The sequence below is a fragment of the Psychrobacter sp. PAMC 21119 genome (assembly GCF_000247495.1).
Taxonomy (GTDB): Bacteria; Pseudomonadota; Gammaproteobacteria; order Pseudomonadales; family Moraxellaceae; genus Psychrobacter; species Psychrobacter glaciei.
The window spans coordinates 1-57,671 of record NZ_AHVZ01000004.1 but is presented as its reverse complement, the minus strand read 5'-3'; the positions used below and the strand labels follow the sequence as shown (position 1 = coordinate 57,671).

At 43.8% G+C, this 57,671-nt stretch carries 45 protein-coding genes and 4 tRNA genes; 29 read left to right on the top strand and 20 right to left on the bottom strand.

Translation table 11 applies throughout. The features are described from left to right. The first annotated feature begins 344 nt into the window (after positions 1-344). The 5 genes from ppx to RH96_RS00775 all read left to right on the top strand — a co-directional run bounded on the left by ppx (position 345) and on the right by RH96_RS00775 (position 6,561). Positions 345-1,871 (top strand): exopolyphosphatase, encoded by a 1,527-nt coding sequence (gene ppx, locus RH96_RS00795; RefSeq protein WP_010196081.1) that lies wholly within the window; start codon positions 345-347, stop codon positions 1,869-1,871. A gap of 198 nt (positions 1,872-2,069) precedes the next feature. Beyond that, a complete protein-coding gene (locus RH96_RS00790; RefSeq protein ID WP_010196080.1) occupies positions 2,070-2,873 on the top strand; it encodes an acetyl-CoA carboxylase carboxyltransferase subunit alpha in 804 nt (267 codons plus the stop codon). A 414-nt stretch (positions 2,874-3,287) separates the two neighbouring features. After that, complete coding sequence (gene tilS / locus RH96_RS00785) at positions 3,288-4,853, top strand: tRNA lysidine(34) synthetase TilS (RefSeq protein WP_010196079.1); 1,566 nt, start codon at positions 3,288-3,290, stop codon at positions 4,851-4,853. Positions 4,854-5,029: 176 nt separating this feature from the next. Next, positions 5,030-5,860: a pyrroline-5-carboxylate reductase gene (gene proC / locus RH96_RS00780; protein ID WP_010196076.1), complete on the top strand. Its 831-nt coding sequence runs from the start codon at positions 5,030-5,032 to the stop codon at positions 5,858-5,860. A 131-nt stretch (positions 5,861-5,991) separates the two neighbouring features. Continuing rightward, positions 5,992-6,561: a YggT family protein gene (locus RH96_RS00775; protein ID WP_010196074.1), complete on the top strand. Its 570-nt coding sequence runs from the start codon at positions 5,992-5,994 to the stop codon at positions 6,559-6,561. 81 nt (positions 6,562-6,642) lie between these two features. On the opposite strand, the gene RH96_RS00770 is transcribed toward RH96_RS00775, so the two are convergent. Then, positions 6,643-7,449 (bottom strand): hydroxymethylpyrimidine/phosphomethylpyrimidine kinase, encoded by an 807-nt coding sequence (locus RH96_RS00770; protein WP_010196073.1) that lies wholly within the window; start codon positions 7,447-7,449, stop codon positions 6,643-6,645. A 453-nt stretch (positions 7,450-7,902) separates the two neighbouring features. Between RH96_RS00770 and RH96_RS00765 the strand changes: the two genes are divergently transcribed. The 3 genes from RH96_RS00765 to RH96_RS00755 all read left to right on the top strand — a co-directional run bounded on the left by RH96_RS00765 (position 7,903) and on the right by RH96_RS00755 (position 9,176). Continuing rightward, positions 7,903-7,992, top strand: a tRNA-Ser gene (locus RH96_RS00765). Positions 7,993-8,168: 176 nt separating this feature from the next. Next, positions 8,169-8,245, top strand: a tRNA-Arg gene (locus RH96_RS00760). Between the two features lie 277 nt (positions 8,246-8,522). Then, the gene (locus RH96_RS00755) at positions 8,523-9,176 is read left to right on the top strand and encodes an RDD family protein (RefSeq protein WP_010196071.1); all 654 of its coding nucleotides are present in this window, start codon (positions 8,523-8,525) and stop codon (positions 9,174-9,176) included. Between the two features lie 42 nt (positions 9,177-9,218). Here the strand turns inward: RH96_RS00755 and RH96_RS00750 are convergent, their stop codons facing one another. The 7 genes from RH96_RS00750 to RH96_RS00720 form a co-directional block, all read right to left on the bottom strand. Continuing rightward, entirely contained in the window at positions 9,219-10,199 is a 981-nt protein-coding gene (locus RH96_RS00750) for a calcium/sodium antiporter (protein WP_010196070.1), read from the bottom strand. 210 nt (positions 10,200-10,409) lie between these two features. After that, the gene (panD, locus tag RH96_RS00745) at positions 10,410-10,790 is read right to left on the bottom strand and encodes an aspartate 1-decarboxylase (RefSeq protein ID WP_010196068.1); all 381 of its coding nucleotides are present in this window, start codon (positions 10,788-10,790) and stop codon (positions 10,410-10,412) included. A 100-nt stretch (positions 10,791-10,890) separates the two neighbouring features. Next, positions 10,891-11,472 (bottom strand): aminoacyl-tRNA hydrolase, encoded by a 582-nt coding sequence (gene pth, locus RH96_RS00740; protein WP_010196065.1) that lies wholly within the window; start codon positions 11,470-11,472, stop codon positions 10,891-10,893. A 205-nt stretch (positions 11,473-11,677) separates the two neighbouring features. Then, the gene (locus tag RH96_RS00735; protein ID WP_010196063.1) at positions 11,678-12,367 is read right to left on the bottom strand and encodes a 50S ribosomal protein L25/general stress protein Ctc; all 690 of its coding nucleotides are present in this window, start codon (positions 12,365-12,367) and stop codon (positions 11,678-11,680) included. Between the two features lie 429 nt (positions 12,368-12,796). Beyond that, positions 12,797-13,744 carry a ribose-phosphate pyrophosphokinase gene (locus tag RH96_RS00730; protein ID WP_010196062.1) on the bottom strand — a complete coding sequence of 316 codons (948 nt, stop codon included), beginning with the start codon at positions 13,742-13,744 and terminating at the stop codon, positions 12,797-12,799. Positions 13,745-13,854: 110 nt separating this feature from the next. After that, a tRNA-Gln gene (locus tag RH96_RS00725) sits at positions 13,855-13,930 on the bottom strand. A 242-nt stretch (positions 13,931-14,172) separates the two neighbouring features. Then, positions 14,173-14,248 (bottom strand) — tRNA-Gln (locus tag RH96_RS00720). A gap of 311 nt (positions 14,249-14,559) precedes the next feature. Here RH96_RS00720 and RH96_RS14460 point away from each other — a divergent pair. Then, complete coding sequence (locus tag RH96_RS14460) at positions 14,560-15,465, top strand: hypothetical protein (RefSeq protein ID WP_010196060.1); 906 nt, start codon at positions 14,560-14,562, stop codon at positions 15,463-15,465. An 11-nt stretch (positions 15,466-15,476) separates the two neighbouring features. Here RH96_RS14460 and ispE read toward each other — a convergent pair whose 3' ends face one another. The 3 genes from ispE to RH96_RS00700 form a co-directional block, all read right to left on the bottom strand. Beyond that, positions 15,477-16,421, bottom strand: coding sequence for a 4-(cytidine 5'-diphospho)-2-C-methyl-D-erythritol kinase (ispE, locus tag RH96_RS00710; protein WP_227500922.1), 945 nt, complete (start codon positions 16,419-16,421; stop codon positions 15,477-15,479). A gap of 74 nt (positions 16,422-16,495) precedes the next feature. Then, complete coding sequence (gene lolB / locus RH96_RS00705) at positions 16,496-17,140, bottom strand: lipoprotein insertase outer membrane protein LolB (RefSeq protein ID WP_010196056.1); 645 nt, start codon at positions 17,138-17,140, stop codon at positions 16,496-16,498. Positions 17,141-17,350: 210 nt separating this feature from the next. Continuing rightward, a complete protein-coding gene (locus RH96_RS00700) occupies positions 17,351-19,267 on the bottom strand; it encodes a tetratricopeptide repeat protein (RefSeq protein ID WP_227500921.1) in 1,917 nt (638 codons plus the stop codon). Between the two features lie 445 nt (positions 19,268-19,712). On the opposite strand from RH96_RS00700, the gene hemA reads away from it, so the two are divergent. From hemA to RH96_RS00680, 4 genes are all read left to right on the top strand, one after another. Continuing rightward, a complete protein-coding gene (gene hemA / locus RH96_RS00695; RefSeq protein ID WP_010196050.1) occupies positions 19,713-21,104 on the top strand; it encodes a glutamyl-tRNA reductase in 1,392 nt (463 codons plus the stop codon). Between the two features lie 396 nt (positions 21,105-21,500). Then, positions 21,501-22,637, top strand: coding sequence for an aminotransferase class V-fold PLP-dependent enzyme (locus RH96_RS00690; RefSeq protein WP_010196048.1), 1,137 nt, complete (start codon positions 21,501-21,503; stop codon positions 22,635-22,637). Positions 22,638-22,909: 272 nt separating this feature from the next. After that, positions 22,910-23,347, top strand: a complete 438-nt coding sequence (locus RH96_RS00685) for a YeeE/YedE family protein (RefSeq protein ID WP_010196045.1) — start codon at positions 22,910-22,912, stop codon at positions 23,345-23,347. Between the two features lie 73 nt (positions 23,348-23,420). Further along, entirely contained in the window at positions 23,421-23,840 is a 420-nt protein-coding gene (locus RH96_RS00680) for a DUF6691 family protein (protein WP_010196042.1), read from the top strand. Positions 23,841-23,987: 147 nt separating this feature from the next. Here RH96_RS00680 and RH96_RS00675 read toward each other — a convergent pair whose 3' ends face one another. Then, positions 23,988-25,652, bottom strand: coding sequence for an AMP-binding protein (locus RH96_RS00675; RefSeq protein ID WP_010196039.1), 1,665 nt, complete (start codon positions 25,650-25,652; stop codon positions 23,988-23,990). Between the two features lie 340 nt (positions 25,653-25,992). Here RH96_RS00675 and RH96_RS00670 point away from each other — a divergent pair, with 340 nt between their 5' ends. Beyond that, complete coding sequence (locus RH96_RS00670; protein WP_010196036.1) at positions 25,993-28,128, top strand: NADPH-dependent 2,4-dienoyl-CoA reductase; 2,136 nt, start codon at positions 25,993-25,995, stop codon at positions 28,126-28,128. A 191-nt stretch (positions 28,129-28,319) separates the two neighbouring features. Here RH96_RS00670 and RH96_RS00665 read toward each other — a convergent pair whose 3' ends face one another. Continuing rightward, on the bottom strand, positions 28,320-29,483 hold the full coding sequence (locus RH96_RS00665) for a hypothetical protein (protein WP_010196034.1): 1,164 nt from the start codon (positions 29,481-29,483) through the stop codon (positions 28,320-28,322). A 268-nt stretch (positions 29,484-29,751) separates the two neighbouring features. Between RH96_RS00665 and RH96_RS00660 the strand changes: the two genes are divergently transcribed. Next, positions 29,752-30,954, top strand: a complete 1,203-nt coding sequence (locus RH96_RS00660) for a serine hydrolase domain-containing protein (RefSeq protein WP_010196031.1) — start codon at positions 29,752-29,754, stop codon at positions 30,952-30,954. Positions 30,955-31,026: 72 nt separating this feature from the next. On the opposite strand, the gene RH96_RS00655 is transcribed toward RH96_RS00660, so the two are convergent. The 3 genes from RH96_RS00655 to RH96_RS14690 are packed head-to-tail and all read right to left on the bottom strand — an operon-like array spanning position 31,027 to position 33,701. Continuing rightward, positions 31,027-31,821 carry a tetratricopeptide repeat protein gene (locus tag RH96_RS00655; protein ID WP_010196029.1) on the bottom strand — a complete coding sequence of 265 codons (795 nt, stop codon included), beginning with the start codon at positions 31,819-31,821 and terminating at the stop codon, positions 31,027-31,029. A gap of 50 nt (positions 31,822-31,871) precedes the next feature. Further along, on the bottom strand, positions 31,872-32,441 hold the full coding sequence (locus RH96_RS00650; protein ID WP_010196027.1) for a hypothetical protein: 570 nt from the start codon (positions 32,439-32,441) through the stop codon (positions 31,872-31,874). Positions 32,442-32,444: 3 nt separating this feature from the next. Next, complete coding sequence (locus tag RH96_RS14690; RefSeq protein WP_010196025.1) at positions 32,445-33,701, bottom strand: PAAR domain-containing protein; 1,257 nt, start codon at positions 33,699-33,701, stop codon at positions 32,445-32,447. Positions 33,702-34,252: 551 nt separating this feature from the next. On the opposite strand from RH96_RS14690, the gene RH96_RS00640 reads away from it, so the two are divergent. Continuing rightward, complete coding sequence (locus RH96_RS00640) at positions 34,253-35,356, top strand: alkene reductase (protein ID WP_010196024.1); 1,104 nt, start codon at positions 34,253-34,255, stop codon at positions 35,354-35,356. A gap of 270 nt (positions 35,357-35,626) precedes the next feature. On the opposite strand, the gene RH96_RS00635 is transcribed toward RH96_RS00640, so the two are convergent. Together RH96_RS00635 and RH96_RS00630 are read right to left on the bottom strand one after the other, a co-directional pair. Continuing rightward, positions 35,627-36,631, bottom strand: coding sequence for a pirin family protein (locus tag RH96_RS00635; protein ID WP_010196022.1), 1,005 nt, complete (start codon positions 36,629-36,631; stop codon positions 35,627-35,629). Between the two features lie 157 nt (positions 36,632-36,788). Further along, positions 36,789-38,102 (bottom strand): NAD(P)/FAD-dependent oxidoreductase, encoded by a 1,314-nt coding sequence (locus RH96_RS00630; protein ID WP_010196021.1) that lies wholly within the window; start codon positions 38,100-38,102, stop codon positions 36,789-36,791. Between the two features lie 358 nt (positions 38,103-38,460). Here RH96_RS00630 and RH96_RS00625 point away from each other — a divergent pair, with 358 nt between their 5' ends. The 9 genes from RH96_RS00625 to pgsA all read left to right on the top strand — a co-directional run bounded on the left by RH96_RS00625 (position 38,461) and on the right by pgsA (position 50,477). After that, positions 38,461-39,339, top strand: coding sequence for a branched-chain amino acid ABC transporter permease (locus tag RH96_RS00625; RefSeq protein ID WP_010196018.1), 879 nt, complete (start codon positions 38,461-38,463; stop codon positions 39,337-39,339). A 49-nt stretch (positions 39,340-39,388) separates the two neighbouring features. Then, complete coding sequence (locus RH96_RS00620; RefSeq protein ID WP_010196017.1) at positions 39,389-40,486, top strand: branched-chain amino acid ABC transporter permease; 1,098 nt, start codon at positions 39,389-39,391, stop codon at positions 40,484-40,486. Beyond that, positions 40,483-41,250 (top strand): ABC transporter ATP-binding protein, encoded by a 768-nt coding sequence (locus RH96_RS00615; RefSeq protein WP_010196014.1) that lies wholly within the window; start codon positions 40,483-40,485, stop codon positions 41,248-41,250. The genes RH96_RS00620 and RH96_RS00615 overlap by 4 nt, the downstream gene beginning before the upstream one ends. 47 nt (positions 41,251-41,297) lie before the next feature. Next, on the top strand, positions 41,298-42,092 hold the full coding sequence (locus RH96_RS00610; protein ID WP_037032897.1) for an ABC transporter ATP-binding protein: 795 nt from the start codon (positions 41,298-41,300) through the stop codon (positions 42,090-42,092). A 5-nt stretch (positions 42,093-42,097) separates the two neighbouring features. Next, on the top strand, positions 42,098-44,059 hold the full coding sequence (locus RH96_RS00605; RefSeq protein WP_010196010.1) for an AMP-dependent synthetase/ligase: 1,962 nt from the start codon (positions 42,098-42,100) through the stop codon (positions 44,057-44,059). Between the two features lie 152 nt (positions 44,060-44,211). Continuing rightward, positions 44,212-45,441, top strand: coding sequence for an ABC transporter substrate-binding protein (locus RH96_RS00600; protein WP_010196006.1), 1,230 nt, complete (start codon positions 44,212-44,214; stop codon positions 45,439-45,441). A gap of 391 nt (positions 45,442-45,832) precedes the next feature. Then, positions 45,833-47,803: an acetate--CoA ligase gene (acs, locus tag RH96_RS00595; RefSeq protein ID WP_010196004.1), complete on the top strand. Its 1,971-nt coding sequence runs from the start codon at positions 45,833-45,835 to the stop codon at positions 47,801-47,803. A 220-nt stretch (positions 47,804-48,023) separates the two neighbouring features. After that, positions 48,024-49,208, top strand: a complete 1,185-nt coding sequence (locus tag RH96_RS00590; RefSeq protein ID WP_010196001.1) for an NAD(P)/FAD-dependent oxidoreductase — start codon at positions 48,024-48,026, stop codon at positions 49,206-49,208. A gap of 588 nt (positions 49,209-49,796) precedes the next feature. Next, positions 49,797-50,477 (top strand): CDP-diacylglycerol--glycerol-3-phosphate 3-phosphatidyltransferase, encoded by a 681-nt coding sequence (gene pgsA / locus RH96_RS00585; protein WP_010195999.1) that lies wholly within the window; start codon positions 49,797-49,799, stop codon positions 50,475-50,477. 123 nt (positions 50,478-50,600) lie between these two features. Here the strand turns inward: pgsA and RH96_RS00580 are convergent, their stop codons facing one another. Then, the gene (locus tag RH96_RS00580) at positions 50,601-51,095 is read right to left on the bottom strand and encodes a pyridoxamine 5'-phosphate oxidase family protein (RefSeq protein ID WP_010195997.1); all 495 of its coding nucleotides are present in this window, start codon (positions 51,093-51,095) and stop codon (positions 50,601-50,603) included. Positions 51,096-51,526: 431 nt separating this feature from the next. Between RH96_RS00580 and purL the strand changes: the two genes are divergently transcribed. The 4 genes from purL to RH96_RS00560 all read left to right on the top strand — a co-directional run bounded on the left by purL (position 51,527) and on the right by RH96_RS00560 (position 57,235). Then, positions 51,527-55,525 carry a phosphoribosylformylglycinamidine synthase gene (gene purL / locus RH96_RS00575; protein WP_010195995.1) on the top strand — a complete coding sequence of 1,333 codons (3,999 nt, stop codon included), beginning with the start codon at positions 51,527-51,529 and terminating at the stop codon, positions 55,523-55,525. A gap of 215 nt (positions 55,526-55,740) precedes the next feature. Further along, positions 55,741-56,139 (top strand): ACT domain-containing protein, encoded by a 399-nt coding sequence (locus tag RH96_RS00570; RefSeq protein ID WP_010195993.1) that lies wholly within the window; start codon positions 55,741-55,743, stop codon positions 56,137-56,139. 250 nt (positions 56,140-56,389) lie between these two features. Further along, positions 56,390-56,854 (top strand): hypothetical protein, encoded by a 465-nt coding sequence (locus RH96_RS00565; RefSeq protein ID WP_010195990.1) that lies wholly within the window; start codon positions 56,390-56,392, stop codon positions 56,852-56,854. 84 nt (positions 56,855-56,938) lie between these two features. Further along, positions 56,939-57,235: a hypothetical protein gene (locus RH96_RS00560; RefSeq protein ID WP_010195988.1), complete on the top strand. Its 297-nt coding sequence runs from the start codon at positions 56,939-56,941 to the stop codon at positions 57,233-57,235. On the opposite strand, the gene RH96_RS00555 is transcribed toward RH96_RS00560, so the two are convergent. Then, positions 57,236-57,671 (bottom strand): transposase (locus tag RH96_RS00555; protein WP_010195984.1); only part of this gene is annotated, 436 nt, incomplete at its 5' end.

Sequence of the window (57,671 nt, the reverse complement as noted above, 5' to 3'; positions counted from 1 at the left end):
GCTTTTTGTTACCAAAGCCGAACGGTTTTACTATGCGATGAGCACGGATTGGTTTAATAGAAAATTAGAATGGATAAGTAAGTGCTTGTTCTTTATTATAATATTTATGGTTTTTAATGTAGCAAATCACCTTGATTAACACAAGCGCCAAATGTGCTCTACTTGTCTGTGCTGGTGTGGGGCTTTAGCCAAGTGTGCGTCTTACTTGCCAGTGTTTGGCATAAATGCTTTAATGGCGAAACTCGCTGTGATTCGTTCAGTGATATAAGCTATTCATAGAGCAATTTTCTTATATTTCAGCAAATATCCTATCTTTTTTATCTAACACGGTAACGATATCTCCTATGCCTAATGACTATCTAGCAAACCCACCAATCGCCGAAGATGAAATGATGGCAGCCATTGATATTGGTTCGAACAGCTTTCATTTGGCCATTGCGCGTCTCGATCATGGTGAGGTACGAAAAGTGGTTTCCATGTCTGAAAAGGTGCAGTTGGCGGCAGGATTGGATAAAAATAATATCTTGGAAGCGGCAGCTGAGCAGCGCGGCCTTGAGTGCTTAAGTCGGTTTGTGGCTCGCCTCGATTCGGTGCCTGCCGAGCGCATCCGTGTGGTGGCGACCAATGCCTTGCGCCAAGCTAAGAATGCGAATGACTTTATTACCCGTGCCAATAAAATCTTACCCAAGCCGATTGAAATCATCGCTGGACGAGAAGAGGCACGTTTGATTTATTTGGGCGTGTCACACACCAATGCCAGTAGTGATAAGCGTTTGGTCGTCGATATCGGCGGTGGTTCGACCGAGTTCATCATTGGTCAAGAGTTCGACCCCCTATTGACCGAAAGCTTACAAATGGGCTGCGTTGCCTTTACCAAAAGATATTTTGATGACGGGCAGATTACCAAAGAAGCGTTTAACAATGCCATATCAGGCGCACGCAAAGAAGTATTGGCGATTAACGGGCGCTATCAAAAGACGGGCTGGAGCAGCGTGATTGGCTCTAGTGGCACAATTAAAGCAGTGCGTAACGTCCTCGTCTCTAAAGGCTGGGCGGATGAGCAAGAACGCATTACTTATAAAGGCGTCAAAAAGCTAGAAAAATTATTGATTAAGATTGGCAATGTCAATGATATTGAGCTTGAAGGGGTTAAGGAGCATCGCAAGGCCGTCTTCCCCGCAGGCGTGGCAGTGCTACGCGCAGTCATGAAAGTGTTGGGCATTGAGACCATGACCTATTCTGATGGCGCGTTACGCGAAGGCGTCATGTATGACATGCTCGGGCGCTTTGCCAGTGAAGATGTGCGTGACCGTAGTGTGCTCGCGCTGATTAAACGCTATTCAGGGGATAAAAAACAAGCCAAGCAAGTGGTAAAAACCAGTCGTAATCTGTTTGAGCAAGTGAAGGCGAAGCTGTCACTCAGTAGCGACGATTGCGATTTGCTCAGGCGAGCGGCGTTTTTACATGAGATAGGATTGGCGATTAGCCATAGCAGCTACCACAAACACAGCGCTTACTTGCTTGAACACTCTGATATTCCAGGGTTTTCACAAGTAGATCAAAAGCGTATGGCACAGCTGATGCTCAATCATCGTCGCAAGCTCAAGTCGGATATGTTAGAGCAGACTTGTACTATTGGCGGTGATTCGCTGGTTTATCTATGCTTATTGTTACGGTTAGCAGTACTCGCGCATCACAGTCGTAGCGATAACGAATTACCAACGCTGCAGCTTCAAGTCATTGATATCAACTGCTGGCAAATCATAGTGACCGATAACAATGAGCATTATGCGTTCTTATTATCAGATTTGCATAATGAGGTCGAGCAGTTTGCCAAGTGGGGCGTGACGTTAAGCGTGGTCGAGGCATAAGTGCTGAGCGCTAGCATTGAGTCGTTACTATTGTGATGAGTAAGCTACAGATTAACGTAACAAAAGCGGCTTTGTGGGTAATGTCATGCCATTTAAGATGTGCTACTATAGCTTCTATTGAGTTTACAACTGTACTTTTATTATCTACAAACCGATAACGATGCTATTGTTAAATATAATTATTAAAGGGAAAGGTCTATGAGCACTGTCTGGGATAGTGTGCAGCTTGCACGACACGCCAAGCGTCCATTATTTATGGACTATGTTAATCAGCTGTTTACCGAATTTGATGAGCTGCACGGCGACCGTGCGTTTGCTGACGATAAAGCCATCTTGGGCGGGCTTGCGCGCTTTGACGGTATGCCAGTAATGGTGATTGGTCAACATCGCGGTCGCAGTACTCGTGAGCGTATCGCGCATAACTTTGGTATGGCCAATCCTGAAGGTTATCGCAAAGTCATTCGCTTGGTAAAAATGGCGGAACGTTTTAATATTCCTGTTATGACCTTTGTTGATACTCAAGGCGCGTACCCTGGTATTGGGGCAGAAGAGCGTGGACAAGCGCAAGCCATTGCCGAAAGCATCGCAGTGTTTTCTAGCTTAAAAGTGCCGATTATCGTGACCATTATTGGCGAAGGTGGTTCAGGTGGTGCATTAGCGATTGGTGTGGGTGATAAGGTGAATATGCTGCAAAATAGCATTTACTCAGTTATCTCTCCGGAAGGCTGTGCCTCTATCTTATGGAAAACAGCTGAAAAAGCACAAGATGCCAGTGAAGCCTTAAAATTAAATGCGATTAATTTATATCAAATGGGCTTGATTGATGCCGTCATCGAAGAGGGCGAAGGCGCTCATATTCAGCCACAGCCAGTCATGACTGCATTGAAAGCACTCATTGCTGAGCAGTTAGATGAGCTTAAGGATTTAGATGCGCATGAGCGTTGTGAGCTGCGCTATGAGAAGCTGAAAACTTTCAACTCTGAAGTGATGTTGCCTTGTTAGTTGTTTAGCATAAAAATGATTTAACATTTAGCGTCTCTAATCTTGCGCTTTTCATATTAGAGACTCAGTCTTAATGCTAAAATAAAAACGCGTCATTCTATGGCGCGTTTTTTTGTGCCAACTAACTTCTGCATTAATAATGTATATATAGTCAGTGCAAAGTAATATCGATACATGACGCACTGCTGATATCAATTTTTCTTGCTTGCTGTGCCTGCGCAGACAGAGGCTACAAAAAATTGATATCAGCAATACCGTCGCGTTTCTAGGATATTTTGACTATATAGTCAATCCTCTATAAATTGGATACGGTGTCAAGCTTGCTTAGTCTACTACTTGTAGTACTTTCACTCGCCTTCCTTGTATCCAAATTATACTGAACCGACTATAGCAACTCAATAAATAAGATGAATTATGACCAGCAGTGCAATCCTTCCATATCACATTGAGCCAATAGCTGAGTTGCCAATTGATACTCATTTGGCTGAGGCGTTATTGACCAGTTTGGCTGAGTACGGTGAGCAGCTGCATGGTCGACGACTTTGGCTGGCTTGTAGTGGCGGGCGCGATTCCTTAGCATTAGCGGCATTGTGTGTGCAACTCTATCACCAAGGTAAATTGCCATTTTTACCGCAATTACTGCATGTGAATCATGGTTTGCAAGCGGATAGTGATGCTTGGGCGAAACATGTGGCTGATTGGGCAGCGGCTCAAAAAGTACCGTGTCAAATTTTACATGCGCAAGTGGACGGTCATGATGAGCAGGCGGCACGGCTAGCACGCTACGGTGTCATGCGAGCGCAACTCAATCAAGATGATGTGTTGCTATTAGCGCATCATGCCGATGACCAAGCAGAAACGGTGCTAATGCGACTCATTCAGGGCGCTGGGGTGAATGGGCTGTCGGGTATGCAGCCATGGCGTATACAGACACAGAACGCGCATCGCATGGTCTTATGGCGACCTTGGCTGACCGTCCAGCGTGCCAGTATCAGCACTTATGCCCAACGCTTGAAATTGCCCTATATCGACGACCCGACCAATGATGCGGGGGATAATGTGCGGAGTGGACTGCGCCGTGATGTTATGCCAGCACTGACAAAATATAATCCCAACGTCATTGACAACATTGCTCGTAGCGCGCAGTTACTAAGCGATGCACAAGCGACTGTCAGCGCTCAATCAGCAAAAGACATGCATCGCACAGCTATTCACTCTTTACAGCTACCACCCGCACAACGTGTGCTAAATATTGATGCGTTGCAAAAGCTACCCATTTATCGGCAGCGGCAACTATTGCACTATTGGCTCGGTCAAGATGAGCCATTACCGCCCGCCAAGCAGCTAGTCGATGATGTACTACATCTAAGCCAACGTGATGATAATGATCACCAAACGGAACTTTTTTGGCAAGGTCGCACGCATGCGTATATCATTCGACGGTATCGTCAGCAGCTTTATCGTCTAAGCAATGATTGGTTGGCATGGCTTAACATGCCGCTTAATGAACAAACCCAAATATTAGCCCTTACCAATCTGTCCAACATTTCTAGCAATGGCTTATCTGAGAATAATTTGGCACCGATTCATTTAAGGACGAGCACCGACTTTACTTGGCAGTTGCAGATATCACCTCAAGCATTGGCACAGTTATTAGACAATACGGAAGATGAGCATGCGTTACAGACAGTAATGAAGATAACAGCATTAGATCGCAAGCAGCGCTTACAGACTGCATTGGCATCGCGCCCACAATCAGGAAAAAAACTGTATCAAACGTTGGGCATTCCATCATGGTTGCGTGAGAGTTTAATAGTGGTTAGTGTAATGTGTATTCATACAGATGAAGAATTGCCGTTATTGCTAGTATCGCCATTTGAAAGTTGGGTGCTAGGGAGTGATCATTCAGGTATTCATTTCGACGACAATCAGTTGGCAAAATATATTGAGAGTAATCTCAGCCTAAATAAGAGAGTCTGAATACTTACTGAGTTCATTCTAATGTAACGATAGCATTAGGCGCGACAGCATAACGAGCATAACGGGTACTTTGAATTTATCAAACGGTCGTAGTAGCAGTATGGTAAACTGAGTGTCATTTTAAATGCCATTATGTTACTTTGATTACCTTTGAATTTTTTGAGTAGGAGACATGTATGTCAGTATTAGATAATAAGAAAATCAGCTTCATCGGCGGCGGAAATATGGCACAGGCTTTGATTAGCGGGCTTGTGAGCTGCGGTATCAAACCGAGTTTAATTACTGTTGCTGATCCTAGTAGCGAGGCTCGAGAGCAACTGGCTGCTAAAGGGTTGAATACGGTTGACCCCACTGTAGATGCAACTGCTGCTATTATCGATGCTGACATTGTGGTATTGGCAGTAAAACCGCAAGTGATGAAACCGGTCGTGAGCGCTTTTGCCGATGTGTTAGACAAGCAATTGGTAATTTCGGTCGCGGCAGGTTTATCGACGGATATTTTGTCAGGCATGCTAGGTGGCTATAGTAACATCGTGCGCGCGATGCCAAATACACCTGCTATGATTCAGATGGGTGCGACCGGTCTGTATGGTACGGATGATATCTCTGCGGAACAAAAGCAGTTAGCAACCGCGGTGATGGAAGCGTCGGGTCTGGTCATGTGGGTTGATGAGGAAGAGCATATGCATGCAGTCACAGCCGTGTCAGGGTCAGCGCCAGCATATATGTTTTATATCATCGAATCGATGGTCGATGGGGCAGTTGCTTTAGGTTTAGATAAAGAACAAGCCTCAGCATTGGCCATGCAAACCATGCTAGGCGCGGCAAAAATGGCGATGGATAGTGATGATGCACCTGCTGAGCTACGCCGCAAAGTCACGTCACCGAACGGTACGACTCAGGCTGCAGTAGAATCGATGCAAGCCAATGAGATTGGTCGTCAAATCGGTGAAGCCATGCAAGCTTGTTATGACCGTAGCCAAGCGCTTAGCGAAGAGATGAAATAATACCAATAGCCACCGGATAAACCAGTCACTTTGAGAGTGGCTGTCATCATAAATGGTTAATACTGGTCTCGATTATTCGTCTTTTATTAATTTTGTTGTTATTAGCGTACAAGCCCATTGAGTAGCAATTCATGAACAACCTGTTATTTCAAATTTTTGATTTGGTCACCACCTTCGCTATGATGTTGGTCTTCATCCGTTTTATGCTGCAGTTTGCAGGGATGGATGCCAGCAATCCGATGATTGCTCCGGCTTACAAAGCGACCCATATCGTCGATGTGTTTGGGCGTATTTTCCCAACTGTCGGGCAAGGTCGTATCAGTATTGCCGCCATCGTGCTGATGTTTTTGATACGCCTGATTGATATCTCTGGTAAAGCCGCGTTGACCCATAAAGGCATCGCACCTGTCCCGCTATTTTTTACGGGTACCATCAGCTTGATATTAGACTTTTTACGCATGTGTCGCTATTTGGTCATCGGCTCTATTATTGTGAGCTGGATTGTCGTGTTTACTAAATCTGAGCATCCTATTATTGGCATCATCATTAATTTGGCTGAGCCAATTTTAGCGCCCTTTCGCCGTATCACACCAAACTTAGGCATGCTTGACTTGTCACCCATGGTCGCCTTTTTTGCTTTTATTTTGCTCGAAATGCTCATTGGTGGTTTGGCAGCGAGCTTTATGCCGATGTTGGGCTAGTAAAGTAAAGACAGAAAGCTAAGAAAAGATTCGCTAAAAAAGACGCTCTATTAATATAGAGCGTCTTTTTTTATTTATCGTTTATAGATTATTCTGAAAGTCTATAAAACGATTGGGTATCAATTGGGCTTGGTCATCATCAGGATGCGGAGCATCAGCCGCACGCAGGGTTTGTGTAATCCAGCTATCGGCTGCCTTGACCGCATCGATAAGCACGTCTCCCATCGCCAACCGTCCAGCGATAAAGCTAGCCAGCGAGCAGCCAGAGCCATGAAATTCACCTGTTAGGCGTGGTAAAGTGCTTTTATGCACCATATCACCTTGTATATATAGATATTGCTCGATATCACCGCTATCAAAATCGTGTGAGGTTTTGACCAATACGGCATAACACCCTTGTGCGCACAGTTTTTTCGCAGCTGTATGCAAGTCTTGCTCACCACTCAAGGCTCGCAGTTCATGAGTGTTTGGGGTAATCAGAGTGGCATAGGGCAGCAGCTTCTTGAAAGCGGCGACCAACGTCTGCTCGTCACCTAAGCTACCACCACTATTGGCAACCAATACTGGATCCAGTACAAAAGAGGTGTGTTTCTTGATAACTTTATTAGCGAATAATCTAGTCATCATTTTTATATTATCAGTAGTGCCGAGCATGCCCGATTTGATCACCTTTACTGGCAAATCATCGAGCACTGCCATAGCTTGATTTCTGACTAATTCAGCGCTACAAGCTTCAAAACCGAAAACTTGCTGCGAGCTTTGTATGGTAATGGCCGTACAAGCAATGGCAGCATGACCACCTGCTTGACCAATGGCTTCGATGTCTGCTTGTAATCCAGCACCGCCTGAGGGATCCAATCCTGAAAAACACAGTACTACTGGTCGCATAATACTTCCTTTGACATAATCTAAAATGAGTAACAAATACTATAGACACCCACTACTAAAAAAGCCATAGCAGGTTAGAGATTGTGTATAGACGGTCAATCCACCAACCAATAACAACGCATACCAAACCCAAAAAGTACGATTAGCTGTGTCAAACTTGTTTAGTCTACAATGCGTAGCACTTACACTCGTTTTCCTTGCTACTCTAATTTTTGTGAATGGTATCAGATCAGGCCGACTGCTCTAAACCTCGTTTTTACTGATTATTCTGGTAATTTGGTCGTTCAAGAGGGTATAAGGCGATGTAAACAAATAAATATGATAAAAATCGCATTAAATCTGTAGACAACGCTTGCAATTCGTTTTGGCTTTGCTATAATACTCGCCCACGGGATAAGACGTATTATCAGCAATAATACTATTTTTTAGAACTTAAAAAGTCTTACATCGTTTGGTGAAGTGGGTGAGTGGCTGAAACCAGTTCCCTGCTAAGGAACCATACGTTTGCGCGTATCGAGGGTTCGAATCCCTCCTTCACCTCCATTTATAGTGTTGTTTTTAGAGTAGTATCGCAAAAAGTAGTGGTTTATTTTTTATCATTTAAAAAGCAATTTGATTTTAATGAATAAAGATGTTGACACAAGCGATATTATCTATATAATGACCAACCTAATTTACTACAAAGTTATTTACTGCGTAGTGAATGATGTGCAAAGTACGCGCTTGTAGCTCAGTTGGATAGAGCACTTGGCTACGAACTAAGGGGTCGGGAGTTCGAATCTCTCCAAGCGCACCATTTGCATTATCAATTCTTTAACCCAGTTAAAGAAACATTAAAATAATCGCCTGTCTTATGACAATTTGGCGGTTTTTTTATGTCTACAGTTTTTATAAAACTACTATTCATAAAGCCACTATTTATATTATAAAGCCATGTCCTACTTGTCATCCTCCCTCTAAATTTGAATAAACAGTCTTTTGCATCTGACGTCTTCTCTCATCATAATATACGATAAGCGCCTGAATTACGGTACAATGAGCGCTCTATTTTTCGCTTGCTATGGGCTTGTATCATGTCAAAATCGTCGTCAAAAGCGGCTAATAAAGCCAAATTGCCACCAAAAACCTCCATGCCTCGCGCCCCTGAAATTGAAGAACCAACGATTGCCAAACCTAGCACTCGTATGGCAGCGATCCTTTATGATGGGATGTTGATTTTAGCGTTGTTATTTTTGGTAGGGACTTTGCTGACGGTGATTGGCACACTTATGACTATGGAGACGGGTAGCGAGTCCTCACAAGCGCAGTCGCTGCCGACATGGTATCAAAACTTTATTATGACGCCGTCTTTTATACTGACGCTGGTGGGGTTCTACGGGATATTTTGGCGTCGCGGTGGGCAGACGTTAGGTATGCAGACGTGGCGCTTAAAAACGGTCAATAATAGCGGTCATTTACTGACGTGGGGTCAGTCCTTTAAGCGCATTTTAGCCGCCTTTATCATGCCACTCATATTTGGCATCATTGGTAGTGTCATCGATGGCTCGCGGGCTATCTTATTAACCAGTGCTTTTTTGGGCTTCATCTTTAATTATGCTTTTTGCTTCTTCAACCCGCGTGGTCTCGCGGTGCAAGATATGCTATCCAATACCATCACGTTAAAAATGCCAAAAACAGAGAAGGAAGGACTATGGCGGGTCATTAGAAACCGCAAGCAAGGAAAATAAACCGCATTATCATCGCCATAGTCTGTCAACACACTTTAAGCGTTACATGTTGGCTGTCTGCATCAGCCATAAAGTATAGCCGACGAAAAACATAACTAAGGTCGCGCCAGATATACGACCAAATGGACGCTTGGTCATAAAGGCAAAAACACACAATACCACGAGTAATAGAGTGATCAACCCCATCGCTAAAATATCACGCGATAAGATAATCGGATTGGCAGTGATAGGGGCGATGAGGGCGGCCAGACCAACGACGCCTAAGGTATTAAAGATATTAGAGCCAATGATATTGCCCAACGCCATGTCGTGCTCGCCTTTACGCGCTGCTGATAAGCTGGCGACCAATTCAGGCAGCGATGTACCAACCGCAACGATGGTCAAGCCGATAATTAGCTCGCTTAAGCCCCAAAACGTTGCCAACTCTACCGCACCCCAGACAATGGCTTGCGAGCTTGCCACCAGCATTGACAAGCCAATCAGTAAACTGCCTAACCCACGCATCAAGCTAGGATGATTGTGCTCTGTGTCGCTCAAACTTTCTGTAATAGCATCGGCGTCATTTGATTTGCCTTCGCGTAAGCTCAGCACGATTTGAATCCCTAAGACGAGCACTAGCATTCCTAATAATACTAACCCGTCAGTTAAGCTCAGCAGCCCGTCACGCAGTTGCCATGCTGCCAATGCGGTAATCACTACCAGTATCGGTAGATCGCGCTTTATGACACCTTTATGAATGATAATAGGGCTAATCAATACGGTTGCACCCAATACCAAAGCAATATTGATGATATTAGAGCCATAAGCATTACCTAATGCCAGCTCAGGGCTGCCTTCTAGTGCGGCCAACACGGAGACGACCATCTCAGGTGCGGATGTGCCTACCCCCAATATGATCACGCCAATCAAAAAACTTGGCATGCGTAACTTAATGGCTAAAGCGGTCGCTCCATCAATAAAAACATCAGCGCTCCAAACCAAAATTGCTAGACCAATCAAAATTGCAATGACTGCCAACCACATGTAGATAACTCCTTCGTTAGGGATAAAAAATAGATATCGGGTGTTGAATAAGCTTACATCATATAAAAATGGCATAAAAAAAAGCTGAATCACAATCTGGATTCAGCTTCGATATAAGTACAAGTATTTTAATGGGATTTTGACAACAACAGCAACTGTATGATGACGTATTTACCCATACTTTATGTAACAAAATTTGAAGTAATTTTCTTAAGCCACTTGTACTGGAATGATATTTGCCGTGTCTTTTACGGTGTTGTCTTCATTACAATAGACCAGTTTTGGCTGATAGGTCGAGGCTTCAACTTCATCAAAATGCGCATAAGCACAAATGATGACGATATCACCCAAATCTGCCATATGCGCCGCAGCACCATTTAGCGAGATAATACCAGAGCCTGCTTCAGCACGAATAGCGTAGGTGCGAAAGCGCTTGCCATTGGTCACATTATAGATATCGATAGATTCATTTTCACGTAGACCAGCAAGATCTAACAGATCACCATCGATACCACATGAGCCTTCATAATGAAGCTCGGCATGGGTAACGCGAGCACGGTGTAATTTGCATTTAAGCATATTAAGTAGCATAGGTTGCTTCCTTAGCGTAACTGATATTAAATAACTAAATCAAAAGGTTAATGGGGACAGAACTGCCAAAATAAAAGGCCATTATAATAGCACCACTATATTATTCGGGTAATTTAAAGCCATTAATTTGTGAACGTGCTTTTTCGACATCACCACCTAGCAGTAATGGCAAGGCCTCAAAGGCAGCAGTCAATGCGCTATCAATGGCAATTTGCTCATCGGGAGACGCTTTAGAAAGGACATGCCCACTGACTTTAGATTTGTGACCAGGGTGGCCGATACCCACACGTAGGCGATGAAAATCATTACCGATATGCGGGGTGATATCACGCAGACCATTATGACCACCATGACCACCATCGGTTTTGAGCTTGATACTACCAGCGGGAATATCGAGCTCATCATGAGCGATCAACAATTCATCATTGTGGATGCCATAAAAATTGATCATGGGTACCACCGACTGACCAGATTTATTCATAAAAGTCAGCGGCATCAATAGACGTACGTCATGCCCATGAATTTGCCCGCGTCCTGTTACTCCATGAAATTTTTTGTCAGGGGCGAGCGTGATATTAAACTGCTGCGCTAAATGATGGACGAACCAAAATCCTGCATTATGACGCGTAAACATATACTGCTGACCGGGATTACCAAGACCGACAATAAGTTTTATGGCCATAAAAACACCCTGCTTAAATTTAATAAATGAGTGATAAGGTTTGAAAAGTAAGACGACTCTATAATATTTAGCCTACATAAAAGTTGTCCTAATTTTCAAACCTTACGGACAAAAACAGCAGGAGATATTCATCACCTGCTGTTTTTCTAACTAAACAAACCTTTTCTACGTAGCATACGATAAGTCGCTACATAGTGGTGGTTTATTACTCGCCGTCTTTCTTGTCTTCAGTTTCGCCGTCAGCATCTTGCTCAGTGGCTGGTACGTCAGCTGCATCAACGTCAGCTGCATCTTCGTCAACTTCTTCAACCGTTGGTGGCTGCATGTTAACGATAGTACGGTCATGGCCGTCTTCTAGCTCAAGCTCATGAATGACAACGCCTTCAGGAAGTTTGATGTCTGATAGACGGAACAAATCACCGATTTCCATACCAGATACGTCTACTTCTAGATACTCAGGAAGTAGTGATGGTAGGCAGATGATTTCGATGTCAGATACTAGCGTTGATAGTACACCAGCAGCAGCAGTACCAGGCGCATCTTCACGACCAGTGAAATGCACAGGAACATTCATGTGGATTTTTTGACCTTTCACAATGCGCTGGAAGTCAGCATGCATTGGGAAGCCTTTAGCTGGGTGACGTTGCAAATCTTTGATAACAGCTTGATGCTCTACGCCGTCAACATTGATGGTCAAAATGTGTGAGAAGAACGCTTCAAATTCAAGCGATTTTACCAACTCATTGATTTTGATAGAGATAGAGGTAGGCTCTTCGTTGCCACCATAAATAATAGCAGGAACTAGATTCTGCTTACGTAGGCGGCGGCTCGCACCTTTACCTTGTTGTTCAGCAGAACGATCAACTGCGTTTAGCTCAAAATGGTTAATGCTCATGGATATAATCCTATAAAAAGAATGAAAAAGTGTCTGGTCATAAAAAGTGGATTTGCGACCGATCCACTAAGACGTGATGATAGCTAAGATGGCTAATGATTAATAATAACTAACAACCAGCCTCTTAAACCATTCGCTCATAGCAAGGGTTTTTATCACCATAATGATCATAAAAGTCATTATGGTGAGCATAAAAGCCATTACTTATCAGCGTGATCAGCACTTTTGGTAATATCGACCACTTTAGATAAGACAAATGGTCGGCACAGGCGCGCATTATACGTGGTTTTGTTGTGATAATAAAGACCTAGACAAAAGGCTTACCTAAAAAAAAGCGCCAAGTAATGATACTTAACGCTCTATTTTTTGCTATTAAGGCTACGTGGTCACAGTGCTTACTATCAAAATCACTGCAATAACGGTTTAAAATTAGGCATCAAACATTGCGCTAATAGATTCTTCGTTATTAATACGACGTAAGCTTTCAGCAAGCATTGGGGCAATACTGACCTGACGAATTTTGCTACATGCTTTAGCTTCAGCCGATAACGGAATTGTATCGGTAACGACGACTTCGTCTAGCGCAGATTCGCTGATGTTTTTCAGCGCATTACCTGATAGAACAGGGTGAGTAATGTAAGCTAAGACGCGACGTGCACCGTTTGCTTTTAATGCTTCAGCCGCTTTACATAATGTGCCTGCAGTATCGACCATATCATCAACGATCACGCAATCACGGTCACGAACATCACCGATGATATGCATCACTTGTGATTCATTGGCACGGGCACGGCGTTTATCAATAATCGCCATGTCGGTATCACCCAATTGCTTGGCCATCGCACGCGCACGTACCACACCACCAACGTCAGGTGAAACCACCATGATGTTGTCATAATCTTGTTTTTTGAGGTCGTTGAGTAGTACAGGCGTACCGTAGATGTTGTCAACTGGAATATCAAAGAAGCCTTGAATCTGATCTGAATGCAAATCAACGGTCATAACGCGATCGATACTAACGATGTTTAGCATGTCAGCGACGACTTTGGCCGAAATAGGTACACGAGCTGAACGAGGGCGACGGTCTTGGCGGGCATAACCGAAGTAGGGCATAACAGCCGTGATACGGCCAGCACTAGAGCGACGCAAAGCGTCAGCCATCATCATGATTTCCATCAAGTTGTCGTTGGTCGGTGCACAAGTAGGCTGCATGATAAACACATCTTTACCACGTACGTGTTCTTTGATTTCCACGGCAATTTCGCCATCAGAAAAACGCGTGATGTCAGCTTTACCAAGAGGTATATGAAGGTGATCGGCTACGGTTTTTGCTAATTCTGGGTGGGCATTGCCCGTAAAAATCGCCAAATAAGGCATGACAGAAGTCCTATTGATTGACTCAAGCAGCGACCGCTAAGCAGTGTCAAACTGCTCAAATTCAGAAAAGAGTGGTGAAAATGATTGGAGACTACTATTACAGTAAAAAATGGTAGGGGTAGCTGGACTCGAACCAACGGATGTCAGGATCAAAACCTGATGCCTTACCAACTTGGCTATACCCCTGTAATGTCTAGGCTATGAACATCCGATATCTAATAGTAACTACTAGTTATTCTTAGAATGATGTCATCACCTGTTAATTATCTCATAAACGATTAAACCGTCTAAAAAACAATTTTTTCCCTAGCGGTGTCCATTGCGAACTATACCGAAACTGGGATAACGTTGTCAATGACAATCAAAATAAGTGAGTATTTATAATACCAATTATAATCAGTGTCTATCGAACGCTTCGTACTAAAAAATGGTAGGGGTAGCTGGACTCGAACCAACGGATGTCAGGATCAAAACCTGATGCCTTACCAACTTGGCTATACCCCTATTGAGGCGACCTATTATAATTAAATTTTCAGATTTTGCAAGTCATTTGCGGCTTTTTCTGGTGTTTATTAACAATGAGTTGATGTTGAGGTGGTTTTGATAGGTGAGTGGCAGAAATCGACCATAATAATTGACGCGTTAATGAGATCTTATTGTAGGATTGTATGGGTGAGCTTAGATAGGATTATCTAGAGCAGCGTTTTTTAAAATGTAATAAAATTCTTTATACTTAATGTCTACAGTTCTTTAAATTACTTACAATAGAAGTCAAATAAATATATTTATATAAATAGCCAATAAGGGATAGTTTCTTGGGTATAAAACAGTGGTTCGTTAAACCAACGCCTAAGCAGTTTTTTTATACAAGTTCAGTTTACGCGATAGTATTTCCATTGATAGGCGTTTTTATCGCTGACTCTATGGTTTCAGCCTATATGCTTTTCTTTTTGATTTTATCTGCTCTAGTAGCGCGAACCTACCTTAAGCCTGTTATTTCGAGTAATGGGTATAATGTTATTACCGGTATCATACCATTCATTATAATTATTACATTTCTCTTTAACTCAAGTATATCTTTTACAAAAATTGCTGAAGATAAAACTAAGCTAGAACAAGTGAGTGGGGTTATTCCAGATGAGCCATTTAACCGTCGAGTAGGTAAGAACACGTCATCATCATTACTAATTAGGGATACAAGGCTACATTGTAAACATTATGACCGTGATAGTTGTAGTCAAGCCTATGATTATTCTGGACAAACCGCGAATATTCTCTATCAGCCAAGTACATGGATTGGTAATGTCGTATATGAAATCAGTGTTGATGGCAAAAAGCTATACAGATACGAAGATCAGCTTGCTTATTTTAGGGCAGAGCAGCGTACAGATCGTCGCCAATGGTTTTTAACGTTCCTACTATTTGGTTTTCCTAGTTACTGGTTCTACAAACACGATAAGCGGCTTAGAAAAGCCACGCCTAAAAGGTCTATTGAAGAAGAGCAAACGTTAAAGAAATCTCAAGAATTAGCCGCTAATGAAGCGGGTTGCGCTGGTGCAATTGGAATTATTCTATTTTTGATGGTAGCCATTTGTGCTGCTTTGGCTGGCATAATTCACTTTGCTATTCATAAATTTGGTTTATCAGTGCTATATCTTGGCTTAGCTGGAATATGTTGGTATGTGCTGGTTGTATTATCGAAACCAAGCTCAGAATTGTAAAAAATAACTAGCTATAAACTCCCCACCATATAGCCCGCACAAGGCGCATCCGCAATCCATTTCGCCAAAAGTGCCTTATCAGTAGCAACATTCACATCTAACGGCAAAAACACCGCACTACCAGAGCCAGTCATTCGTGATGTTCCTAGTGCTTGCTCTTCTAAACGTTGCAAATACTGAAGCGCTTCATCGACAGCAGGGGCGAGGATGGTTACCACTGGCGTAAAGACATTATGGTAAGGAGCAATGAGGGTTTGCACATAGTCATTAGACTGACTCTTAATCATCTCAATTGATAGTGGCGTAATATCGCGCTGTAATTTAGGATGGGCGAACAGTTTGGCGGTATTCACATGCGCGTTTGGCGTTAGCACTAAATACTGCTGCACAGGCAAATCAATCGCTGTCAGCTCCTCGCCAATGCCCATCGCAATCGCATCTTGCCCAAAGATAAATATGGGTACGTCGGCACCCACTTTAGCACCGATTTTTATCAGCGCATCACACGTTAAATTAAGCTGCCAAATCTCATTTAATGTTAGTAGCGTCGTCGCGGCATTGGAAGAACCACCGCCCAAGCCTGCACCCATCGGTAAGTGCTTGTCTAAAGTGACATGCACTTGTGCTAATTGCTTAGGTAATCTGGATGATTGTATGGCAAACGTTAGCAATGCGTTTGCGGCTTTAAAAATCAAATTGTCATCTATACTGGCAGTTATTGCGTCTGCGCCAGTTAAGGTTAGCAGCTGATGACACAGCTTATTGGCATCTAACCGATTATCAGCCGTAGAAATGACGGCATCATCTGTGACTGAAAAGTGCAAATAATCGCCCCAATCGAGCAGGCGAAAAACGGTTTGCAAGTCATGATAGCCATCAGTACGCTTACCAGTAATGTGCAAAAACAGATTGATTTTTGCTGGGGACAAGCGAGTTATGGTCGTTTTAGCGCTCATATTATTTTGCATCGCCATTTGATTTATGGATGTTTCAACATTTCAACGTTTAAATGTCTCAATATTTCAATGCTTTAACGATTTTGATGATCAATCGTCATGACGACTTTATTGCCTTGTGATTGTGCAGCGCTGATTTTACTAGGCAGCTTATCGTTGCCTTTATAGGTAAAGCTGGCATTCCACTCACCATTAACTGAGCTAATCAAACGATTTTGATTGTCAAGGGTAGGGGCGGTGTCGGAAGGCGCTGGGCGACCAGATACCCAATACGGCATTTGCGAGATCGGTGCTTGCCAGCCAGTGGCTTTTTTGAGCAAGGTTTCAGGATCGTCAGCGGTCAATGTGCCAGTTTTTTCGCTGACTAGCATTGCTGTTTGACCATTGTATTCAATGTTGGTTTTACCAATCCCGAGTGCACCAATCAACTCAATCGCAAAGCGGTCGTTTTGTTGTCCCCATGCGTAAAAGCCACTGCCGCCTTGAGCACCGTTAGTATCATTAGCAGGTGTCGTAACGCCAATTTTGCCAGTGATATTGAAGCTCTCAAGCTTTTGTGGCTGCTGGCCACTTTGTCCCTGTACGGTGGTACTAGCTTGGTTTGTGCCGCTGGTGGTTTTTAATGATTGACAACCAGTCGTCACCAAAATGGCTGCTGTCAAAGCCGTCATTAGACTTAGTTTTTTGGCTGGAAAAGGGATTGTTTGTGATACTGACATGATGCTTCCTCAAAATTAACAAAGATAATAGCTTAAGCTGAATTTGTTACCCATTTATACGTCGCTGTTAGCTTCTTATAAGAGCCTTGTAGCTTTGATAACCTGTGTTTTGATAACCTGTGTTTTGATAACTTGTGTTTTGATAGTTTGCGCAATGGTTATGGCTTATTTGTTATACAAAATATTGCTTAAAAATGACCCCAGCTGTCATTAATACAGTTGTATGCGGTCATTAACATTATGCTGCCCAAATGAAAAGCGCTGCTGTAGATCGGCGAGCAAGGCGTCGACTTTGTCATTATCCCCTAGGCCTTGATAAGCACGCAGCAATAGCGTCCCTGAGCGTAGAGTGGGTAAGACATCGTAAGGGGTTTGCAGGTAATTGATCACTTGGCGGTAGTCTTCGTTGGCCAAGGCATTGCCTGCCAAGATATTCAATGCTTGCAGATGTAGCTCGTTATCGTAACGTGGATCATCATAGCGAATTTGGATGATCGCTGTCGCTAGCGCCAACCCTTGCTCAGAGCTGCGCTCGTTGGAGAGCAATAATTGGGCGTAACTGAGCTGATAAGAGAGATTGCTAGGATCGAGCGCTTGCAAGTGATTGAGCAAGGTGCGTTTGACCACGTAGTCGGCTTTATCATCTAACAGCTGAGCGCGGGCAAACAGTAACATCTCACTATTAGGATACTTGCGCGCTGCCCGCGTCAACAACCGCAGCGCTTCCTCTGGCTCATTCTGTTGCCATAAAATATCGGCTTGTAGCACATAAGTGTCAGGCGCAAAGACGTTAAATTCTTTGCGTAGTTTTTCTAAGGTAGCGATGGCTGCATCCACGTCGTCATTAATCAACTCAAAAGCGACGACTTTTTTGCGTGCTTCTAGCACCAAGTCTTCTTGCATGACACCATTGAGATAGTATTTCGCTTGATCAAAGCGTTGCTGGCGCTCGGCACTGATACCGAGGTAATAATAGGCTTGGTCAAGGTAAGCAGGACTCTTGGCAAGCATATTGAGTAGGCGATCAGCACTAGGGTACTCTTCGATGTCCAAGCTGACCAGTGCGGCCAATAAGGTAATCTCAGCATCATCAGCAAAGCGATTGTGCGCCTCTAGTAATAGCTGCCACGCTTGCTCGCTTTGTTTCAAATCCAGTAAGTAACGAATCTCATATAGGTACAAGCTTTTGCTATCAGGATTACGCAGACGTGATTGGCTAACATAATTAATCACCATTTCAGGCTTTTCTATTTTGCGCAATATATCTGCTTTTAAGGTGATAAAAGGCATATAGTCAGGCTGACGCTCTAGCGCGCGATTGATATGGACGATGGCAATTTCAGGTTCGTTAAATTGGTATAGCAAGCCTGCTTTCAACACCGATAGCGAGGCATTTTGTTCACTATCAAGGGGTTGTAGGGCGGCGAGTAATTCTCGTTTGTCATTATCGGTATTGGGATAAATGCCGATGAGGATTTCGCTTAAGTCTGCCCGAGGGTCATAACGCAAGATACGATTTAAGGTTTCACCTGCCAACAGATAGTCGTGCGCGCGCAAGGCCAAATGTGCCACATAAAACCATGCGGGGACATGATCGGGATTTTGATCTTGCCACGTTTTGGCAAATTGTAATGAATCTTCAACACTCTCATTACGCAAAGATAAGCTAAGCGCTCTCTCAAACACTGCCGTCGCATCTTCTTTAAAAGATTGCTGCTTATAAATCATCACCGCCCGGCGTGTGTCATTGCGATCAGCGGAAAACTCTGCATCCAAAAGCGCATACAAGCTTGGCTCGGTCAGCGTCGGTTGTGCGGCAATCGTCGGTGGTAAGCTATTTACATTTGCCACACTTGTTATTGTCGTTGCTGACTCGTTCTGTGTTGGTTCATTGGAAAATGTATTACGATTAGTCGCATCTGTATTCATCATTGCGACTGAAGGCTGGCTTAATGAGGATTGATTATTAGTGGCATTATGAATGTCTGATGGGTCGAGCGGATTGGCCTGAGTGGGTGAGGCTAGGCACAAACAAATGGCCAACGATAGTGTTAGCTTATAACGTTGGCATAGACGTTCAATAATGACGTGTAATAAAGCGCGAAGGCTAGATTGATCGTTATGCACAAGTTGTGATCGAAATGATGACTCAAAAAAAATCATAAATAGCAGTGTACACCTATTGTTTACCCATTAATAAGGCAATTTTATCCTGATGATTTTAAAATAGACATCGGTAGTCAGTACCCATGATCGACATTATAAAAGGAGATTGAGGTGATAAACAATAGCGCCCGTGTTACTCAATTATTCGTCCAAAAAATCTATCAGGTAGTTGATTTGTTACTCATGCGCCCAGATACAAGCAAATAGTCACCACAGGTGGTCGAGTGTAAAATAAAGCCAGCAATAATGATATAATAAGCGGTTTTAGGTTTTCCTTTAAGCGCTGTTTGCTAAACACTGCTTTTTTTTCTAATTTATAAAAACTGCTTTTTTATAAAAACTGCCTTTGGCAAACGGCGAGCACGCTTGGCTGGCAAGTGAGCGTTATATTTATGGTCTATCAATAATGAGATTAGTGGTCATTGGGGTCAATCACAAAACCGCACCAGTCGCTCTACGAGAGCGCTTGGCGCTTGTGGGTGAGGATGTGGCTATCGCCCTTGAGCAGTTAGAGGCCTTTACCGATGGTAGCGTGATTGTCTCTACGTGCAACCGTACTGAGATTTATGCCCTCGTTCCGCAGACTTTGTCTCAGCAAGCAGTAGCGTCGCCCACGGTCAATGACGTTACATCGCCATCTTTTAGCAGTAATACTAGTAATACTGCGCTCAGCACCAATATCTCATCAGCGGCCATCAGCGCCCATATCGTGAAGATTAAAACTTGGCTGGCTGATTTTAAGCAACTGTCGCTCACCGAGATTGACCCCTATCTATATGTGCACCGTGATACTCACGCCTTGACTCATTGGTTGAGGGTTGCTGCTGGGCTGGACTCTATGATATTGGGTGAGCCGCAGATACTGGGTCAAATCAAGCGCTCCGTACATATGGCGCAAGAACAAAAAGTATTAAGCAATCAGCTAGGTTGGATCGTCGATCAGGTATTCGCTGCTGCCAAACGGGTACGTAATGAAACCAAGGTTGGCGCTCAAGCCGTATCGCTCAGCTTTGCTGCGGCTAAATTGGTCACGCAAATTTTTGATGACTTGCCCAATCGTACTTTGTTGGTGGTTGCCGCTGGTGAGATGAATCGTTTGGTTGCCACTCATATTGCGGGGCTTGGGGTAGGGCGGGTGATTATTTGTAACCGCAACCCTGAGCGTGCTGAGGCTCTAGCGGCCGAGCTGCGCAAACCTGGACGGCAGGTGGAAGTCAGAACTTTGCAAGCGTTGCCGCAAGTGCTGGCAGAAGCCGATATTGTCAGTAGCTGTAGCGGTAGTATGGATTTATTGATTGATAAGACCATGACATTACAGGCACTGAAACGTCGTCGTTATCAGCCAATGCTGATGATAGATTTGGCGGTGCCACGTGATATCGATTCGACCGTGAGCCGCATAGATGACGTGTATTTATATTCTGTCGACGACTTGCAACATGTGATCGCAGGTAATATTGAACAGCGTCGTCAAGCAGCAGTAGACGCTGAGCTACTCGTTAGCCAATTGGTCGTCGAAATGGATCGACGCTTTCAAGTGCGCCAAGTCGGCAAAGATATTCAGCAGTATCGTGAGCGTACTAATGACCAAGTAGATAAGCTGCTGAATGAGTCTATTGCTAAGCTTAACGCTGAGGGTGCGAGCCCTGAAGATATCATAGCCGAGCTGTCGAGACGTTTAACCCAAACTTTGACCCATGCACCATCCAAGCTGATGCGTAAAGCGGCACGCGAAGGGGACAGTGAATTGTTAGACTTTGTCGTCTCAGGACTAAAAGATGCCAATCGTGGACATTGATGCTGATCAGCGCCGCATTTACCAATAAACAGTCAACAGTGCAAGTCATATCATTGCCTAGGCGTATCGTTGTCAACCCTCGGTATCGGTGCTAATATCAAGCTCTCATTAAATAAATGGTTTGGATTAAGATACCGTACTGGTGTTCGTTAAGCGTGTGGCTATGAATATATTGGCTTAGCGTTTATAGGCTTTATCAATAGTCATTTTTAGCCCATTTAGTCGCTTCCGTTCAGATTGAGGACACGCTCTAGGCTAAAGTACAATATTGTCAGCCTTACGTCGTTTTCTGGTTTCTTATCCGATATTAGTACCTAGGCTGTATCCATATTTGGATATGGCTGTACTGAGATTTAAGCGCCATCAAATTATCTAACCATACACTAGGAGCGTTCCATGACTGCATTACGTCAAGATATTGATCCAAATGGCCTATTAGAATATTCAGTGGTTTACACTGATCGCGCTCTCAACCATATGTCTAAAGTCTTTCAGCAAGTAATGAACGACTTATCTAGCGAGCTAAAGTCAGTCTATAACGCTGATGCCGTTGCTATTGTGCCGGGTTCTGGCACTTATGGGATGGAAGCTGTCGCGCGTCAATTGGCAAAGGATGAAGATTGTCTGATTATCCGAAACGGTTGGTTTAGCTACCGCTGGACGCAAATCCTAGAAAAAGGCAACATTGCCAAGTCATCGACGGTATTGACCGCTGATCGTACAGAAAATACTGATGCGCCAAAGCCGTTTGCACCAGTCGATATCGATGTCGCTGTGGCAAAAATCAAAGAGCAAAAACCAGCCATCGTTTTTGCCCCGCATGTCGAAACTTCAGCTGGTATTATTCTACCAGATGACTATATTAAAGCATTGGGCGAAGCCGTCCATAGCGTAGGTGGCTTATTGGTCATCGATTGCATCGCCTCAGGTTGTGTTTGGTTGGATATGAAAGCCTTAGGCATTGACGTGCTTATCAGCGCGCCACAAAAAGGCTGGAGCAGTACTCCTTGTGCTGGCTTGGTGATGCTAAGTGATGCAGCCGTCAAAAAAGTCGATGATACAGAATCTGATAGCTTTAGCCTCGATCTTAAGCAATGGTTAAACATCATGCGCGCCTACGAAAATGGCGGTCATGCTTATCATGCGACCATGCCAACCGATGGCCTGCGTCAGTTCCGCGATACTATTAATGAGGCCAAAGAAGTGGGCTTTGCTAAACTGTCTGACGCACAGTGGGAGCTTGGCAACCGTGTCCGTAAGGTCATGGAAGACAAAGGTGTCGAAAGTGTTGCAGCTGAAGGCTTTAAAGCACCAGGTGTGGTCGTGGCTTATACTGAGCGTGATGACATGCATAAAGGTAGCGCTTTTGCTGAAGCGGGCTTGCAAATCGCCGCTGGCGTACCATTAAAAGTTGGTGAGCCAGAAAACTTTAAAACCTTCCGTTTGGGTCTGTTTGGTCTAGATAAATTGACGGATATTGATGGTGCGGTAACGCGTTTTGAAACCGCGCTTGATAAAGTATTGGCGAAATAGCAGCTGTCGCAGAAACATGATTGGCTGTGCCAAACTTGCTTTATCTATTTGAAGTAGCACTGATGCTCGCTTTCCTTGCTACTCAAAATGGAATCTGTTTAACTTAAAAATACTGAGCCTTTATAACAATAGGTTCAGTATTTTTTTACCTTTTTATTATATTTTATAATATAATGTTTTTTAATAAATCGAAAGTTGTCATATGAGTTGTTCTCTTATCGATGAATTAAGCAACTAAGCAACTAAGAAAACAAGCAAGCTAGGTAAATATTATGAATATACAAATAGACTGGCAAGCATTTACGCCTATCTCCTTAGTGGGTGGTCTGATACTGGGTGTAGCGACAGTTATTCTGCTATTAGGTATTGGGCGTATCGCTGGTGTCAGTGGTATTTTCTCAAATCTGCTTAAACCCAAGCAGGTAGAGATGTGGCAGGTATTGTTCATAGTTGGCATGGTTGTCTCGCCAATACTATATGGTCTGGGAAAACCGTTACCTGATATAGAGATGAGTACTTCTTTGCCATTATTAATTGGGGCGGGATTACTGGTTGGTTTCGGCACGCGCTTGGGTTCTGGCTGCACGAGTGGTCATGGTATCTGCGGTAATGCGCGGCTGTCACCACGTTCTATGGCAGCGACGGTGACCTTTATGTTGTTTGGTATTGTGACCGTCTATATTGGTCGGCATGGCTTGGGCTTGATTTAAACAGCGGCATAGACAGAACGTTACGCTGACAGTGCTTGATACTATAAATAGAAGAGAATAGCGAGACACAACCATGCTAAAAAATATAATTGGATTACTGGCTGGATTATTATTTGGCTTTGGGTTATTGATATCTGGTATGACCGAGCCTGTTAAAGTGCAGGGATTTTTGGACGTCTTTGGTGCGTGGGATATTTCACTCGCACTGGTGATGGGTGGTGGTCTTGCAGTAGCGATGGTCGGCGTGCAATTGGCTAAGCGCCAACAGACCAGCTGGATTGGCACATTGATTGAGATGCCAAACAAAACCGTCATTAATAAAAAACTGCTTATCGGCGCAATGCTGTTTGGTATCGGTTGGGGTCTGGTTGGTATTTGCCCAGGACCAGGTATCGTGCTGCTTGGGACGGGACAATGGCAAGCGTATGTTTTTATCCCAGCGATGATAGTAGGCATGCTAATTTATCAATGGCTTGAACCTAAACTTAATTAACATGAGCTTGGTTGATAGCTTTTTGAAGCATTATAAGAAATAGTCGCTCTACTCATGACAGGATGTATAAAAAGGGTCAGTCTAATAAATTTAGACTGACCCTTTTTATTTAATGGCTATTTAATAATCATTAAATGTTGAAAAACCCTACTTGGCGCTTGCCGTGACTTTAGGCGTTTCATGTGCCAATGATTTGGCGGCTTGGCGCAGCTCAAATTTCTGTACTTTACCCGTACTGGTCTTTGGAATTTCGGCAAACACAATATACTTGGGCACTTTAAAGCGGGCTAAATGCTGTTTGCAATGTTCTGTGACTGTGTCGCGCTGCAAGGTGCTACCTTCATGAATTTCGATAAAAGCGACAGGGACTTCACCCCATTTATCATGTGGCGCGGCGACGACAGCACAGCTTTGGATTTCAGGCATTTTATATAAGACGTTCTCGACTTCGATGCTAGAGATGTTCTCACCGCCTGAGATGATGATGTCTTTGAGTCGATCCATGATTTTGATATAGCCATCAGGATATTTGACGCCCAAATCACCCGTACGGAACCAGCTATCAGCAAAGGCTTCTTCGGTCGCTTTACGGCTTTTTAGATAGCCTTTCATGACCATGTTACCGCGCAGTGCCAACTCGCCCATTTCCTCACCATCAGCGGCAACGGGTTCAGTCGTGCCTTGTTTGAACACGTCAAATCCTGTCATCAAATGTGACGTCACCCCTTGACGTGATTTTTTCTGCGCGCGGCCAGCGACATCAAGCGAATCCCATTCTTCTTGTTCTGCACAGACGGTGACGGGCCCATAAACTTCAGTGAGACCATAAACGTGAGAGATGTGAAAGCCCATCGCTTCCATGGCTGCGAGCATGGTCTCAGATGGCGGCGCACCAGCGACCCAGCCTTTGACCGTATGAGTGATGGCTTCTTTATACTCAGGTTTGCCGCCCGCAATCATATTGTGTACCACAGGCGCTGAACAATAATGGCTGACTTGATGCTTGGCAATCAACTGCAATATCAAATCAGCATCAATGTTCCGCAAGCAGACATTGACCCCAGCGCGCTCAGCGATCGTCCACGGAAAGCACCAGCCATTGCAATGAAATAATGGCAGCGTCCACAGATACATTGGGTGCTTTGGCATGTCCCAATCTAAAATATTAGAGACCGCATTGAGGGTCGCACCGCGATGATGATAGACCACGCCTTTGGGCTTGCCCGTGGTGCCAGACGTATAGTTCAGCGCAATTGCATCCCATTCATCTGCTGGCTTTTCCCAGTTATCTAAGCTGTCTGAGCTGGCAATCAATGCTTCATAGCTCATTTTTCCAAAGCGCTCGACATCGATAGCGTTGTCTGTCGCATGAATGACGATTAAGTTAGGAAAAGTCTCATCGATAATCTCAGCATAATCAGCAAACTCACTGTCTAAAATCAACACTTTGGCTTCTGAGTGCTGCAAGCAAAAGGTAAGCGCATTGATATCGAGACGGGTGTTTAAGGTACAAAGTACACCGCTTGACATGGGCACGCCAAAGGCACATTCGACCATCGCTGGGGTGTTAGGCATCATGACCGCGACGGTGTCATTTTTATCAATACCCAGTTTACGTAAGCCATCCGACAACTGCCTGCAACGATCGTAGGTCTGTTGCCAAGTCTGCGAGAGGTCATTGTGCTCTAGATCATCATAGATAATTGCAGTTTTGTCAGGATAAACTTGTGCACTGCGAATGATAAAATCGATGGGAGTCAGCGGTTGATAATTGGCAGGGGTTTTGCCGAGACCTGTGTGAAAGTCAGTCATGGAGATAGTCCTTTATCGTACTTTGAGTTTGGCTGTTTTTATAGCTCAGGGTTTTTCTATTGATAATTAGGGTCTGTTGAACATTCAAGTGTGGAACTGGTAGTGGCTATTAATAAGCAGCCTTTATTATAGCCAAAGGCGTGGCAAAGTTAGGCTGATTTTGTGGTTTTTACTTAACCAAATACCATAAAATTGCACGATTAAAGAGGGTTGTCGATATAGTGCTCACTCATCAGTCGCTCGTCTGCGTAGCTGATAATAATAGCGGTGTGTTACGATACCAGTCATGTAAAACTGTAAACTGTGTTTAGATCAACAAACCATTCATAAGGAAAATGATATGACCGCCAGCCGCACTGCCAATTCTATTGAGACCGCTAGCACCAATGAGCACTATCCACATTTATTTGAGCCGTTAGACTTGGGCTTTACCACGCTAAAAAATCGCTTAGTGATGGGGTCGATGCATACAGGTCTCGAAGACCGTTTTTATAATTACGGTAAACTGGCAGCATATTTCGCAGAGCGTGCCAAAGGCGGCGTGGCGATGATGATCACCGGTGGTATTGCGCCGAATCGTGAAGGTTGGTTGTCGCCTGTTGGTGGCACGATGAACACCAAAGCTGATGTGATTAATCATCAGCGTGTCACTCGTGCAGCACATAAGTATGACAGCAAAATCATCATGCAAATTTTGCACAGTGGACGCTACGGTTATCAACCGTTTGTGGTGTCATCAAGTCCGATAAAATCACCAATCTCGCCATTTAAACCGCGTAAGATGAGCATTAAAAATATCGAGCAAACGGTAAAAGATTATGCCCGTTGCGCAAAGCTTGCTAAGCAGGCGGGTTATGATGGTGTCGAAATCATGGGCTCAGAAGGGTATTTGCTGAATCAGTTTTTATCGCGCCATGTCAATAAACGGACGGACGAGTATGGCGGTGACATTCAAAATCGTATGAAGTTTGCGGTTGATGTGGTCAAAGCGGTGCGAGAAGCTGCCGGTGAAGACTTTATTATTCTATTTCGCTTATCAGTGATTGACTTGGTCAAAGACGGTAACGTCATGGACGAAGTCATCACTGTTGCCAAAGCGTTAGAAGAGGCGGGCGTGACCATCATGAATACGGGCATCGGCTGGCATGAAGCTCGCATTCCGACGATTGTCACTAGTGTACCGCGTGCGGCGTTTGTTGATTTTACCGCTGAAATTAAAAAGCATATTAACATTCCGATGATGGCGGCTAACCGTATCAATATGCCAGAAACCGCTGAAGAGATTGTCGCTAGTGGTCAGGCGGATATGATTCAAATGGCGCGTCCATTCTTAGCCGATGCCCATTGGGTTGATAAAGCCAAAAATGGTCAAGCCGATCGCATCAATACCTGTATCGCCTGTAACCAAGCTTGCCTCGATCATACTTTTGCCAATAAACGCTCAACTTGTCTGGTCAATCCCCAAGCCTGCTACGAGACTGAATTGGTTTATAAGAAAACCAAAAAACCTAAAAAGGTCGCAGTCATTGGTGGCGGTGTCGCTGGCATGTCAGCCGCTCACGTCGCCGCGCTACGTGGTCATAAGGTCACGCTATTTGAAGCAAAAGATATCTTGGGCGGGCAGTTTAACTACGCCAAAGTTATCCCGGGTAAAGAAGAGTTCTTTGAAACCATTCGCTACTATATCAATGAGCTTGAGCACTTAGGCGTTGAGATTAAACTCAATACCAAAGTCGATAAAGCCATGCTAGAAAAAGCCAAATTCCATCATGTCATCGTTGCTACTGGTGTGGTGCCTAGAAGTCTCGCAGGTAAGCTCGAAGGAGCTGATTTGCCACAAGTGATGAGCTATGCTGAATTGCTCTCTGGTGAAAAATCAGTTGGTGATACCGTCGCCGTCATCGGTGCTGGTGGTATTGGTTTCGATGTTAGTGAATATCTCACAGCTAAGCATGGTCAGCCGCTTGATGAGTTAGGCCCTGAGCTGTTAAAAGACCCAAGTTATCGTCCAAAAGCGCAGTCAGTTAGCGAGTGGCGTGAAGAGTGGGGCGTGACTTCTGATACCGATTACCAAACTGAGGGTGGTCTGATTAAGCCTGAAGCCATCAAGCCTATTCGCCAAGTCTATCTGATGCAGCGTACCAAAGGTCGCTTGGGTAGTGGTCTGAATAAAACGTCGGGCTGGGTACATCGTGCTCATATCAAATCGCATGGTGTCATCCAAGTAACGGGTGCGCAGTACGATAAGATCACCAATGAAGGTGTTTGGATTACCAATAACCAAGGTCAAACTCAGTTGCTCCGTGTCGATAGCGTCGTGGTCTGTGCCGGTCAAGAGTCTGTGGTTGAGCTGATGCCAAATGTCGGTGATGCACCGGACGCGCAATACCATCTTATCGGTGGTGCCAAACTGGCCGCTGAATTGGATGCCAAACGCGCCATTCGTGATGGTGCTGAGGTTGCGGCGAGTATTTAAGGTTTAAGTTAGAAGTTATGAGAGCAGCAAGGTAGATTATCTTGCTGCTTTTTTGTGTCTAAAACTTTGCTATCAAGTAGTTTTTAAGCCAGTATTTTAATATAGAAGAATTTATAAATCTTTAGTAAAAGATTCTAGCTTCCAGTCCAAGCTTGAGTAATCTTGAAAATAAAAAGTCTATTAAGTAATATCTACCAATCCATATTTGCACTATTATCACTGACTGTATTTAAGTGCTCAATTAGACTTTCCATATTGTTAAGTGATTTCAGAGCATCTTCATAAGTGGAGTCATTGGTGAAAGTAAGGATACTTGGCAAAGCACTTCTTATATAAATAATTTCTAAAAAGTCGTCTGAATCCCAATAGAAATGTATAAAATCTTCTATCGCTTTGAGTGCTTCCTTTTCCTCAAATTCGGTATCAGGTTGGATAGAAAATCGTGAACCACTTTTCTGGTTAGTCATAAGTAACGGAACAGCACCTACTTTAGAGTGAATCTGAAAAGCTTCGCCATTTTTACCAAACGCTCCATGAGCCATATAGTTTCTTATTTGTTTTTTGATCAAAGCTAACTTATCGTAATGTGGTCTAACCAATTTATCTTGGACATCAAGACATGTTTTAAATTTAGTTGCCCAGTCATCTTGAGCAAGCCGCCCTACATCTTCTCCTGTCAACAAAGCACCCTTTATTATTGCAGCATGAATGAATATATGTTCAGTAAAACTATAAAATGCATCAATTACTGATAGTGCTAACCATTCTGTTTCTTTTTTAAGTTCCTTAGATTCTGCATAAATGCTTAAAAATTGTCCAATATCTAGTGTTTCTTCTGCATCTTTATGAGATACATCCTCTTGAGTTTTTTTCTTATATTCTTCAAGAAAAAAGATGTACCGACTATATAATCTTAGACTAAGGTTTAAAACATTTAAATTAGATTGTTTTGCAGCTTCATTTGCGACCCAATCAAAATATGGTTTTGCGGCTTTCACAGCGTCATTTATTTTCTTCACAATCTCCTGGCATTCGTTTTCTTGATTTTCCTTGTCTGCTATAAAAAGTCCCATCCCTAGCTTCCTATGTTCTAAAAGATAAGCGGCTCCGTTATAATCAATTGGAATCGACCAAGCAACTTTTTCAAATCGACCTAAGTTTTTGAAACCAAGTAAGTCAACAAAAAGAAAATATATTAAGTAATAAGGAGGTAGGTTTTCCCCCGCGTCTGCTCGAACAGCTTTGAAAAGAAAGTCCTTGTCAGCTTTAGTGCGTTTTTTAACAGCACAATTAATAGGATTAAGTATTTTTTGAATCTTCTCTTTCAAAATATCTATATCATTCGGAAATATCATTTCGTTTCTCAACTCCTAATTCGCTAAGCTCTATCTAACTACAAAATATAAAAATTTTTAGTCATCAACTTATCTTAATTTAGTATAGCTAAACATAGTTTTAGTTTTCATATTTAACTCATTAATTCGCTGGACTAAAAGCCCAGCCTACAATCTAAACTCACTATTCAAAAAACCCCCTCCCAAGCCTCCCTATCCATGCTAAATTAAACCCTATCAGCGACACTCAATCGTATTCATTACTCACGCCATAAAAAAGGATTTTATAATGGTTGTGTTAAAAACCATGTTTAAATGGATCGTTTTGCCTATTTTAGCGCTACTCATTATTATCAGCTTGGGCTTAGTAGTGACTGGTAATGCTTATATCTTTCGCGGTTTACAGCTTACTTACCTTAAAGGTGAAGCCACTGCCAATATTGATGATTATATCGATTTTGATAATCGGACTATCCGTGCAAAAGACGCTATCGAATGGGAAAAAGATTCCAATTTTGAGCAAGTCAAACTCACCACAACGTTGAAGAATGCTTTAGATACAGACCAAACGGTGGCCTTTGCTATTATCAAAGACGGCAAGCTACTGTACGAAAACTACTGGCAAGGTTATGGCAGCGATTCGCACACCAACAGCTTTTCGATGGCAAAAACCGTCACGACTATGCTCTATCTCAAAGCGGTAGAAGACGGTTACATCGGCAGTATTGATGAGCCGATTACCAAGTGGTTGCCTGAATATGCGGACAATCAATATGCGCAAAACTGTACCCTCGCGGATTTATCAGCGATGACCTCAGGCTATGATTGGACGGAGGATTACTACTTTCCAATTAACCCCACCGCAGAATCCTACTATGGTCATGACTTAGTCAAGCAAATGGTCAATCGAGATTTCGTAGAGGCGTGTGGCGGTCAGTTTGAATACTCATCGGGTGACACGCAAATGCTCGGTATTGCTCTATCACGTGCATTAGAACCTCATGGCTATACACTTTCTAGCTATTTGGAAGAGAGGTTTTGGCAACCTTTAGGGATGCAAGGCGACGCCTATTGGTCGCTTGATGGCTCAGAGAGCATCGAAAAAGTATATTGCTGTCTAAACGCCAGTGCGCTGGATTTTGCTAAATTTGGGCAGTTATTATTAAATGGTGGCGAGTGGCAAGGTGAGCAACTGCTTAGCAAAGCGCATGTTGATTTTATGATTACGCCAAACGTGGGTGCATTTGCAGAAGGGCAGGCGCAAGTTTATGGACATTCAGTGTGGACGGATATGGACAGTCCGATTCCGTTTTATGCAATGCTTGGTCATTTAGGTCAGAGAGTATTAGTGTTGCCAGAAGAGAACGCAATCATCGTCAGATTGGGCAAGCAGAAAGGTTTGCCCACACCAGTAGAAGGATTTAATTTAGAGCCAGATTTGGGTCAATATGTGACGGAGGTGAAAATGATTTTGGATGGTTTGGTGGAGTGATGGGATTGTTATACATTTCATAAACTAGTGGCTGTATGAGTTAAAAGCTACTGGATCATACAGCCATCATTATCATTGGCTCATATCTTCAATATCACCTAATGTGAGACCAGTTTCTTGGGTACTATAAATAACGATGTCTTTATCGTCGATTTTACCATTCATGACCAATCTACCGATTCGATTACTTGCTTCTTGATTGCCTTGGTCGGCTGCCTTTTGATACCACTCAAAAGCTTTATCATAATCTTGCGGCACGCCATAGCCATTCTCGTAGAGACCACCAATATTAAGTTGTGCCACATTTAACCCTTGATCAGCCGCTTTGGTATACCATTCAAAAGCTTTATCATAATCTTGCGTTACACCGTAACCGTTCTCGTAGAAACCGCCAATGTTAAACTGTGCTATACCTACATCTTGGTCAGCCGCTTCTTTATACCACTTAAAAGCTTTATCATAGTTTTGAGTCACGCCTTTACCAAAATAATAGAGTGAGCCAATATTATTTCTAGCTTCAAAATCTCCATTTCTAGCTGCTGATAAATACGACTGCATTGCTTTTTTGTAGTCTTGATTAACACCTATTCCATTTTCGTACATCACACCGAGATTGAATTGAGCTTCAACGTACTCTTGATCAGCAGATTTTTTGAATAAGCTAAAGGCTTTTTCATAGTCCTGAGGAACTGAGTCGCCCTCGTAGTAAGCTAGCCCGAGTTCATATATTTCAGCAGGGGTATCTTGATTAGATAGTACGGGTGTGCTTGAGGACTCCGCTGAGCAAGCAGAAACGATTAATACATTTGACAATAGAGTAGCTAATAGCAAAGATTGAATGAGAGTAGTAGTTTTTCTTTGGTACATTAAAAATCCTTTTGTTAATTGTTATAGCTATTCAGTTCTAGGGAATAATATTAATTATCCAATTCTATAGCACTAGGATCTTCATATTTTTTTTCATTTAAGTCATAGCAAGGTAAACTATAGTCATATAGTAAGTCTACTAAAGTACGCGCTTCAAAAGATTCATATTCATAGTCATTTTGCATGTCGGTCATATACATGAAAATGGTAGCTTTATCTTTGCATAGGATGCGAACACGTTTAGCTGTTTTATCAGATCTACTTGAGGTCTTAGCTATATAATCGTTTTTGTCAATTTTATCAGTCATATCTATCCAGCCTTCCTTGAGAAGAAAGCTATGTAAATATAACAGTTTATTCTTGTCAAACTCGGGACTGACATACCAAGCAGTGAACCAAACTTTTCGATTAATGTAATCATATTCACTCTTGTTGAAGTTAATAAAATTGGCGATATCATTTAATTGAGATATTAACCAACTTTCCTTCGCAACTAATTCTTGTTGATATATTTCTAGCTCTTTATCTGGTTTTAAGTCTATAGTCCATACAAATAAAATAACAACGAATACAATAAGTAAAATATCAGACAGCTTATATTCTTTACCTCTTATTTTCACTGATTACTTTCCTGTATATTCTATTATATTTTTTGCAGCGTTATACTTCATATCGTTTGCCAATTCCATATTTGTAGAACCTTTGCTAGCGCCAATAGAAGAACCGCCGTCGGAACCTTTAATAGTCACACTTTTACCAACACCACCACTTGCTGCAACGGTTGTACCATCATCGGTAGTTTCAATAGCAGCAGTTGCTGGACCAACTTCGATTGAATATGAATGCCCTTGACCCGATAGTATTGCATCTGTGGCCTTAACGCTATTACCAGCATTGCTACTTATGATACGTCCAACCCCTACCTGAACACTAATGGATGGCGCTTTATTAGTATTAACATTAGCATTTGCAGTTACAGGCTCATATACGTTCCCATTATGAACGTTTACAGACATTCCTATATCAATACCAAAATGCTTAACACCGCCGCCACTTGCGATATATACAAAGTCTACGTTCGATCTTTGGCCAAATCGTAGCATGGCAGTTGCTGCTGAGGCCTTAGTTCTTTGGGGAAAATCCTTTAATCCAGCTTCTATGACGCCAAGGTTTATAATCATGGCATTTTTAGTATGCTTGGCAACATTGACCGTGTTTTCACCAAACTCTTTCCCTTTCTTTTTAGTGCCACCCCAATATGAAGTTACAGTATCAACAGCTTCCTTATACGAATCTGACGCAAGAGCAGAGAGCTGATTTCCAATACCTTTTTCTTTATACCAAGTTGAATCAGAAGCCAATAGATCACTAGGGTTATCTGCTAGAGAATAACTACCTACATAATCTCCATCGCTATTGTATTCATCGACTGCAATATTGCTAGAGCTACGTTCTGAACCAGAATTACTTATTGGATCTTCTTCATGGTTGAACTCAATTACTTCAATAGCAAAGTGAATCTCTTCAAGTTTTTCCTCATCATTCTCTACAAACGAATTACTCATATCCGACTTCGCAAACTGCAAAGGCGCTGCCTGCGCAACACTGCCTACATCAAAGTCAGACTCCGCAAATGACTGCTGACTAGCAATTAGCTTCGCGCCGCAGCTAGTGACATCGCCGCCGCGCGCAATGGGTGCACCATCCACAATAAACGACGGGTCACCCGTAAGAATAGTAGTGACCTTTTTGCATTTTTTACAAACAACTTTATCGCCTTTACGCGAGATAGGGATGCCGTTATGAGTGGTATGCGGTGAGCCGGAGATGACCGTCCCGCCATGAGAGGTTTTTGCGCCAACGGTGATATAGGCTGCCATAGTGCTACCTTGCTTAAATGCCCGAAGTTTAGATTCTTAAAGAAAATCTATTATTTGCCTGACATTATAGAGGCCTAAAGCGTTAAAAATCAAACTTAAGTTCGTCAAAGCATGTCGTCTATATGCAAATTTAGGCACTGCTTAGCGTAAAAGCGATTGACTGTACTAAAGATTCAACCATTTCACTTGTTTTCAATACCTAGCAAAAATCTAACCTTCCAACTCACCAATCAAGTATTCCCCAATACTTTTAACAAGGTGGGCTCGGAAGTCTGTGGAGTAAGGCGTTGATAGTTAAGATTAGCTTTATCAAACAACAGGATTGATAAATTATCATTGAATATAAAGTCTTATTCCCCATAATGTAGTCGAACTGCTCACAAGATACTTTGTGTATCGATTGCATGATTCAATCGCAAGCATGGATACATTTTATGAACTCAATAACTCATAAACTTTTCATAGCGTTGAGCGGATTAATTTATAGTAACGGGCATATACAACAACGATCCTCATTTGTAATAGCAAACCAATTAGATATAAGGCATATCATGGCACACGACAACTTATTTGAACCACTCGATATGGGCACTCAAACCCTAAAAAACCGCATTATCATGGCACCATTGACGCGCTTGCGCTCTGTCGAGCCAGGTGATGTTCCGACAGCATTGGCAAGCGAATACTATTCACAGCGTAGTGGCGCTGGGCTTGTCATCACTGAGGCGACTCAGGTTTCTTTTCAAGCAAAAGGCTATGCTGGCGCGCCGGGTATTCATACCCAAGATCAAATTACAGCATGGAAAACCATCGTTGATAATGTTCATGCCAAAGACGGAAAAATCGTCGCACAGATATGGCATACCGGTCTGGTTTCTCATGAAAGCGTGCAGCCTGATGGCAAAGCGCCAATTTCTGCGTCAGATGTTCATGTTGGTATCCGTACCTCATTGCGCGATAGCAACAATCAAGCCATCCGCGTTGAAGCAACGACACCACGTCCAGCCACACTTGATGAAATTAAACAAGTCATTGCTGATTTTGCACAAGCAACCAAAAATGCTCAAGAAGCAGGTTTTGATGGGGTAGAAATTCATGGGGCTCATGGTTATCTATTGCATCAGTTTTGGGTTGAGCAAACCAACCAGCGCGATGATGAGTATGGTGGTAGTCGCGAAAACCGTGCTCGCTTGACGCTTGACGTTATCGATGCTTGTGTCGACGCTTGGGATGCCGACCATGTGGGCATTCGTATTTCGCCACTTGGTACTTTTAATAATGTCGAAGCTGGCTATAATGAAGATGAAAACATCTGGATGATTGAGCAGATTAATGACCGTGGTTTGATGTATTTACATTTGTCAGAGCCTGATTGGGCAGGTGGCACGCCTTATAATGATGAATTCCGTAAGCACATTCGCCAAGCTTTTAGTCAGACGATTATCGCGGCTGGTGGTTATACTGCTGAAAAAGCAGAGAGAAACATCAAAGCAGGTTATATCGATGCGGTCGCCTTTGGTCGTGACTATATCGCCAATCCTGATCTGGCCGAACGTATCCGTGAAGGTGCTGCGCTAAACGAGCAGCATCCAGAAAGCTTCTACGGCGGTGGTACTGAAGGTTACACCGATTATCCATTTTTGAACCAAGCATAATGGACTGTCAGTTAGCGTAAATGCTAAGCCGATAATATCCCTAAAAGGTATATCCATTAAAAAGCCACCTTACTATCAATAGTGAGGTGGCTTTTTTATTGTCAATAATTTGAATGTTTACTGTGTTCAGTTCTTATGGCTTTTATACTATTCATAAAAGCCAAAGTAATTCATAAAAGCCAGAGTAACAAGGAAAATACATGCAAGTATGACGCATTGCAGGCTAGAAAAACTGGACATGGCTAAATGTATTTTTTAGATTTGCTATCACTATTTACCAAAATTACCTGTTTGATAATCGCGAAAAGTTTGTTTTAGTTCGGCCTGAGTATTCATGACAAACGGCCCATAACTGGCGATAGGTTCGCCAATGGGTTCGCCGCTTAATAGCAGTAATTTAACAGGTGCGACGGCTTTTTCAGTATCAGATGTTGCTGGATAAGTCAGCTGAATAGTGTCAGTGGCATCGGCAATAAATGAGGCAGACTGTCCTGTTTGTGAATCTATAGTTTGAGAGTTTATAGTGTTTTTGGTAGGTGCTATAAACTGAACCAGTTGACCCGCTGCGATAGAGGTATCATTGACGAGTAGCTCGCCTTCTTGTACCAATAATAAGACATTATGGCTGTCTGGCACCTGTAGCGTCGTCGATCCTGCTGCATGCAGCTCGATATCCCATAAATTAATGGGTGTAAAGGTATCGGCTGCTCCAGTTATATCTTGCCACTCACCAGCGATAATAGCGACTTTACCAATGGTTGTTTGATGGGCAGCCTCACTATCATCTAGCAATTCAATAATCGGCATATCAGTCCGTCTGATGGACTGATATTTTGGCTCAGTCAGCTTGTGGGCGCTTGGTAGGTTTAACCACATTTGCACCATACTAAAGACGCCACCGCGCTGTCCAAAACCTTGCGAATGGAACTCTTCATGTAAGATACCGCGCCCTGCAGTCATCCATTGCACATCACCTTCGAAGATGATGCCGTTACCGCCAGCTGAGTCCCTGTGACTGATTTCACCAGAGTAAGCGATGGTCACGGTCTCGAAACCTTTGTGTGGATGCTGTCCGACACCGTGAGGCTGCGCTTCATAATCGGGATTTGGGGCAAAAGTCGTGGGCTTGCCATAATCCAATAATAAAAATGGGTCAGTGTGGCTATAATTAAAATTGGGATCATCCTCAAGATGATTGACTAAGGTTTTCACATAAAAACCGTCACCGACCCAATGCGGTGCTTTGTCACCATGAATATGTTTAATTGCACGCATTGTTCACCTCGCAAGCCCGTGTTTATGTTTACTATTATAATGATGGTCATCATAGTCAATCGTATATACAACGGATTGACATGTCTCAAGACTATAACTGTCTATTTAGGGTCTATTGTTAAACTTATCAATAGACCCTATATAAAATCCACTTCTATTAAGCCACTTCGCCGCAGACAAAGCCACTGGCCCACGCCCACTGGAAATTGTAGCCACCGAGCCAACCTGTGACATCCAATACTTCTCCGATAAAGTATAGGCCGTCCTGCAAGTTGCTTTGCATGGTTTTTGACGAAACTTCATTTGTTTTGACACCGCCGCGCGTCACTTCAGCGGTACGATATCCTTCGGTACCAGACGGCTTAAGCTGCCAGCCATTGAGCGTCGTACCAAGTTCAGTCAGGCGCTCGTCCTTAATATTGGCCAGCTCTGTGTCTTTGATGTCATCCCACAAGTGCGTTTGTAGCGCTGCCAATAGCTTTTTGGGTAATGCGCTATCGGTATATTCAGCCAAAACGGTACGAATGAGCTGTCTGGGATGCGATTTTTTATGCGCCAATAGCAGCATTGTCATATCGATATTTGGTAGTAAGTTAATGCTAATGGTTTCGCCAATTTGCCAGTAGTTTGAAAGTTGTAGCATAGCAGGACCTGAGAGTCCGCGATGGGTAAACAACACAGGCAATTTAAAGGAGATGCGCTCATTACTGGCAATCACTGGCAGACTAATACCTGCCAGAGCACGAATGAGCTCGCCCGTTTTATCGGTGAAAGTAAAAGGCACGAGACTGGCATCGGTTGCGACAAGCGTATGCCCGAACTGCTGCGCCAATTCATAACCCAAGCCACTAGCACCCATCGTTGGGATAGACAGCCCGCCAGTTGCCACCACTAAAGATTCACAGCGGTAGCCTGTTTGCGGCAGCTTGGTCTGATTAGCGGTTTCTTTTCTTTCTTGCTTTTCTTTTTTACTGAGTTGCTTGGTGGTCAATAATTCAAAACGTGCATTTTTATCATTTTCGATGGCTTGCACGCTTTCAATTTGAGCATTCAGTTTTACTTGCACACCGACCGCCGCGCACTCGTCTAGCAGCATGGTCAAAATATCTTGTGCAGAGTCATCACAGAACAGCTGACCATGCTCACGTTCGTGGTAAGCAATTTTGTGCGCCTCCACCATGCCAATAAATTCCCAACTCGGATAACGACTTAAGGCTGACTTACAGAAATGTTGATTGGCACCAATAAAGTGCTCAGGCTCAACGAAGTAATTGGTAAAGTTACAGCGGCCACCACCCGACATGAGGATTTTTTTGCCGGCTTTATTTGCATGGTCTAATACCAGCACGCGGCGACCACGTCGACCCGCAGTGAGCGCACAGTATAACCCTGAAGCGCCTGCACCGATGATGATGACATCGTATTGGCTGTTTGACTTAACGGGTGCCGCTTGGTTTTGCATTTGGCTCATGATAATGACTTATAGGTTAAGATAATAGGTTTGAATAAACGATATGAAAGTATCTAAATTATACCATGCCACAATGTCAGTGTTTTTAGGTGAGTAATATAAATAGCTTTGGCCCACTTGCTATAAATCATTGAATAACTTTACTTTTTCTATAGACAACAATTGATGATTGGTATAATGTAAAAATATGAATATTATTCGCACCTACTGCTGCCACTTTTGTTACCTATTAGAATTTTAGTCGTTTTTATTTGAAGGAAATGAATTTCTTCAAAAGTAGTTGAGTTAAAAAGCCAGCCGATTGAACGGCTTATTCAAACATTGTCACGGATGACAATGCTAAGACAAAAGGGACTTTATGGATATCCTACAACTGCTCATTAGCGGGATTGCTAATGGCTGTATATATGGGCTGTTAGCGCTGGGTTTTGTGCTCATTTACAAAGCCTCAGAGGCAGTGAATTTTGCCCAAGGCGACATGCTTATGCTCGGTGCCTTTTTAGGCATATCTTTCATTAATGCCGATCAGGCAAACTTTCCCTTCTTATTAGGTATCACCTTTGCGGCTATTATCATGGGCGCATTTGGCTACTTACTCGATCGCTTTGTCCTACGTGGTATTTTTGGTCAACCGCAATTTGCGATGGTCATTCTTACCATCTCGCTCGGTTTCTTAATGCGCTTCGTCGCTGGTGTCATTTGGGGACATAGCCCAGTCTCACTACAGACACCATTTTCAGGCAAGATGTTGGCATTAGGCTCGCTGAGTATCGCTTATGTTGACATCATTATCATCATATCTACTATCGCACTAACCTCCATTTTATACTTCTTTTTTGCCCACACGCGGCTCGGTATTGCGATGCAAGCCAGTAGTCAGAACCAGATGGCAGCCTATTATATGGGCATTCCCGTTAAGCGCGTTAATGGTATCGTATGGGCATTGTCAGGAGTGGTTGCCGCACTTGCCGGCATACTATTTGCCGCCAAAGGCGCGATCGAACCTTCTGTCGGACTACTATTCGGTATCAAGGCTTTTGCCGCTGCGGTCATCGGTGGGTTAGGTTCCTTACCGGGGGCGCTTGCAGGCGGGTTGCTGGTAGGGGTGATAGAGCCATTTGCTGGTCGCTATCTACCGCTAGGCCTAAGTCAAATTGCACCTTATGTGGTTATGTTGATCGTACTAATCGTACGTCCAGGCGGTATTTTTTCTCAGGTAAAACAGAAAAAAGTATAGAAGTTTTGAGTCAAGGATGACTAAAATATTTCAAGGATGAGTACTGCCCATGAAAGCCCAGTTTAAACACAGTTATGATCAAGATATCAATATCTTCGATGACAAGCGCCAACTCATAAAGTATGGCGTACTCCTCTTACTCCTCTTAATGGCACCTTGGCTGCTGAGTAACTATTATATTAGTGAGCTCAGTGCCATATTGATCTGGTCTATCTCTGGACTGGGTCTGATGCTCTTGACGGGTCACACCGGACAAGTCAGCTTAGGTCACGCTGCCTTTATGGCTATCGGTGCGTTTAGCCATATGGCACTGATGGCTCGAGGGTGGAGTTTTTTCCCTGCCTTGATTGCCTGTGCGCTCATTACTGGAGTTATCGGCGCTATCATTGCCAGACCGATCTTAAGAACCAGCGGCATCTATTTAGCCATCGCGACCTTGGCGCTTAGTATTATCGTCGAAGACATCGCTATCGTGGCTGAGCCTATTACTGGCGGCATCTCTGGTACCTTTGCCTCTCCTATTAATCTCTTTGGCTACACTATCGATCGCTACATCACGCCAAAGGCCTTTTATTACTTGTGCCTTGCGCTCGTAGTGCTGGTGACCTTAGGGTATATCAATTTGCTCAGAAGCGGCACTGGGCGCTCGTTCTTAGCCATCAGAGACAGCGAAGTCTCTGCCCGCGCGCTTGGCGTCAATGTACCGCAAGCCAAAACGCTCGCTTTTAGCATATCTTGTGCGATTACCGCTATTGGCGGCGCTATGTACGGGCATTTTGTGCAAGCGGTCAACTATGAGAGCTTCACCGTTATCATCTCTATAACCATACTATTGCAGATTGTCATCGGCGGTTTAGGATCGATACATGGTGCGTTTTTTGGTGCTATCGTCGTTGTACTATTGCCACAAGTGATTGCTATCTTAGGCGATGTCATCGGTCAAAGTACGGGCTCTAATATCACCAGTATTCCTGGTATTGATACGGCGCTATTTGCCTTAGTCATTGTCATCATGATCATCTATGAGCCACGCGGTATATACGGTATTTGGATAAAGATACGGACTTGGTTTCAGATGTTCCCGTTATATCGAAAAGGACTATTCCGCCGTTCCAAAACTTATCTGAAAACGGAGCGTATGCGATGAGCTTATTAAAAGTTGACTCCTTATCTATCGCGTTCGGTGGTGTCAAAGCCGTTGATAATATTAGCTTTGAGGTAAACGAGGGCGAGGTATTCACGATCGTAGGGCCTAATGGCGCTGGTAAATCAACGATTTTTAACTTAATCAGTCGCCTGTACGAGCCACTTAGTGGTCGTATTACCTTTGATGGGACTGATATTACCAAGCTACCCGCTCACGATATCGCAAAACTGGGTATTGCCCGTACGTTTCAAAACATCGAGTTGTTTGATCACTCAAGCGTGTTACAAAACCTGCTTATCGGTCGCCATTCACAGCGCAATACATCGTGGATACAGGATTTATTATTTTTACCAAAGGTGCGCCGTAGCGAGCGCGAGCATCGTCTACAAGTTGAAAAGATTATAGATTTTTTAGAGTTAGCGCCTTATCGAGATAAGCTGATCGCAGGTTTGCCTTATGGTATTAGAAAAGTAGTCGAAATTGCGCGCGCATTAGCTGCTAATCCAAAACTTATTTTGCTCGATGAGCCAGCCTCGGGTCTTAGCGTAGAGGAGACGTCTGAGATGGCATGGTGGATTGAAGATATGCAAAAGGATCTTGGTTTGACTATCTTGATGGTAGAGCATGACATGAGTCTTGTGAATCGGGTATCCGATCGAGTATTGGCCGTCGCTGAAGGTAAGTTTTTGGCTCAGGGTACGGCAGCTGAGGTGCAAGCCAATCCACAGGTTATTGAAGCCTATCTTGGACAGGAGAGTGTGTAATGTCAGCTATTAAAAAATCACTATCCTCTGCCGCACCTGCTACTGAAATGAATTTGGTTGACTCCGAAGTAAAGAACAACGTGCTTGAAGTGCGAAATCTAGAATCCGCTTATGGCCCAGTGATGGCATTGAGAGGCGTGAGTCTGGAGGTTCCCGAAGGCAAGGTGGTCACGATTTTGGGCGCTAACGGTGCGGGTAAAACGACGCTAATGAAGACTATCTCTGGTGTCATTAACCCTCGCAAGGGCGCAGTGTGGTTCCACGGTGAGCGTATCGATGGCACTGAGCCTGATCGCTTGGTCAAAAAAGGGCTGTCGCACGTACCCGAAGGGCGAGAGGTATTTCCGTTTTTGAATGTTGCCGAAAACTTGGCGATGGGCGCTTATACTCGGCGTGACAAATCTGAGATACAGCGCGATGTCGAGATGATATATGAGTATTTTCCCATCCTAAAAGATCGCCGTACACAAGCAGCGGGCACGATGTCCGGTGGTCAGCAGCAGATGTTAGCTATCGGTCGCGGACTGATGTCACGACCCTCCCTTATGCTACTCGATGAGCCGTCTCTTGGACTCTCTCCCTTATTGGTACAGGAGATATTTGCGATTATTCGCAGGCTTAATAAAGAGCAGGGCGTCACGATTCTACTGGTTGAACAAAACGCAAGAGTTGCCTTGGCAGCAGCGGATTACGGTTATGTGTTAGAGACAGGGCGTATTGTCATGGCAGGCTCAGCGGACAAACTGATGCACTCTGATGATATTAAAGAGTTCTACTTGGGACAAACCAAAGACAACACTGCGGAAGCCACTCGGTGGAAACGCAAAAAGACTTGGCGATAATAATCATGACGACCTCTATTGATATTCATACTGAAAAAAATACTTCACTTTTTCCTACGGATAAGACGATCACATCTGCCGCGCCAGTATCGTCTTACGATTACTCCAACGATAATGATTATGAGACTAATCGAAAGATACACAATGCACCTTTCGATCATGCACCTCAAATCCTAGAAGGGTGCGATACGCTGAGCAAACTCTGGCGACAGGTTTGCTTGAGCCGAGGTGATAGGATTGCGCATCGCGAAAAGAGCTTTGGTATTTGGCAGAGTTATAGTTGGCTTGACTATTATTATCATGGCTGCGATATCGGCATGGCACTCATCGAGCTTGGTCTGAGTAAAGGCGATACCGTCTCTATCTTGAGCGAAGACAATAAAGAATGGCTCTATTGTGATATGGGCATCTGCGCCGTCGGCGGGATACCCAATGGTGTCTATACGACAGACAGTCCCGAGCAGCTTGCCTATATACTAAATGATAGCCATTCTAAGTTTTTGATCGTAGAAAACGATGAGCAATTGCATAAGTTTTTAGAGATTCGTGAACAGACGCCTAACGTTAAAAAAGTTATTGTCTTTGAGCGTAAAGGTTTGCGTAGCCTAGAGGATAATCAGGTTGTTTTCCTTGATGATCTATATACGATCGGTCGAAGTATTGAAAATGCCAGAGAGCGTTTTGGCGCTTATATCGATCAAGGCACGGCGAATGATATACGCACCTTAATCTACACGTCTGGCACGACAGGCAACCCAAAAGGCGCGATTTTAACGCACGCCAATGTCCTCTTTGAATTAAAAACAAGCATCGACATCCTCCCTATTTTGCCCACCGATGAGCAGCTGTGTTTTCTGCCCTTGTGCCATGTGCTTGAGCGTCTAACATCAGTGGATCTGCCCATTCATAGGGGCTGTATTGTCAACTTTGCTGAGAGCACAGAGACGGTATTTGAGAATATGAAAGAAGTCTCACCTGATACCTTTACCGCTGTGCCTAGATTGTGGGAAAAAATGTATGCCTCCATCAGTAATATGCGTAGTGATGCCAGTGCGCTTAATGGCTGGGCATTTGATCAGGCTATAAAAGCAGGTCATGATCACGCTGATATCGTGATGGCAGGCAATACGCCCACGACAGGTCAACGACTGCGTTACGAGTTTTGGAACAAGCTGGTGCTATATAAAATTCGTGACCTGATAGGCATGAGTAATATTCGCCGTGCCACCACTGGGGCCGCGCCCATCTCGCTAGATATTATCCGCTGGTTTCATGCGATAGGCGTGCCTATCTATGAAGGCTATGGCATGACTGAAAGTGCGGGTGTGATATCGGTTAATACGCCTGAAGCACAGATGGCCGGTAGCGTAGGTAAGGCACTACCCGATTCTGAAGTCCGCATTGCCGATAACGGCGAGATACTCGTAAAAGGGGCGAACGTGTTTGCAGGCTACTGGAACAAGCCCGAAAAAACCGCTGAGGACTTACGGGATGGCTGGCTACATACTGGCGATGTTGGCGAGATAAAAGACGGCTATATATTCATTACGGGCCGCATCAAGGACATCATTATCACCGCAGGTGGCAAAAACGTCACACCCGCTGCGATTGAGAGCAAGCTTAAATTCTCGCCTTATATCTCAGATGCCGTCATCATCGGCGATAGACGCAAATATCTGACCTGCCTGATTATGATAGATCAGGAGAATGTCGAAAAGTTTGCGCAAGACAATCAGGTAATGTTCTCAGATTTTCGCTCGCTGTGTCATGCGCCAGAAGTCATCGCCTTGATAGATGAGGTTATCCAGTCTACCAATCAGACGTTAGCTCAGGTGGAAACCATCAAGCACTTCCGGCTTATTGATGTGCTGCTCAGTCCTGAAGATGACGAATTGACTGCGACCATGAAATTGAAAAGAAGTTTGGTTGAGAAAAAGCATCACGTTCTTATCGACTCTATGTACTGAGCTAGCTCTTTATCAAAGTTCAGCTTAGCACCGTTCAGATTTTTTGATGTTATCTCAACCTTGATAGTATCAATCTTAAAAGTATCAGCCTCAAAAGTATCAATCTCAAAAGCATCAAACTAACAGCGACTGAAGTCGCAAGGAGAAAGGCAATGAAATGGACATTCAAGACGACGCTACTGGCACTATCTGTTGGTACGATAGGTTTAGTAGGGTGTAGCAATTCAGAAACGCCCGCAGCAGCTGGTACAGATACTGAAAATGCTTCAACGAGTGATATGCCGGTACAAGGTGTTACGGATACGGAGATTCTATTGGGCGGTGCGAATGATCTATCAGGTCCGTTTGCAGGATTCGGTAATCCTGCGGTAGCGGGTGCCAATATGTATTTCGATGAGGTAAATGCGGCAGGTGGCGTTAACGGTCGCATGATTCGTTACGTCGTCGAGGACCATTCTTATCAAGTACCAAAGGCGGTACAGGCTGCTAATAAGCTCGTTAGTCGCGATAAAGTATTTGGTATGCTGATGTCGCTTGGTACGCCGCATAACTTAGCGAGTTTCCCTATTATGGATCGCGCCAATGTCCCTAATATTATGCCGATCACTTTTGCAAAGCCAATGCAAGAAGAAGGGGCTTTCAATCGCCGTTATACGATGGGTAGTACGTATTACGACTCCATGAAAATGGGTATGGAGTATTTGATTGCCGAAAATGATATTAAAAATTTATGCGTCATGTATATTCCTTCGGACTATGGTGAAGAGACCAACGAGGCGGCTAAGGATATCAGCGATAACAATCCTAATGTCACGTTAGTTCAGGCCAGCTCACATCGCCCTGATGAAACAGACTTTGCTGGTGCAATTGCCAAATTAAAAGAAGCCAATTGCGAGCTAATCGGCCTATCTCTTACGATACGCGGCGCTATCACTGCGGTAGGGACAGCGAACGCTATGGGCTGGACTGACGTGAAATTCATCGCTCCTGCCACGGGTTTCCATCCCGCAGTTGCCGAGGCACCAGGTGGCGCTAGTGAAGGTCTATATGCGGTTTCTTACTATAACGATTTGGCTTTGAGAGCGAATGAGCCTGAGACCAAAGCCTTTATTGAAAAGTATAAAAAAGTCACAGGGGAAGATGTATCAGCAGGTGCTATCCTTGGCTATACTTCAGCGAGAATCACTGTTGAAGGACTCAAAGCTGCAGGCAAAGATTTGAATGCCGATACTTTTAATACCGGTATGGAAACCGTTAGTTTTGTAGATGGCATCACAGGATCTACTATTGCGATTACTCCTGAAAGCCATGTCGCCTTTAACGATGTTTACTTATCGCAAGTACAAAGCGGCGCATGGAAAACCGTTAAACAGCTCAAATAAGTACGCATTATTAATTTAGTGAAATTTTGATAGCAACAAGCCATACATAAGTATGGCTTGTATCGTTTATAAACGTTGTGTTTTATATTTTAACTGTTTTATAAGTTTAAAATCCGTACTTAATACAAAATAAGCCACTAGCTACCGATAATAAAAATTAACTAGAATGACAAATTAGTCGCTTTGTAAGGATGAGACTGTCTGTGCCTAAGTATACAGATGTACAGCGAAATTGTTATGATTGACTGTTGATCCCTTGCAACCGTTGCGCTTATTTGTCAAACTATCATGAAGTGTCACACATTATGGAAGATGACTCTTATTGCCCGTATAGATGGTCGTTATAGACGATTATTTATATAGGTCATAATAATTAAAAAGGATGAACACTATGACCCAGAAATCATTTCCTATCGCCGCCGAGTTCATGGCTGCTGCCAATACCACGCCTGAGCAGTACCTCAAAGACTACAAACAATCTATCGAATCAACTGAGACAAGTGATGCTTTTTGGGCGAAGCGTGCTGAGCTAATCGATTGGATCAAAAAACCCACCAAAATCAGCAACGTTAATTATGATCTAGATGATTTCCGTATTAAGTGGTTCGAAGATGGTGAACTGAATATCTCCGTCAATTGCCTTGATCGACATATGAAAAAAAGCCCTTACAAGCCCGCCATCATATGGGAGGGCGATCATCCCTCATTGCATAAAATCATCTCCTTTAAAGAGCTATATGAATCAGTCTGTCGTCTAGGCAATGCACTGCGTAAGCTTGGGGTCGAAAAAGGCGATCGAGTCACGCTATATATGCCGATGATACCAGAAGCCATGATAGCGATGCTGGCATGTGCGCGTATTGGTGCGGTGCATTCAGTGGTCTTTGGTGGGTTCTCTGCGGAGAGCTTGGGCAATCGCCTAATCGATAGCCGCTCAAAAGTCGTCATTACTGCTGATGAAGGCCTGCGTGGTGGCAAGCATACACCGCTCAAAGCCAATGTCGATCACGCGTTAGATATAGATGGCACGGACAGTGTAGAAAAAGTCATCGTCGTCCATCGCACGGGTAGTGCCATACCGATGAGCGGTCACCGTGATGTCTGGTATCACAATCTGATAGATGGTGAATCAGAGCACTGCGAGCCTGAAGTCATGAATGCCGAAGATCCGCTGTTTTTATTATATACCTCTGGCTCTACAGGAAAGCCCAAAGGCGTACTGCATACCACCGGCGGCTATATCACCTATGCACTCTCTACCTTTCGTGATGTTTTTGATATCAAAGAAGACGATGTCTATTGGTGTACGGCAGATGTGGGCTGGATTACTGGTCACACATACTCAACTTATGCACCGCTTGCCAATGGCACAACGACAGTCATGTTCGAGGGTGTGCCAGAATATCCAACGTGGGCGCGCATCGGTCATATCGTCGACAAGCACGACATTACGATTTTATACACCGCACCGACGGCGATTCGCGCGATGATGAAAGAGGGGGATGCTTTTGTACGAGAATCAGATCGTTCAAGCCTACGCTTACTTGGTTCGGTTGGAGAGCCTATCAATCCAGAAGCATGGGACTGGTACTACAATGTCGTTGGTGATGGCAAATGTCCAATCGTCGATACGTGGTGGCAGACCGAGACTGGCGGTATTTTGATGGCACCTATTCCAGGCACCGTTGATCTCAAGCCAGGCGCAGCGATGACGCCACTATACGGTATCAAACCAGAGATTATCGATGGTGATGGTGCGGTACTAGAAGGCGCTGCAGAAGGAAATCTGGCGATTAACAGTAGCTGGCCGGGGCAAATGCGTACCATTTATAATGACCACACACGCTTTTTGAAGACCTACTTTAGTGATTACCCAGGTTTTTACTTCACCGGTGATGGTGCCCAGCGTGATGAAGATGGCCATTATTGGATCACAGGCCGCGTCGATGATGTACTCAACGTTGCCGGACATCGTTTGGGCACTGCGGAGATTGAGAGCGCGGTGGTCGCTCATCCTGCTACTGCTGAGGCCGCTATCGTCGGTATGCCGCATGAGATTCGCGGTACAAGTATCTGCGCTTTTATCATCCTGAAATCTGGTGAAGAAAAAACAGACGCACTCAAAGCTGAGCTAAAACGTCATGTGCGCACTGAAATTGGCCCGATTGCCACTTTAGATGCCATCTATATGGTTGATGCACTACCAAAGACGCGCTCAGGGAAAATCATGCGCCGTATTTTGCGTAACCTTGCGGCGGGACAGTATGTTGGATTGGGTGATTTGTCTACGCTTGCAGACAGCTCAGTGATCAATCAGCTGGTCGATGTGGTCAAAGCTGGTCGCGCAGAGAAGACTGGTTAAGAGCGTTAACAATGGTGGTTTAATACTAGCTATTTTTGTTTGTCTATCACCGCTAAATAAAAGCCATGTTATCGAGAATAGCATGGCTTTTTTACGGAGATAATATTGATATTGAAGCCTTTCGAAGGTTAAATATGATTGATAGACATATTATTAAAAATATCCCTGCCATTGTCATAAACCCTTTTTTATCCAATAATTTATAAGGTCTACTGTCATTATGACTGATCACACTTTACTCTCAACTGATGAATCTCTCCCAAAAATAGCCATTATCGGTGGTGGTTTGACAGGATTGTTGACCGCCACATTACTAGAGCGTGCCTTTATTCAAAGCATAGCCATTAAAAGAACAGACATTCAAAGCACAGACCAATCCTCTATACCGCAAATAACCATTTTTGAAAAGTCACGCAGTGTAGGGCGCTTAGCCACCCGTTATCGTACCGATAGTCAAACTGGTAAAAATTGGCAATGGGCATTTGGGGCGCAGTTTTTTACCGCAAAAACGCCTAGCTTTCAGCAGTTTATTGCACCTTGGCTTGAGACTGATTTGTTACAACCGTGGTGTGCCGAAGTGGTTGCGTTAACGCCCGCTAATGGAAATACTGAGTCATCTGATATACAGCACAAAGATCAATGGAATACGACGCAAGCTCGCTACATCAGTACGCCAAAAATGACCAGTTGGGGGCGCGCATTAGCCGATGATTTGCAACATACCAATATAAAATTCAAAACTCGCGTCGCACCCTTTGCGCAATATCCCCAAAACCAAACCGATGACAAGACTGAGCTTTTCGATGAGTCTGGCAACAGTCTAGGCTGCTTTGATTGGGTAATTTGTACCGCGCCAAATGGTCAAGCGCTAGAGCTGATGGCAGAGAGCGGCTTTACGGAGTCAGCCAACATCACCAAGCCAAAGATGCAGGCATGTTATACCTTAATGTTAGGCTGGGGTGAGGTGCAATCATTACCTGCAACATTGACCAGTCAAACACCATCAAGATGGGACGTGGCTTACGTAAATAATTCACCATTAGACAGAATATTCATCGAGCATCAAAAGCCTGCTCATAATGATTTGCTGCCCAGTGTCACCATTCATGCGCGTAACGACTGGTCAGAGATACACGTTGATGACGACATCGACACAATAACAGAGCAGTTATTGCAAGCCGCGCAGCACGCATTACATTGGGATGATGACACAGCACCCAGTCAAGTAGACTGCCATCGCTGGCGTTATGCAGCAACGACTGTCGATAATAACGAGGCACTGGGTATCTTGGTCGATCCACAACATCAATGGATTGTCAGTGGTGACTGGTGCGGACACGGCAATATAGAAAGTTGCTATCAAGTGGCACAACAAACAGTCGAGGCAATCTGGAAAACAAAGTAAATGTGATGCGATTGCCCGTTAGCGCAGTTTATTCAAAACTGAGATCTACAGGTGTCTTATTTACAAGCAAGTGGAAATAACACCAAAAGAAGGACAAAAAAAAGAGCCCACAGAGGAGGTACTGTGGGCTGAGGAAAACGGGCTGTGTAGATTGACTACATATTCCGTGGTCGTGACTTGTTGTAATTATTGGCTTTCTATACAGTTATTTATTAGGGCAACAATGACCAATACAATAGGTACATATATTTGCTTACATATTTAAGTGTACAAGTGTTTTATTGCAGTTGCTATCATAACCTAGTTGGCTGCCATTTAGCTGTTTTGGTTACAGTATATTACGTTGTAAGAGCTCAAAAATCGCTGATGTCTATATGAAGTATTAATATTTAGAGTGAGTAGCAGTACTTTATTATTGGTGATACTGACAAACGCTCTCAATAATTTCAATACGTTATGCCAATATAAGCTTGGTCATCCGATGTTGATACCTTTGATAACTCAATCGCTGCAGAGATGGCATGACGGCTTGCCCGAAAAATGCTAAGCTATCTGCCATTATTATGTCTATATTAAACTGGGTTTGCCATGACTGAGAGCACGCACTTGCATACGCCGGAGCCGTCAAGTTCGCAAAATACCAAGAGTATTTTTAACTTGCCTAACAACCTTACGATTGCTCGTATCTTGATGATTCCGTTGTTTGTCGCGATTGCCTACTGGCCGCCTGCTATGGGTATCGGCATGCCTGCAATCTCAGACAATGTCATTGCTCGAGTAGGGATGAGCGAGTTTAGCGATAGTCTATTGCGTCATCTATTATTGACCGGTGTCTTTATCATTGCTGCGATTACTGATTGGCTCGATGGGTATTTTGCTCGAAAATTAAATGTCATGTCAGCGTTTGGCCGTTTTCTGGATCCTGTCGCTGATAAATTAATGGTGGCCGTAGCACTAATCGTTCTCGTGCAGTGGCATCCCAATATCATTATGGCAATCGCTGCTATCGTAATTATTTCGCGCGAGATCGCTGTATCTGCATTGCGAGAATGGATGGCAGAGCTAGGCAAAAGTACCAGTGTCGCTGTATCCTATGTCGGTAAACTAAAAACGACGTTTCAGATGGTGGCCATCACGGTGCTTCTTCTAAACTGGGAGTCGCTCGAGATGATTGGTTATGTATTAATGGTTGCCGCCGTAATACTGACTTTATGGTCGATGATGATTTATCTTAGAGCAGCGTGGCCGTACCTAAAGCAAAGCGGGTGAATCTATAACGTAGATACGGACAGCGTAAAACACAGAATTAGCAAAACATAAAAACGCCAGTCGCATTAGCCACTGGCGTTTTTATGTTTTGCTAATTCTGGTCTAACTGCTATTTTCTATAGCTTATAGTGTCACTGAGTTGTTTTCACCCAAGTTAGTCGCTTTTTTGCCATCCATTACTGCAGCAGTTGTCATCTTAAACATATTGACTACTGAGCTGCCACTTAACCAATATTCAGCACCATGTGGTACGACTTTGATTAGCTGGACGTTCGGATCTTCTTTACCTTGCTCGTAGAATGCATTGTAAATTGGCGACCATAGTTCATCAAGCTTCTCTTGGTCTTCAACTAGCTCTGCTTTACCGTTAATTGAGACGTAGTCTTTCGCGTCTTGGCTTACATAGGCCAAATTCACTTGTGGGTCTTTTTGGATATCGCTGACGGTTTCAGTTGTTTTATCACCGATGAACCAAATCTCTTTTGCGCCGATGCTCGTCTCGCTCGTTGTCATTGGGCAGGCATGTAAATGGCCTTCGTGAGTGCGAGTCGTCATCATGGCAAATTTCACTTCTTTTACCAGTGCTTGTACTTTATCGATATGGTCTTGTCTACTCATAGGGGATTTCCTTTTCTTTATAGTGTTTAAATTATTAATTGCTTGTAGTAGTTTTTATTCGGGCAAAGCGTGTTTCAAATATCAATAACAATCGTCGCCCTATCAACTGGAACTAGAATACCGAGTTGTGGCCATACATTTATATAGGCGCCCAGTAATGCGATGTGAGTGTTTGTAAGGAGTATGAGGGTTAGGTAAAAATTGTGACATCAGACATTCAGTTGGTAAATCTCAACATACGTACGTTGAAAAACAGGATATACACTGAGCAAATTACACTCGTCATTTAGCACATATTTGGTAGTGATAGAAGGCAACTTATCGGCAATTTATCTTGGTTTAGACCTGCTTATTACAGGGCTTCTTGTTATAATACGCAGACCATTTACTTAGCATGGCAGAGATGCCTTGATCTTACGGATTATGCCTTTATGATGACCATCGCCGGACAACCGTTTCTTACCGATTTTCAGACGCAGCAACTCATCAGTCAGTTCCAGCAAAAAACCGAGCTCAATGTCAGTCAAATAAGTACCCAGCAAGTGTATGTGCTATCACGCAAGCTCGAAGGTGATGAACATAAAAAGGCGTTAGACCTACTCGCTGTTGACAGTGCGACAGTGCTCGCCGACCCACAAGCTAATCAGGTACAAGTCATCGTTGGGCCGCGTTTTGGTACGATATCGCCATGGGCAAGTAAAGCAACCGATATCTTCAATAACTGTGAAATTGAGATTAACCGTGTTGAGCGTGTCGTTGTTTATACCTTAACCATTGATGGTGACGCAGGCGAAAAACTACCAGTAGACGCTGAGCAGTTGCTGTTTGACCGTATGACGCAGAGCTTGGTTTATGATTTGAATGATTTGAACAAATTGTTTGATGATGAGCAGCCAGCATCATTGAATCATATTGACGTCATCGGACAAGGTCAGTCAGCATTAGAGTCTGCCAATACCCAGTTTGGTTTTGCATTATCCAGTGAAGACATTGATTATTTGATGAATGCTTATGTCAATGAGCTAAAGCGTAATCCAACTGACGTTGAGCTGATGATGTTTGCACAGGCCAACTCAGAGCATTGCCGTCATAAGATTTTTAACGCTGAGTGGACGGTGGATGGTGCAGCACAGCCAAAATCACTGTTCCAAATGATTAAGAATACTTACCAGTCGAATCCACAAGGTATCTTGTCTGCCTATAAAGACAACGCTGCTGTGATGGCAGGGTCTGACGGTATGCGTTTTTACCCGATTCCGACTGATGCGATGGATGCAAACTCTGCCCATCCTTATGACTTCCATCAAGAAGCAATCGACATTCTGATGAAAGTCGAAACGCATAACCATCCAACGGCTATCGCCCCGTATGCGGGTGCAGCGACGGGTGCTGGTGGTGAGATTCGTGATGAAGGCGCGACTGGTCGTGGCGGTAAGCCAAAAGCAGGTCTGACAGGCTTTCACGTATCACACCTACATATCCCAGAGCTCGCTGAGAAATGGGAGCAGTCAGGTCAATTGAGTACTCAGGCTTATGGCACGCCAGATCGTATGGCAACCAGTCTTGAGATTATGACTGAAGCACCACTCGGTTCAGCCAACTTCTCAAACGAGTTTGGTCGTCCTAACCTATGCGGTTATTTCCGTAGTTTCCAATTGGATACGTCGGCGGCAAAAGACGGTAGCGAAATGCGCGGCTATCATAAGCCAATCATGCTGGCAGGTGGTTACGGCAATATCAAACGCAACCTCATTGAAAAAAACGCCATTCGACAAGGTGATTTGTTAATCGTCCTTGGTGGCCCTGCAATGCAGATTGGTCTGGGCGGTGGTGCTGCATCTTCAGTTGATAGCGGTTCACTCGATGAAGGCTTAGACTTTGCCTCAGTTCAGCGTGACAATGCTGAAATGGAGCGTCGTTGCCAAGAAGTCATGGATCGCTGCTGGGCACTAGCCGGTAATGATGTCGATGCGAGTAATAATGGAAAAGACGGCAACCCTATCGTGTCATTGCATGATGTGGGCGCTGGTGGTATCTCTAATGCAATGCCAGAATTGGTCAATGACCATGAGATGGGCGCGGTACTAAACCTGCGTAAAATCCCATCGCTAGAGGCTGGCATGTCGCCAATGGCCATCTGGTCAAACGAAGCGCAAGAGCGTTATGTCCTCGCGATTCGTCCAGAAAGCGAAGCCCAATTCGATGCGATCTGTGCTCGTGAGCGTTGCCCGTATGCCATCTTGGGATCAGCCACGGATGTGCGTCAGCTAATCGTTGATGATACATTGCTCGCCGAGCAGCCTGTCGATATGCCGATGCAAGTATTGCTAGGTGGCACGCCAAAGATGAAGCGTAGCTTTGAGCGTCATGACACCAGCTTGCCAGCATTAGAGTTAGGCGAAGTCAATTTAGCCGAGTCTATCACTGATGTATTGCGTCATCCAACCGTCGCTAGTAAATCATTCTTGATTAGCATTGGTGACCGTTCTATCACGGGTATGGTCGTGCGTGATCAATATGTTGGTCGCTATCAAGTGCCAGTATCAGATTGTGCTGTGACAGCGTCAGGCTTAATTGCGCTAGATGGTCAGGTGATGAGCGGTGAAGCGATGAGTATCGGTGAGCGTACACCAGTTGCGCTAATCAGCCCACAAGCCTCAGCACGACTGGCAATTGGCGAAGCAATTACCAACATCGCTGGTGCGCGTATTGCTCAGTTGTCTGATATTACGATGTCAGCGAACTGGATGGCAGCATGTGGCGAAGATGCAGAAGATGCAGCATTGTTTGACGCGGTATACACAGTCGGCGAAGAGCTGTGCCCAGCATTAGGTATCGCTATCCCAGTTGGTAAAGACTCGCTATCGATGCGTGCCAATTGGACTGACAGCAGTGAAGCAGGTGAGACGGATAAATCAGTCGTGTCGCCAATGAGCTTGGTGATTACTGCGTTTGCTCCTGTCGTTGATGTAGCAAAAACGCTAACGCCTGAGCTAATCAATGGCGATAGCGCGTTCTACCGTATTGATTTGTCTAAAGGCAAGCTACGTCTAGGTGGTTCAATCCTTGCGCAAACGCTTAGCCAATTGGGTAACGATTGCCCAGATTTAACGCAGCCAAGCGACTTGGTTGACTTCTTTAACTTTATCCAAGCAGGTAATGCACAAGGTGTCATCAGCGCCTATCACGATATCGGTGATGGTGGTCTATTGGCAACTATTGCTGAGATGCAGTTCACCAGCCGTCAAGGTATCAAGCTGTCATTGACTGATGATAACTTACTCGGTCAACTGTTCAGTGAAGAGCTGGGTGCGGTCATCCAAGTATTGCCAGAAAACGTCGCCGCACTCATGCAATTGGCAGAAGAGTTTAACGTCAGTGATATGCTTAGCCTCGTTGGTCAAAGTAGTGAAGAAGATAGCCTGCTGATCCAAACGCCAACGCTAATGGGTGACGATACGCTACGCTTTAGCCGTACTGAATTGCAGCAAGCATGGACGCAGGTCAGCTATCAGATCGCGCGCCGCCGTGATAATCCAGCGTGCGTACAGCAAGAGTATGACTTGATTGCTGATGCGAGCCATCAAGGCTTAATCGCTGCACCGAACTTTGATCTCAATCAAAAGGTTGAAGAGCCATACTTGGCTAGTCGTGAGAATAAGCCAAGAGTTGCTATCTTACGTGAGCAAGGCGTCAACGGTCAGACAGAAATGGCAGCAGGCTTTACCCAAGCTGGCTTTGAAGCGGTCGATGTACACATGAGTGATCTACTGAATGGTCGCATCAATCTACGTGACTTCGACGGTCTGGTTGCTTGTGGTGGCTTTAGTTATGGTGATGTACTCGGCGCAGGCTCAGGCTGGGCAAACTCTATCTTGTTCCATGACGAGCTACGCATGCAGTTTGTCCGCTTCTTTGCCCGTCCTGATACCTTCTCACTAGGTGTCTGTAACGGTTGTCAGATGATGGCTCAGTTAAAAGACCTCATCCCAGGTGCAGATAACTTCCCACGCTTCATCGCTAACCAATCGGCTCGTTTTGAAGCGCGTACGGTCAACGTAAAAGTCGAGCGTACCAAGTCTATCCTGTTCAAAGGCATGCAAGACAGTATCTTGCCAATCGCTGTGGCGCATGGTGAAGGATATGCCACACTAGACAACAACGAAATCGACGGTATGGCAAAACACGGTCAGCTTGCGATGCGTTATGTCGATAGCCAAGGTCATCCAACTGAGACGTATCCGCTCAATCCAAACGGTTCTGTCGGCGGTGTCACGGGTCTGTGTAGCACTGATGGTCGCGTCACGATTATGATGCCACATCCTGAGCGTAACCTAAAAGCCTATAACCACAGTTGGAAACCAGAAGAGTGGGATGAGGACGGCGCGTGGATGCGTATGTTCCGTAACGCTCGCGCTTGGTTGCGCTAGTCGCTACTCAGACCTCTAGTAATTGCTGGTAGTTTTAGATAGCTGTTTTTTTAATAAGAAGGTGGGCTTAGGCTCACCTTTTTTGTGTTTAAGAGTTGAGTGTTTAGAGATAAGGGCTAGCGTTTATATCGTGTTTTCACGAGTATAGGCGATTACACTCATGCTAAAATCACGGTCAACAAAGACTAGCATTAAGCAAAATAAGGAATAAGAAAATGTCAGGAATTACAGATATCAATGAGCTATTGAGTTCGATGCAGCCCGCACTAGTTGATGAATTATTTGTGTTTTGCACCGTGGCAGGGCAGCTAGCCGAATACGTAAACCTAGCGCCAATCGCGACATTTATGGAGCCAGAAGGGCTGACTTTGGTGCTAACAAAAGACAAGGCTGATGAGGCAGGTTTGCAGTACGAAGGCGTGTTCCGACAAATCACTCTAACGGTGCATTCAAGCCTAGAAGCGGTAGGTCTAACCGCGGCAATAGCAACCAAACTGACCTCAAAAGGTATCAGTGCCAATGTGATCGCTGCTTACTATCATGATCATATATTTGTGTCGAACGATAAGGCTGAGCAGGCGCTATCTGCGTTAAAAGAGCTGAGTAATATATGACGTTTTTTGACGTCTCAAGTTGCTTCGTTATGATTAACTAAGTTAGTTTGGAATACTGTTTTACAGATAAAAATGGCAGGAACAAAGCTCACGTTTTTCGTATTCAGGTTCTAGGTCTTTTAAACGTAGAGTAAATGAGCGATAGCGTAACCTACCATTCATGTGACAAACTAATCCATTGATATCACTTGCATAAGCTGAAGCCTTAGATATAGAAAATACTTTTAGTGCAAATAAGAATGAGAACTCAATGAAAAAAATTGGCAATGGCGTTATTTTTTTTGAAGTTGATGACAGCTATAGCTTTGATGGATTACTGCCATTAAGAATCAATATTAAAGGACATTATTTAGGAACATTAGAATCACCAACGTATCTGATAAGCTTTATGGGAGAGATGGAAAGTATTGTACAAGATAACTGCTACCTTAACGAAAATGCGAGAATTGATAATATAGAGTCTATATTATTCAATGAATATGGTGAGCTGGTTGATATGTATAGAATTACTATTGAGGAGACTTTTGATGATTTCTCGAAAAGAGTCGTTAGAAATAATGAATCAATATTTTTTTATTTTAAATTATTTAGTAATGCTTTTTTTGAGTATTCAGAAGTAAAAGAGAATGAAGATATACTTGAGTGTATCTCTAAGAAAGATTATGTTGATGCTTTAGCGTTATTAAAAGAATACACAGCTTCTCTTAATATTTAGATTGAGTAAAGCTCATCACTCAATAATCATTGTAGTAGACTGATATACACTACAACTTCTAAAAAGGTTACGTAGAGGTGTAATTTGAATAATATAAATAAGCTCAATACTTTGTTAAATGTAATAAATCAGCTTTTTGCTGTTGGTGATTATGGTGTAAATCATATTGAGTTTTTATTCATAGGGGTTAGAAATTTATTAGAAGAGGACGAGGTAGTAAGAAAAATATTTTTTGATGAGTTAATGAAAAGCATTAACGAATCGTTGAGTTCAGATCATGACTTGGTAGCTGACATAGACTCTGACTTATTATGTTATTTAGCCCATACAACCCGTTGGCCGGAATTCTATGAATTTGTCAAACGAAGACAAGAGATATAGTCAAGGCAAAGTAAAGCAATCACAGATCCAAAGAAAATAAAAGAACAGCGTATCTATACAATCTATTTGCCAATCCTTACGTTTTCTTTTCACCCAAGCCCACATCTGCTCGATAGGATTTAGGTCTGGACTATATGGAGGCAGCCATAAAATAGTATGTCCTGCCTCTTCAAGAAGTACTTTGGTATCAAGCCGTTTGTGGAAGGTGGCATTGTCCATGACAATAACACTATTCTTGGGTAGTTCAGGTACTAACAGTTGTGTCACCCAACTGTGAAAGAGATTGCTATCGATGCTACAGTCATAAAGCCCGACCGCGAATAGTTGGTTGTTACGAATGGCACCAATGGCATTGGTCTGATTTTTTAACTGCCAATTATATTCACCAAAGCACTTTTGACCTTTGTAGCAATAGCCGTGAGGTCTATTGTCATGA

Bases quoted from the DNA above. Each gene is read 5' to 3' on its own strand.
- ppx (WP_010196081.1), top strand. From the start codon at position 345: ATGCCTAATGACTATCTAGCAAACCCACCAATCGCCGAAGATGAAATG.
- RH96_RS00790 (WP_010196080.1), top strand. From the start codon at position 2,070: ATGAGCACTGTCTGGGATAGTGTGCAGCTTGCACGACACGCCAAGCGT.
- tilS (WP_010196079.1), top strand. From the start codon at position 3,288: ATGACCAGCAGTGCAATCCTTCCATATCACATTGAGCCAATAGCTGAG.
- proC (WP_010196076.1), top strand. From the start codon at position 5,030: ATGTCAGTATTAGATAATAAGAAAATCAGCTTCATCGGCGGCGGAAAT.
- RH96_RS00775 (WP_010196074.1), top strand. From the start codon at position 5,992: ATGAACAACCTGTTATTTCAAATTTTTGATTTGGTCACCACCTTCGCT.
- RH96_RS00770 (WP_010196073.1), bottom strand. From the start codon at position 7,449: ATGCGACCAGTAGTACTGTGTTTTTCAGGATTGGATCCCTCAGGCGGT.
- RH96_RS00755 (WP_010196071.1), top strand. From the start codon at position 8,523: ATGTCAAAATCGTCGTCAAAAGCGGCTAATAAAGCCAAATTGCCACCA.
- RH96_RS00750 (WP_010196070.1), bottom strand. From the start codon at position 10,199: ATGTGGTTGGCAGTCATTGCAATTTTGATTGGTCTAGCAATTTTGGTT.
- panD (WP_010196068.1), bottom strand. From the start codon at position 10,790: ATGCTACTTAATATGCTTAAATGCAAATTACACCGTGCTCGCGTTACC.
- pth (WP_010196065.1), bottom strand. From the start codon at position 11,472: ATGGCCATAAAACTTATTGTCGGTCTTGGTAATCCCGGTCAGCAGTAT.
- RH96_RS00735 (WP_010196063.1), bottom strand. From the start codon at position 12,367: ATGAGCATTAACCATTTTGAGCTAAACGCAGTTGATCGTTCTGCTGAA.
- RH96_RS00730 (WP_010196062.1), bottom strand. From the start codon at position 13,744: ATGCCTTATTTGGCGATTTTTACGGGCAATGCCCACCCAGAATTAGCA.
- ispE (WP_227500922.1), bottom strand. From the start codon at position 16,421: ATGAGCGCTAAAACGACCATAACTCGCTTGTCCCCAGCAAAAATCAAT.
- lolB (WP_010196056.1), bottom strand. From the start codon at position 17,140: ATGTCAGTATCACAAACAATCCCTTTTCCAGCCAAAAAACTAAGTCTA.
- hemA (WP_010196050.1), top strand. From the start codon at position 19,713: ATGAGATTAGTGGTCATTGGGGTCAATCACAAAACCGCACCAGTCGCT.
- RH96_RS00690 (WP_010196048.1), top strand. From the start codon at position 21,501: ATGACTGCATTACGTCAAGATATTGATCCAAATGGCCTATTAGAATAT.
- RH96_RS00685 (WP_010196045.1), top strand. From the start codon at position 22,910: ATGAATATACAAATAGACTGGCAAGCATTTACGCCTATCTCCTTAGTG.
- RH96_RS00680 (WP_010196042.1), top strand. From the start codon at position 23,421: ATGCTAAAAAATATAATTGGATTACTGGCTGGATTATTATTTGGCTTT.
- RH96_RS00675 (WP_010196039.1), bottom strand. From the start codon at position 25,652: ATGACTGACTTTCACACAGGTCTCGGCAAAACCCCTGCCAATTATCAA.
- RH96_RS00670 (WP_010196036.1), top strand. From the start codon at position 25,993: ATGACCGCCAGCCGCACTGCCAATTCTATTGAGACCGCTAGCACCAAT.
- RH96_RS00665 (WP_010196034.1), bottom strand. From the start codon at position 29,483: ATGATATTTCCGAATGATATAGATATTTTGAAAGAGAAGATTCAAAAA.
- RH96_RS00660 (WP_010196031.1), top strand. From the start codon at position 29,752: ATGGTTGTGTTAAAAACCATGTTTAAATGGATCGTTTTGCCTATTTTA.
- RH96_RS00655 (WP_010196029.1), bottom strand. From the start codon at position 31,821: ATGTACCAAAGAAAAACTACTACTCTCATTCAATCTTTGCTATTAGCT.
- RH96_RS14690 (WP_010196025.1), bottom strand. From the start codon at position 33,701: ATGGCAGCCTATATCACCGTTGGCGCAAAAACCTCTCATGGCGGGACG.
- RH96_RS00640 (WP_010196024.1), top strand. From the start codon at position 34,253: ATGGCACACGACAACTTATTTGAACCACTCGATATGGGCACTCAAACC.
- RH96_RS00635 (WP_010196022.1), bottom strand. From the start codon at position 36,631: ATGCGTGCAATTAAACATATTCATGGTGACAAAGCACCGCATTGGGTC.
- RH96_RS00630 (WP_010196021.1), bottom strand. From the start codon at position 38,102: ATGAGCCAAATGCAAAACCAAGCGGCACCCGTTAAGTCAAACAGCCAA.
- RH96_RS00625 (WP_010196018.1), top strand. From the start codon at position 38,461: ATGGATATCCTACAACTGCTCATTAGCGGGATTGCTAATGGCTGTATA.
- RH96_RS00620 (WP_010196017.1), top strand. From the start codon at position 39,389: ATGAAAGCCCAGTTTAAACACAGTTATGATCAAGATATCAATATCTTC.
- RH96_RS00615 (WP_010196014.1), top strand. From the start codon at position 40,483: ATGAGCTTATTAAAAGTTGACTCCTTATCTATCGCGTTCGGTGGTGTC.
- RH96_RS00610 (WP_037032897.1), top strand. From the start codon at position 41,298: ATGAATTTGGTTGACTCCGAAGTAAAGAACAACGTGCTTGAAGTGCGA.
- RH96_RS00605 (WP_010196010.1), top strand. From the start codon at position 42,098: ATGACGACCTCTATTGATATTCATACTGAAAAAAATACTTCACTTTTT.
- RH96_RS00600 (WP_010196006.1), top strand. From the start codon at position 44,212: ATGAAATGGACATTCAAGACGACGCTACTGGCACTATCTGTTGGTACG.
- acs (WP_010196004.1), top strand. From the start codon at position 45,833: ATGACCCAGAAATCATTTCCTATCGCCGCCGAGTTCATGGCTGCTGCC.
- RH96_RS00590 (WP_010196001.1), top strand. From the start codon at position 48,024: ATGACTGATCACACTTTACTCTCAACTGATGAATCTCTCCCAAAAATA.
- pgsA (WP_010195999.1), top strand. From the start codon at position 49,797: ATGACTGAGAGCACGCACTTGCATACGCCGGAGCCGTCAAGTTCGCAA.
- RH96_RS00580 (WP_010195997.1), bottom strand. From the start codon at position 51,095: ATGAGTAGACAAGACCATATCGATAAAGTACAAGCACTGGTAAAAGAA.
- purL (WP_010195995.1), top strand. From the start codon at position 51,527: ATGATGACCATCGCCGGACAACCGTTTCTTACCGATTTTCAGACGCAG.
- RH96_RS00570 (WP_010195993.1), top strand. From the start codon at position 55,741: ATGTCAGGAATTACAGATATCAATGAGCTATTGAGTTCGATGCAGCCC.
- RH96_RS00565 (WP_010195990.1), top strand. From the start codon at position 56,390: ATGAAAAAAATTGGCAATGGCGTTATTTTTTTTGAAGTTGATGACAGC.